This window comes from Mycolicibacterium hodleri, from assembly GCF_025822245.1.
Taxonomy (GTDB): domain Bacteria; phylum Actinomycetota; class Actinomycetes; order Mycobacteriales; family Mycobacteriaceae; genus Mycobacterium; species Mycobacterium hodleri.
This window is the reverse complement of the sequence record NZ_JACKTL010000038.1, coordinates 56680-113300: the sequence shown is the minus strand read 5'-3', so window position 1 is coordinate 113300 and position 56621 is coordinate 56680. Positions and strand designations below refer to the sequence as shown.

General features: G+C 69.3%; 54 protein-coding genes and 2 pseudogenes (2 of these 56 only partly in view). 17 read left to right on the top strand and 39 right to left on the bottom strand.

Translation table 11 applies throughout. The features are described 5' to 3' along the window. The 5 genes and pseudogenes from H7J06_RS17350 to H7J06_RS17330 form a co-directional block, all read right to left on the bottom strand. Positions 1–316 carry the beginning of an ABC transporter permease gene (locus H7J06_RS17350; protein ID WP_372515336.1) on the bottom strand. It extends 446 nt beyond the left edge of the window, so 316 of the gene's 762 nt are visible here — the first part of the coding sequence; it begins with the start codon at positions 314–316; its stop codon lies off the left edge, out of view. A 101-nt stretch (positions 317–417) separates the two neighbouring features. After that, positions 418–1116 (bottom strand): zf-HC2 domain-containing protein, encoded by a 699-nt coding sequence (locus H7J06_RS17345; RefSeq protein WP_264040228.1) that lies wholly within the window; start codon positions 1114–1116, stop codon positions 418–420. Beyond that, a complete protein-coding gene (locus H7J06_RS17340) occupies positions 1113–1658 on the bottom strand; it encodes a sigma-70 family RNA polymerase sigma factor (RefSeq protein WP_264040227.1) in 546 nt (181 codons plus the stop codon). The genes H7J06_RS17345 and H7J06_RS17340 overlap by 4 nt, the downstream gene beginning before the upstream one ends. 278 nt (positions 1659–1936) lie before the next feature. Then, positions 1937–2263, bottom strand: a pseudogene (locus H7J06_RS17335) (winged helix-turn-helix domain-containing protein); the annotation flags it as partial. 168 nt (positions 2264–2431) lie between these two features. Further along, positions 2432–2773, bottom strand: a complete 342-nt coding sequence (locus tag H7J06_RS17330) for a hypothetical protein (RefSeq protein WP_264040226.1) — start codon at positions 2771–2773, stop codon at positions 2432–2434. 122 nt (positions 2774–2895) lie between these two features. On the opposite strand from H7J06_RS17330, the gene H7J06_RS17325 reads away from it, so the two are divergent. Further along, complete coding sequence (locus H7J06_RS17325) at positions 2896–3240, top strand: RNA polymerase-binding protein RbpA (protein WP_079923930.1); 345 nt, start codon at positions 2896–2898, stop codon at positions 3238–3240. On the opposite strand, the gene H7J06_RS32140 is transcribed toward H7J06_RS17325, so the two are convergent. Genes H7J06_RS32140 through cobN form a run of 7 tightly spaced genes read right to left on the bottom strand, consistent with a single transcriptional unit; the run spans position 3237 to position 12149 of the window. Further along, the gene (locus H7J06_RS32140; protein WP_275079535.1) at positions 3237–3998 is read right to left on the bottom strand and encodes a polyprenol monophosphomannose synthase; all 762 of its coding nucleotides are present in this window, start codon (positions 3996–3998) and stop codon (positions 3237–3239) included. The genes H7J06_RS17325 and H7J06_RS32140 overlap by 4 nt on opposite strands. A 24-nt stretch (positions 3999–4022) precedes the next feature. Next, on the bottom strand, positions 4023–5681 hold the full coding sequence (gene lnt / locus H7J06_RS17320) for an apolipoprotein N-acyltransferase (RefSeq protein ID WP_275079534.1): 1659 nt from the start codon (positions 5679–5681) through the stop codon (positions 4023–4025). After that, complete coding sequence (locus H7J06_RS17315) at positions 5674–7287, bottom strand: amidohydrolase (protein ID WP_264040224.1); 1614 nt, start codon at positions 7285–7287, stop codon at positions 5674–5676. The genes lnt and H7J06_RS17315 overlap by 8 nt, the downstream gene beginning before the upstream one ends. After that, the gene (locus H7J06_RS17310; protein WP_264040223.1) at positions 7284–7766 is read right to left on the bottom strand and encodes an FxsA family protein; all 483 of its coding nucleotides are present in this window, start codon (positions 7764–7766) and stop codon (positions 7284–7286) included. The genes H7J06_RS17315 and H7J06_RS17310 overlap by 4 nt, the downstream gene beginning before the upstream one ends. A 33-nt stretch (positions 7767–7799) precedes the next feature. Beyond that, positions 7800–8201 (bottom strand): PPOX class F420-dependent oxidoreductase, encoded by a 402-nt coding sequence (locus H7J06_RS17305; protein ID WP_264040222.1) that lies wholly within the window; start codon positions 8199–8201, stop codon positions 7800–7802. A 5-nt stretch (positions 8202–8206) separates the two neighbouring features. After that, positions 8207–8584: a PPOX class F420-dependent oxidoreductase gene (locus tag H7J06_RS17300; RefSeq protein ID WP_264040221.1), complete on the bottom strand. Its 378-nt coding sequence runs from the start codon at positions 8582–8584 to the stop codon at positions 8207–8209. Between the two features lie 19 nt (positions 8585–8603). Then, a complete protein-coding gene (cobN, locus tag H7J06_RS17295) occupies positions 8604–12149 on the bottom strand; it encodes a cobaltochelatase subunit CobN (RefSeq protein ID WP_275079555.1) in 3546 nt (1181 codons plus the stop codon). A gap of 364 nt (positions 12150–12513) precedes the next feature. On the opposite strand from cobN, the gene H7J06_RS17290 reads away from it, so the two are divergent. Genes H7J06_RS17290 through H7J06_RS17275 form a run of 4 tightly spaced genes read left to right on the top strand, consistent with a single transcriptional unit; the run spans position 12514 to position 16311 of the window. Further along, a complete protein-coding gene (locus H7J06_RS17290) occupies positions 12514–13446 on the top strand; it encodes a TauD/TfdA dioxygenase family protein (RefSeq protein ID WP_264040219.1) in 933 nt (310 codons plus the stop codon). A gap of 4 nt (positions 13447–13450) precedes the next feature. After that, positions 13451–14560, top strand: coding sequence for a precorrin-3B synthase (gene cobG / locus H7J06_RS17285; RefSeq protein WP_264040218.1), 1110 nt, complete (start codon positions 13451–13453; stop codon positions 14558–14560). 9 nt (positions 14561–14569) lie between these two features. Next, positions 14570–15196: a precorrin-8X methylmutase gene (locus tag H7J06_RS17280; RefSeq protein ID WP_264040217.1), complete on the top strand. Its 627-nt coding sequence runs from the start codon at positions 14570–14572 to the stop codon at positions 15194–15196. A 35-nt stretch (positions 15197–15231) separates the two neighbouring features. Then, positions 15232–16311: a phosphotransferase family protein gene (locus H7J06_RS17275; protein ID WP_264040216.1), complete on the top strand. Its 1080-nt coding sequence runs from the start codon at positions 15232–15234 to the stop codon at positions 16309–16311. On the opposite strand, the gene H7J06_RS17270 is transcribed toward H7J06_RS17275, so the two are convergent. Genes H7J06_RS17270 through H7J06_RS17255 form a run of 4 tightly spaced genes read right to left on the bottom strand, consistent with a single transcriptional unit; the run spans position 16298 to position 19699 of the window. Further along, on the bottom strand, positions 16298–17020 hold the full coding sequence (locus H7J06_RS17270) for a cobalt-precorrin-6A reductase (RefSeq protein ID WP_264040215.1): 723 nt from the start codon (positions 17018–17020) through the stop codon (positions 16298–16300). The two genes, H7J06_RS17275 and H7J06_RS17270, sit on opposite strands and share 14 nt — an antisense overlap. Then, on the bottom strand, positions 17020–17775 hold the full coding sequence (cobM, locus tag H7J06_RS17265; RefSeq protein ID WP_264040214.1) for a precorrin-4 C(11)-methyltransferase: 756 nt from the start codon (positions 17773–17775) through the stop codon (positions 17020–17022). Before cobM ends, H7J06_RS17270 begins: the two co-directional genes overlap by 1 nt. Beyond that, entirely contained in the window at positions 17772–18950 is a 1179-nt protein-coding gene (gene cbiE / locus H7J06_RS17260) for a precorrin-6y C5,15-methyltransferase (decarboxylating) subunit CbiE (protein ID WP_264040213.1), read from the bottom strand. The genes cobM and cbiE overlap by 4 nt, the downstream gene beginning before the upstream one ends. After that, positions 18947–19699: an SDR family NAD(P)-dependent oxidoreductase gene (locus H7J06_RS17255; RefSeq protein WP_264040212.1), complete on the bottom strand. Its 753-nt coding sequence runs from the start codon at positions 19697–19699 to the stop codon at positions 18947–18949. Before H7J06_RS17255 ends, cbiE begins: the two co-directional genes overlap by 4 nt. Positions 19700–19734: 35 nt before the next feature. Here H7J06_RS17255 and H7J06_RS17250 point away from each other — a divergent pair, with 35 nt between their 5' ends. Together H7J06_RS17250 and H7J06_RS17245 are read left to right on the top strand one after the other, a co-directional pair. Then, positions 19735–20151, top strand: a complete 417-nt coding sequence (locus tag H7J06_RS17250; RefSeq protein WP_264040211.1) for a F420-dependent biliverdin reductase — start codon at positions 19735–19737, stop codon at positions 20149–20151. 138 nt (positions 20152–20289) lie between these two features. Further along, positions 20290–21942: an HNH endonuclease signature motif containing protein gene (locus H7J06_RS17245; protein WP_264040210.1), complete on the top strand. Its 1653-nt coding sequence runs from the start codon at positions 20290–20292 to the stop codon at positions 21940–21942. Here the strand turns inward: H7J06_RS17245 and H7J06_RS17240 are convergent. Together H7J06_RS17240 and H7J06_RS17235 are read right to left on the bottom strand one after the other, a co-directional pair. After that, positions 21939–23063 carry a M24 family metallopeptidase gene (locus H7J06_RS17240; RefSeq protein WP_264040209.1) on the bottom strand — a complete coding sequence of 375 codons (1125 nt, stop codon included), beginning with the start codon at positions 23061–23063 and terminating at the stop codon, positions 21939–21941. The two genes, H7J06_RS17245 and H7J06_RS17240, sit on opposite strands and share 4 nt — an antisense overlap. Positions 23064–23073: 10 nt before the next feature. Next, positions 23074–23469 carry a VOC family protein gene (locus H7J06_RS17235; protein WP_264040207.1) on the bottom strand — a complete coding sequence of 132 codons (396 nt, stop codon included), beginning with the start codon at positions 23467–23469 and terminating at the stop codon, positions 23074–23076. 33 nt (positions 23470–23502) lie between these two features. Between H7J06_RS17235 and H7J06_RS17230 the strand changes: the two genes are divergently transcribed. Next, positions 23503–24462 (top strand): 5'-3' exonuclease, encoded by a 960-nt coding sequence (locus H7J06_RS17230; protein WP_264040206.1) that lies wholly within the window; start codon positions 23503–23505, stop codon positions 24460–24462. Here the strand turns inward: H7J06_RS17230 and H7J06_RS17225 are convergent. From H7J06_RS17225 to pafA, 7 genes are read right to left on the bottom strand one after another with little or no spacing between them, the layout of a single operon-like run. Further along, on the bottom strand, positions 24459–25187 hold the full coding sequence (locus H7J06_RS17225) for a DUF4333 domain-containing protein (RefSeq protein WP_264040205.1): 729 nt from the start codon (positions 25185–25187) through the stop codon (positions 24459–24461). The genes H7J06_RS17230 and H7J06_RS17225 overlap by 4 nt on opposite strands. A 50-nt stretch (positions 25188–25237) precedes the next feature. Further along, entirely contained in the window at positions 25238–28012 is a 2775-nt protein-coding gene (locus H7J06_RS17220; protein WP_264040204.1) for a DEAD/DEAH box helicase, read from the bottom strand. After that, a complete protein-coding gene (gene tatC / locus H7J06_RS17215) occupies positions 27996–28946 on the bottom strand; it encodes a twin-arginine translocase subunit TatC (RefSeq protein ID WP_264040203.1) in 951 nt (316 codons plus the stop codon). The genes H7J06_RS17220 and tatC overlap by 17 nt, the downstream gene beginning before the upstream one ends. A 59-nt stretch (positions 28947–29005) precedes the next feature. Beyond that, positions 29006–29254, bottom strand: coding sequence for a Sec-independent protein translocase subunit TatA (gene tatA, locus H7J06_RS17210; RefSeq protein ID WP_264040202.1), 249 nt, complete (start codon positions 29252–29254; stop codon positions 29006–29008). Positions 29255–29284: 30 nt separating this feature from the next. Beyond that, positions 29285–30268 (bottom strand): helix-turn-helix transcriptional regulator, encoded by a 984-nt coding sequence (locus tag H7J06_RS17205; protein WP_264040201.1) that lies wholly within the window; start codon positions 30266–30268, stop codon positions 29285–29287. After that, on the bottom strand, positions 30265–31263 hold the full coding sequence (locus H7J06_RS17200) for a helix-turn-helix transcriptional regulator (RefSeq protein WP_264040200.1): 999 nt from the start codon (positions 31261–31263) through the stop codon (positions 30265–30267). The genes H7J06_RS17205 and H7J06_RS17200 overlap by 4 nt, the downstream gene beginning before the upstream one ends. Before the next feature lie 33 nt (positions 31264–31296). Continuing rightward, positions 31297–32655, bottom strand: coding sequence for a Pup--protein ligase (pafA, locus tag H7J06_RS17195; RefSeq protein ID WP_264040198.1), 1359 nt, complete (start codon positions 32653–32655; stop codon positions 31297–31299). A 107-nt stretch (positions 32656–32762) separates the two neighbouring features. Here pafA and H7J06_RS17190 point away from each other — a divergent pair, with 107 nt between their 5' ends. Then, the gene (locus H7J06_RS17190) at positions 32763–32990 is read left to right on the top strand and encodes an Rv1893 family protein (protein WP_264040197.1); all 228 of its coding nucleotides are present in this window, start codon (positions 32763–32765) and stop codon (positions 32988–32990) included. On the opposite strand, the gene prcA is transcribed toward H7J06_RS17190, so the two are convergent. The 4 genes from prcA to dop form a co-directional block, all read right to left on the bottom strand. After that, positions 32987–33712 carry a proteasome subunit alpha gene (gene prcA / locus H7J06_RS17185; protein ID WP_264040196.1) on the bottom strand — a complete coding sequence of 242 codons (726 nt, stop codon included), beginning with the start codon at positions 33710–33712 and terminating at the stop codon, positions 32987–32989. The two genes, H7J06_RS17190 and prcA, sit on opposite strands and share 4 nt — an antisense overlap. After that, a complete protein-coding gene (prcB, locus tag H7J06_RS17180; RefSeq protein WP_264040195.1) occupies positions 33709–34593 on the bottom strand; it encodes a proteasome subunit beta in 885 nt (294 codons plus the stop codon). Before prcB ends, prcA begins: the two co-directional genes overlap by 4 nt. After that, positions 34590–34784 carry a ubiquitin-like protein Pup gene (locus tag H7J06_RS17175; RefSeq protein ID WP_149483522.1) on the bottom strand — a complete coding sequence of 65 codons (195 nt, stop codon included), beginning with the start codon at positions 34782–34784 and terminating at the stop codon, positions 34590–34592. The genes prcB and H7J06_RS17175 overlap by 4 nt, the downstream gene beginning before the upstream one ends. A gap of 71 nt (positions 34785–34855) precedes the next feature. After that, positions 34856–36364 (bottom strand): depupylase/deamidase Dop, encoded by a 1509-nt coding sequence (gene dop / locus H7J06_RS17170; protein ID WP_264040193.1) that lies wholly within the window; start codon positions 36362–36364, stop codon positions 34856–34858. A gap of 62 nt (positions 36365–36426) precedes the next feature. On the opposite strand from dop, the gene H7J06_RS17165 reads away from it, so the two are divergent. The 3 genes and pseudogenes from H7J06_RS17165 (at position 36427) to H7J06_RS17155 (ending at position 39490) form a co-directional block, all read left to right on the top strand. Next, positions 36427–37632 carry a threonine/serine exporter family protein gene (locus H7J06_RS17165; RefSeq protein WP_264040192.1) on the top strand — a complete coding sequence of 402 codons (1206 nt, stop codon included), beginning with the start codon at positions 36427–36429 and terminating at the stop codon, positions 37630–37632. Continuing rightward, positions 37625–38778, top strand: a pseudogene (locus H7J06_RS17160) (hypothetical protein). Before H7J06_RS17165 ends, H7J06_RS17160 begins: the two are co-directional and overlap by 8 nt. A gap of 7 nt (positions 38779–38785) precedes the next feature. Continuing rightward, positions 38786–39490: a response regulator transcription factor gene (locus H7J06_RS17155; RefSeq protein WP_264040191.1), complete on the top strand. Its 705-nt coding sequence runs from the start codon at positions 38786–38788 to the stop codon at positions 39488–39490. Here H7J06_RS17155 and H7J06_RS17150 read toward each other — a convergent pair. Beyond that, positions 39436–40845: a HAMP domain-containing sensor histidine kinase gene (locus H7J06_RS17150; protein WP_264040272.1), complete on the bottom strand. Its 1410-nt coding sequence runs from the start codon at positions 40843–40845 to the stop codon at positions 39436–39438. The genes H7J06_RS17155 and H7J06_RS17150 overlap by 55 nt on opposite strands. Positions 40846–40866: 21 nt before the next feature. On the opposite strand from H7J06_RS17150, the gene H7J06_RS17145 reads away from it, so the two are divergent. Then, positions 40867–42033, top strand: a complete 1167-nt coding sequence (locus H7J06_RS17145) for a hypothetical protein (protein WP_264040190.1) — start codon at positions 40867–40869, stop codon at positions 42031–42033. Positions 42034–42042: 9 nt separating this feature from the next. Here H7J06_RS17145 and arc read toward each other — a convergent pair whose 3' ends face one another. Then, positions 42043–43845: a proteasome ATPase gene (gene arc / locus H7J06_RS17140; RefSeq protein ID WP_264040189.1), complete on the bottom strand. Its 1803-nt coding sequence runs from the start codon at positions 43843–43845 to the stop codon at positions 42043–42045. 145 nt (positions 43846–43990) lie between these two features. Here arc and H7J06_RS17135 point away from each other — a divergent pair, with 145 nt between their 5' ends. Together H7J06_RS17135 and lppK are read left to right on the top strand one after the other, a co-directional pair. Continuing rightward, positions 43991–44497 (top strand): MTB12 family secreted protein, encoded by a 507-nt coding sequence (locus tag H7J06_RS17135; protein ID WP_264040188.1) that lies wholly within the window; start codon positions 43991–43993, stop codon positions 44495–44497. Then, positions 44498–45022 (top strand): lipoprotein LppK, encoded by a 525-nt coding sequence (lppK, locus tag H7J06_RS17130; protein ID WP_264040187.1) that lies wholly within the window; start codon positions 44498–44500, stop codon positions 45020–45022. On the opposite strand, the gene H7J06_RS17125 is transcribed toward lppK, so the two are convergent. Continuing rightward, positions 45019–45849 carry a tRNA (adenine-N1)-methyltransferase gene (locus H7J06_RS17125; RefSeq protein ID WP_264040185.1) on the bottom strand — a complete coding sequence of 277 codons (831 nt, stop codon included), beginning with the start codon at positions 45847–45849 and terminating at the stop codon, positions 45019–45021. The genes lppK and H7J06_RS17125 overlap by 4 nt on opposite strands. A 110-nt stretch (positions 45850–45959) precedes the next feature. Here H7J06_RS17125 and H7J06_RS17120 point away from each other — a divergent pair, with 110 nt between their 5' ends. After that, positions 45960–46814, top strand: coding sequence for a RecB family exonuclease (locus tag H7J06_RS17120; RefSeq protein WP_372515331.1), 855 nt, complete (start codon positions 45960–45962; stop codon positions 46812–46814). Then, positions 46811–47596 carry a thioesterase family protein gene (locus H7J06_RS17115; protein ID WP_264040184.1) on the top strand — a complete coding sequence of 262 codons (786 nt, stop codon included), beginning with the start codon at positions 46811–46813 and terminating at the stop codon, positions 47594–47596. Before H7J06_RS17120 ends, H7J06_RS17115 begins: the two co-directional genes overlap by 4 nt. Before the next feature lie 24 nt (positions 47597–47620). Here the strand turns inward: H7J06_RS17115 and H7J06_RS17110 are convergent, their stop codons facing one another. The 7 genes from H7J06_RS17110 to metH all read right to left on the bottom strand — a co-directional run. Then, positions 47621–48997, bottom strand: a complete 1377-nt coding sequence (locus H7J06_RS17110; protein ID WP_264040183.1) for an FAD-containing oxidoreductase — start codon at positions 48995–48997, stop codon at positions 47621–47623. Positions 48998–49005: 8 nt separating this feature from the next. Continuing rightward, positions 49006–49491, bottom strand: a complete 486-nt coding sequence (locus H7J06_RS17105; protein WP_264040182.1) for a DUF4126 family protein — start codon at positions 49489–49491, stop codon at positions 49006–49008. A gap of 24 nt (positions 49492–49515) precedes the next feature. Continuing rightward, entirely contained in the window at positions 49516–50367 is an 852-nt protein-coding gene (gene hisG / locus H7J06_RS17100; RefSeq protein ID WP_264040181.1) for an ATP phosphoribosyltransferase, read from the bottom strand. 23 nt (positions 50368–50390) lie between these two features. Next, positions 50391–50672, bottom strand: coding sequence for a phosphoribosyl-ATP diphosphatase (locus H7J06_RS17095; protein WP_264040180.1), 282 nt, complete (start codon positions 50670–50672; stop codon positions 50391–50393). A 42-nt stretch (positions 50673–50714) separates the two neighbouring features. Beyond that, positions 50715–52196: a sugar porter family MFS transporter gene (locus H7J06_RS17090; protein ID WP_264040178.1), complete on the bottom strand. Its 1482-nt coding sequence runs from the start codon at positions 52194–52196 to the stop codon at positions 50715–50717. A gap of 139 nt (positions 52197–52335) precedes the next feature. Then, positions 52336–53028: an HAD family hydrolase gene (locus tag H7J06_RS17085; RefSeq protein WP_264040270.1), complete on the bottom strand. Its 693-nt coding sequence runs from the start codon at positions 53026–53028 to the stop codon at positions 52336–52338. 14 nt (positions 53029–53042) lie between these two features. After that, positions 53043–56621, bottom strand: partial view of a methionine synthase gene (metH, locus tag H7J06_RS17080; RefSeq protein WP_264040269.1) — the 3' portion only. It continues 84 nt past the right edge of the window; the window shows 3579 of its 3663 coding nt (coding positions 85–3663); its start codon lies beyond the right edge, outside the window; its stop codon occupies positions 53043–53045.

The following is a 56621-nucleotide window of genomic DNA, read 5'->3' as shown; positions in this document are numbered from 1 at the left end:
ACGCGCGGACCATCTGCATCGGCGGGTCGACGGTGGCCTCGAACCATGGCGAGAGCCCGACGGCGGTGCCGAGGGCGACTCCGATCACCCCGCCGAGCAGCAAGCCCTCCAGTACCCGAACACCCGACACGGCAAGGGCGTCGGCGAGTTCACCGCTTCTGACGAGTTCGACGCCCGCCTCGAGGATGAGCGACGGCGCGGGCAGAACGTCCTGGGGAATCAGTCCGAGCGCGCTGCCGAGCTGCCACAGCGCCAGGAGGACGACCGGCGACGCCAACCGGATCAGCCCCCAGCGTCGCCGCTTCACCCGGGTCACGGGCGGAGGTACGACGAGGGAGGCGGTCACGATGATGCGACGCTACGGAGCGCCGCATCACCACGGAAGGTTTCGACTCGCCCTGAGCGGAAGGAGGCCGCTCAGGCCACGGTGGTGACCGCAAGCGGCGTGGGGGATCCAGATTCCCGGATGGTCACCGTACGGATGTCCGACTTCGGAATCACCGTGGCCGCAGCCAGATTCGACGCCTGCTTCTCGGTGCCCGACGGACGCCACGAGGCGACGGTGGTCTCCGCGCCGTTCTTGGTCGTGACGACCAAGTCGTAGCCGGTGGCCTTCACGGCCCAGTCCTTGGTGTACTGGCACTCCCAGTCGAGACGTGTTCCCCACGGCTCCTCGGAGAGTGCGAGCGCCGCCGTGACACCCTGTCGCTGGCCCGGAGCCATCGCCTGCAGCGACACCCCGGTAGACGACTGATGCGGGATGACGGCATAGCCCACGAGGCCGCCGATGAGGAGGAAGGCGGCAGCCGACGCGAGCGCCGTCGCCAGCCGGGCACCGCGCGAGCGGGTCTGGCGCCGATGCGCGGCCGCGGCGAAGGAGGCCGGCGCAGGGACGGCCTCGTCCGGCGTCTCGGATTCGGGTTCCGCGTCGAGCAGGGCCAGCGCTTCCTCGGGCGACAGCACGTCCAGGATGGCGGGAAGGTCGGACGCGTCCCACGGGTCGGCGGACTCGGGCGAGTCGGCCAGGTGCCGCTCGTATTCGGCGGCTTCGGATGCCGAGAGGGCGCCGAGCAGATAGGCGGCATCCCATTCGGCCATGTCGCGTTCGGAGGTCATTGGACGACCCCCCTTTCCTCCAAGGCCACGCGGAGCGCGCGTAGTGCGTAGTGCAGCCGCGATTTGACGGTTCCCGGCGGGATACCCTCGTGCCGCGCGATCTCAACGGCGGTTTGTCCCAGATAGTGCGCGCGTACCAACACGGTCCGGTGCTCAGGACTCAGGGATCGCAGGGCGTCGGACACGACGAACTTGTCGACCGCCGGCCCGAAGACGTCCGGTGAACTTCGCTCGGGGACGGTGTCGGTCTGGAACTCGCGTTTGTGACGGGAACTCCTCCGGTCGTCGATGACGAGGTTCCTGGCCACCGTGTGCAGCCACGCCCGCGTCGAGTCCTCGGAATAGGTGGTGAGGATGGTGCCGTTCTGCCACAGCCGCAGGAGCGACTCTTGGACGACGTCCTCGGCGAATTCCCGGTCGCCCCGGGTCAGCCGCAGGACGAAGCGATTCAACGCCGGGCCGTGCTCGTCGTGGATGACCCGCAGCAGTTCGGCGTTCGCTGGATCGTCCGTCCGCTGGTGCTCGGGGGAAGAGTCCGTCATCGTGAGCTAGTTCCTCTATCGGTCCGTGGTTCACGCGGCTGACGGCTAGCACTGCACATCGCGGCGACGCCCGGAGTTGAAACATACCCAATCCTCCGTTTCATTCCCGATTCGACGACACCGACGTCGGCGTGATCTCACCTCGGCGGCCCGTGGAACTCGCGCCGGCGCGTCGACGGTGCGATGCGGTAGCGGTTGCCGTGAACCCGCACGCGCCGAGAACGCAGGCACCGGAGGTTCAGCACGGCCTCCGTGCCCGCGTCGTCGAGACCGTTGGGTTCGTCGCTCGGTTCCTCCTGGGTGGTGCGCAAGACCCCGACGAACTGATATCCCCGCCCGCGGACGGTGCGGATGACGTGCTGCGACACCCCGTCGTCGCCGAGTGCGCGCCGGACCGCCTTGATCCGGCTGGACAGTGCGGCCTCGCCGACGAACCGGCCGCCCCAGACGGCGTCGAACAACTCGATCTTCGTGACGACCCGGTGATGGTGGGTCACCAGTTGCACGAGCACGTCGAACACCTGGGGCTCGACCGGGATCGAGACCCCGTCTCGCCGCAACTCGTAGCGCGGAAGGTCCAGCACGAAGTCACCGAAGAACCACACGGCGGGCTCGAGATCGGGGGCGGCCGACGGAAGCGGCGATAGCACGGTCACGGTGTTTCCCTTCTGGCGTTGCGCCCCCTTGGGGCGCTGTCAGGAGGAACGACGGGCGAGGTCGCGAAATGGTTCAGTCGCCGCGAAACTCGTGTGTCCGGGGCGTCTTACCAGGCATCATCGCCAGCCGTCGGCCGCCTTCGCGGCACGCATCAGTGCGTCGCACAGCTCCCGGAGCTCCGAACCGTTGGCGCCTTCCTCGATGGCCGTGGCCATGTCCTCGGCGGCGCACCTGACCTGATAGACGCGATCGGAGAGCTGCGCGGCCTCGTCGGCGGACAGCACCACCGCGTCTGGGGCAAGCGAGGTGCCCTTGACCATGGCGCGCTGCTCGTAGGCGCGCTGCCGGCACGACTGCCGGCAGTACTGCCTGCGCCGGCCCATTCCGGCGTCCGGAACCTCGCGTCCACACCACCGGCACGGTTGAACTCGGGGTCGCCGTCGGGTCTCTGGTGCCACGGCACTCGACTGTAAACGGCTCACCCGGTTGATCCCGGTATCATGGACAGTCGCGTCGGGAACTTCATGCCATACGGCAGCGTTGTTACCCGCGGAACGTTTGTCGATGAGGAGTGGTGACAATGGCTGATCGCGTCTTGAGGGGTAGTCGACTCGGAGCCGTGAGCTACGAGACCGACCGCAACCACGACTTGGCGCCGAGGCAGATGGCGCGCTACCGGACCGACAACGGCGAGGAGTTCGAGGTCCCGTTCGCCGACGAGGCGGAGATCCCTGGCACGTGGCCCTGCCGCAACGGCCTGGAGGGCACGCTGATCGACGGTGACGTGCCGGAGCCCAAGAAGGTGAAGCCTCCGCGCACCCACTGGGACATGCTGCTGGAGCGTCGCTCGGTCGAGGAACTCGACGAGTTGCTCAAGGAGCGGTTGGACATCATCAAGACCCGCCGCCGCGGAGCCAGCAGCTAGCGGACGACGCCGCGGGCGCGATCCAAGCGCCCGCGGATGCCCCACTCGGCGATCTTGAAGATCGCCTCGCGGATGTTCGAGCCGCTCATCTTCGACTTGCCCAGTTCGCGTTCGGTGAACGTGATGGGCACTTCCTTGACGACGAAGCCCGCACTGATGGTGCGCCAGGTGAGGTCGACCTGGAAGCAGTACCCCTTGGAGTCGACGGCCGCGAGGTCGATCTTCTCGAGGACTTCGCGGCGGTACGCCCGGTAGCCGGCGGTGATGTCGTTGACGTCCACCCCCAGGGACAAGCGGGAATAGCCGTTGGCCGTGCGCGACAACACCATTCGTCGCCGCGGCCAGTTGCGTACCGTGCCACCGTCGACGTAGCGCGAGCCGATGGCCAGGTCGGCGCCCGCGTCGACCGCGTCGAGCAGACGATGCAGTTCCTCGGGCGCGTGCGAACCGTCGGCGTCCATCTCCACCAGGACGGAGTAGGCCCTGCCGAGGCCCCAGGCGAAGCCCGCCAGGTACGCCGCACCGAGGCCGGCCTTGGCGGTGCGGTGCATCACGTGGACCCGGTCCGGGTCGGCCAGGGACAGCTCGTCGGCCAGCTCGCCGGTGCCGTCGGGACTGCCGTCGTCGACCACCAGGACGTGTACGTCCGGCCGGGCAGCGTGCACCCGCCCGACGATCAACGGCAGATTGTCGCGCTCGTTGTAGGTCGGAATGATGACCAGCGTGCGCTGACTGGGGCGGTCGCCACCCGGCATCATGCGCGCACCCGCTCGTCGGTCATGTCACTCCTTCGTCTTGGACTTCTCCGCGGCCGGCGCCTTCTTACGGCGCCGCTCGAACTTATCCGCCAGCGGTCCATTGTGCAGCATCGCCCAGGCAAGGCCCGCAACACCGGCAATCACGATCGCAGCCTGGATTTCGGGGCCCCAGCGCGTGGCCGGCGTCAGGCTGGTCTTGAGTCGGATTTGGGAGTCGAGATAGGCGGGCTGGAAGAACTGGGTGCGGTCCAGCTCCTGCCCGTCGGGTCCGATGACGGCGCTGATGCCCACGGTCCCCGCCACGACGACGAAGCGGTCGTGCTCGACGGCCCGCAGCCGTGCGAAGGAGAGCAGCTGGGCGCTCATCGACTCGTCGAACGTCGCGTTGTTGGTGGGTACGGCGAGGAACTGCGCCCCGTTGAGCACGGACTCTCGGGCGGCGCGGTCGAAGATCACCTCCCAGCACGTCGTCACGCCGATCGGCACGCCTGCCGCGTGGACGACGCCGTTGCCGTCCCCGGGCACGAAGTACCCGGCCCGGTCGGCGAACGACGACAGCTTCCGGAAGAAGCTCCGCCACGGCAGGTACTCGCCGAACGGCTGCACGATCTTCTTGTCGTGGCGCTCGCCGGGTCCGGTGGCCTGGTCCCAGACGATCACCGTGTTGGTCGCCTGCGGATCCTCCGGGGTGTAACCCGGTGCCGCGACGACGGCCCCGACGAGGATGGGCGCGCCGATGGCGTCGGCGGCGATCCCGATCTGGTCGGCGGCGTCCTGGTTGACGATCGGATCGATGTCCGACGAATTCTCCGGCCACACGACCACGGCGGGCTGTTGGGCGCGACCGGCACGAACGTCCTCGGCGAGGCGCAGCGTCTCTTGAACGTGGTTGTCGAGCACCGCGCGGCGCTGCGCGTTGAAGTCGAGGCCCAGACGCGGGACGTTGCCCTGTACGGCCGCGACGGTCGTGGTGGGGTCGTCCCCCGCACCCACGCCGGACTGCCGTACGTACGGCGTGCCGAGGGCGACGACGACCAGGACCAGTGCCACGCTTGCACCGGGCACCAGGATCGCGGGCACGTCCACGTGTCCGGTGTGGTGGTCGGTGCGCCACCAGCGCGCCGCCTCCAGGGCGATGGCGCCCAGGCCGAACCCGACCAGGGCGACGGCGAAGGACACCAGCGGCACGCCGCCGAAGTGGGCGACGACGAGCAGCGGGCCGTCGTCCTGGGCGTAGCCGACGACCCCCCACGGAAATCCGCCGAACGGCACGGTCGACTTCAGCCACTCGCCAAGCACCCACAGGCAGGCGAACCACACCGGCCAGCCGGGCAACCGCCGCACCACCACGGCCAGAAGTCCGAAGACTGCGGGGAACAGCGCCTCCATCGCCGCCAGCGCCAACCACGGCATGGCCCCGACGAACCCACTGATCCACGGCAACAGGGGCACGTAGAACGCCAACCCGAACAGGAAGCCGTAGCCGAAGCCGCCGGCCTTCGTGGTGGCGGGATGGGTCAGCACCCACGCGAGGAGACCGAACGCGACGAAACTCGAGAACCACCAGCCGAACGGCGGGAAGCTCGTGCACACCAGGATTCCGGCCGCGACGGCCGCGGCGATGCGCAGCACGCGCGGTCCGAGGGCGGCCCGCAGCCGCGCCACGGACGGACGCTCAGCCATGGATGGTGACACCCCGGTGCACCGTCTGACGACAGGTCGGCAGGGGCGCATCCGGAGCGAGCCGCGGCAGGGCGGGGATCCGCGACCGCGGGTCGGTGGACCATCGCGCGGCGGTGTCGGCGGGCGCGGCCACCTCGAGGGCCCCGGGGCCGCCGGGCACGTCCCACACGGCGTAGGTGGCGGGCGCTCCGGGAGCCAGCGTGCCTGCCACGCCGTCGCGGACCCCACCAGCGCGCCACGCCCCGCGGGTGGCGGCAGCGAACGCGGCCCGGGCCGACAACGCGCTGCCCGCGGTGTGGTGCGCCGTCGCGGCTCGCACCGTTTCCCACGGGTTCATGCCGGTGACCGGCGTATCGGAACCGAAGGCGAGGGGCACGCCTTGGGATGCTAACAGCGCCAGTGGGTTGAGCCGATCGGCCCGCTGCGGCCCCAACCGCTGGGCGTACATACCGTTGGGACCGCCCCACAGCGCGTCGAAGTTCGGTTGCACGCTGGCGATGATGCCCCAGCTGCCGAGCCGGGCAGCCTGCGCCTCGGACACCATCTCGAGGTGCTCGAGGCGGTGTCCGCACCGGGCGACCGCGGGGGCGCCGTGCCTGGCCACCACGCGCGCCAGCGCGTCCACCACCGTGGTGACCGCGGCGTCGCCGATGACGTGGAAGCCCGCGGTGATCCTTGCCTCGGTGCACGCGTCCAGGTGCGCCTCGACGGCGGCACCGTCGAGGTAGGCGTTGCCGACGCACCCCGGCGCGTCGGCGTAGTCCTCGGCCAGCCACGCCGTGCGGGACCCGAGCGCACCGTCGACGAACAGGTCACCGGCCAACCCGCGGACTCCGAGGTCGTCCACCAGTTCTCGGGCCCGGGCGGCCGACGCGACCGCCTCGCCCCAGTAGCCGACGACCTCGACGCCGTGCGCCAACGCACGAAGCTCGCGCCAGTCGTCGACGCCCCCGATGTCGGGTCCCGCGCATTCGTGCACCGCGGCGACGCCGGAGCGGGCCGCCAGATCGAGCGCGGCGACGCGGGCCTCGCGCCGCTGGTCGGAGGTCAGCGCGGCTCGGGCCGCGGCGCGTACCAGGTGGTGGGCGTGCGCGGTCAGCGGCAGCTGGTCGTGGTGGCCCGCCGCCGCATCCACCCCGGGAACGCTGGCCCGAAGCGCCGTCGACGCCGCCGCGGAGTGCACGTCCACGCGCGCCAGGTAGGCGGGCCGGTTGCCGAGGAGGGCGTCGAGGTCGGCGGTCGTGGGCGGGGTCGGTTCCGGCCACCCCGACTCGTCCCAGCCGTGACCCCAGACGAGCCCCTCGGGATGGCGGCGGGCGTACTCGCCGACGAGCCGCAGCACATCCTCCCGTGAGGTCGCGGCGCGGAGGTCCAGGCCGACCACCGCGAGCCCGGTGGCGGTGACGTGGACGTGACCGTCGACGAACGCGGGCGTGACGAAGCCGCCGTCGAGGTCGACCACGCGGGCGTCGGGAAACTGCTTGCGACCGACGTCGTCGGTACCCAGCCACGCCACGACGCCGTCTGGTCCGTCGCTGATCGCGACCGCCGTCGCGTCCGGCATGGCCGCGCTGTAGACGCGGCCGCCGAGCAGCAGCGTCGTCAAGCGACGTCGGGGTGCTTGGGCAGACGCGCCTGCTCCACGTCGGTCACGTCGACCACCTCGCCGTCGACGTATTCGGTGCGACGGGTGGTGCGGAACGGCGCGCCGCCGGTGGTGGTGACGATGACTGGCATTCGACCGAGGCTACGGGCGGCGACGGCCGCCACCAACGGGCGGGCGGCCGCGCGGGTGGGCGGCAGCAGGAGCAGCAGACCCAGCACCGAGGTGACGAGGCCGGGCACGACGGTCAGCACGCCGCCGAGGGCCACCAGCGCGCCGTCGGACACCGCGCCCTCTGGGGTGGCCAGGCCCGTCCGCAGCCGCTGGATTTGGCGCTTCGCCTGCGATCCGGCCAGGACGAGACCCAGTGCGAAGGTGCCGATCACCAGGAGCAACGTCCACCCGAACCCGATCGTGGACACCAGGGCGACCACGACCGCCAGTTCGACGAGGACGTAGACCAGAAAGAGCCGCATAGCCATGCCGTGACAACGTTCGGGGCGGCGCCGGGGTTCCTAGCCCGTTGCCGCGGGCGAGTCGGCCGCGCGAATCTCGATCGCGGCGTGCACCTCGTCGACGCCACCGCGGAAGATCGCCTGGGGGATCCACCACCAGGCGTGGTACCAAAACCGCTTGGTGGCCAGGTCGAACACCCGCCGGGTCTCGGATTCGGGCAGCATCCGCGCGACGGCCTCGACCGGTTCGCCCTTGACCTTGCCGAGGACTCCGCACTTTTGGATCGTGACGCGGGGAGTGTTGTTGATGCGCTTGGTCTTCCACGACCCCTTGTCGGTGCTGATCACCAGCTTGTCGCCGTCGGGGACGCCCCAGATCGGCGTCGGCTTGGGGCGGCCGTCCTTGGTGAACGTCGTCAGCAACAGGTACTTCTCGCGGTAGACGTCCTCGAAGCTGGGCATCCGGTTCAGGCCGCCTTGAGCTCGATGCCGACGTTGTTCTTCATGCCGCCCTTGAGCTTGCTGAAGACGTTGAACAGCTTGCCCACGATGCCGTAGCGCGTGCCGATCGCGTCGTACACGGCCTGGGTTTCGGACTTGTCCAGGATCACCGCGACCGCCTCGACGGCCTCGCCCGTCGGTTTGCCGCCGCGGTCGCACTCGGCGACGGTCACCCGCGGCGTGTTGCGGATGCGCTTGACCTTCCAGGACTTCTCCTGGGTGATGGCGACCACGCGGTTGCCGTCGGGGGCCACCCAGATGGCGGTCGGCTTGGGCCGGCCGTCCTTGGTGAACGTCGTCAACAACACGTATTCGGACTTCGCGACCTCGGCGAACGTGGGCATACCGCCAATCTAATGGGGCTCAGCCCTCCAGGTCGCCTTCGGTCTCGAGCAGCACCTGGCGCAGTCCGTCGAGGGTGGCCGACTCGGGCTGGGCCCACATGCCGCGCCCCGCGGCCTCGAGCAGCCGCTCGGCCATGCCGTGCAGCGCCCACGGGTTGGACTCGTTCATGAACTTGCGGTTCTCGTCGTCGAGCACGTACTCCCCCGCCAGCCGCTCGTACATCCAGTCGGCCATCACGCCCGCCGTCGCGTCATAACCGAACAGGTAGTCGACGGTGGCGGCCATCTCGAAGGCGCCCTTGTAGCCGTGCCTGCGCATGGCCGAGATCCAGCGAGGGTTGACCACCCGCGCCCGGAACACCCGGGTGGTCTCCTCGTTCAACGTGCGGGTGCGCACGGCCTCGGGCCGGGTGTTGTCCCCGATGTAGGCCTCGGGGTCCTTGCCCGTCAGCGCGCGCACGGTCGCGACCATCCCGCCGTGGTACTGGAAGTAGTCGTCGGAGTCGGCGATGTCGTGCTCGCGGGTGTCGATGTTCTTCGCCGCGACCGCAATCCGGCGGTACTGCCGGTTCATGTCGTCACTGGCGGCGGCGCCGTCGAGACCGCGGCCGTACGCGAAGCCGCCCCACGCGGTGTAGACCTCCGCGAGGTCGGCGTCGTCGCGCCAGTTCTTGCTGTCGATGAGCTGGAGCAGACCCGCCCCGTAGGTCCCCGGCTTAGACCCGAAGATCCGCGTCGTCGAGCGACGACGGTCGCCGTGCTCGGCGAAGTCGACCCTCGCGTGGGCCCTCACGTAGTTCTGCTCGTCGGTCTCGTTCAGCTCGGCGACCATGCTGACGGCGTCGTCGATCATGGTCACGACGTGGGGGAAGGCGTCGCGGAAGAAGCCCGAGATCCGGACGGTCACGTCGACGCGGGGCCGCCCGAGCTCGGCCAGGCCGATCGGCTCCAGGTCGACGACCCGGCGGGACGCGTCGTCCCAGATCGGCTGCACGCCGATCAGGGCGAGGACTTCGGCGATGTCGTCGCCAGAGGTGCGCATCGCCGAGGTGCCCCACACCGACAGGCCGACCGAGCTGGGCCACTCGCCGTGGTCGGCATGGTAACGCTCCAGCAGCGAATCCGCAAGCGCCACACCGGTTTCCCAGGCCAGCCGGGACGGCACGGCCTTGGGGTCCACCGAGTAGAAGTTGCGGCCCGTGGGCAGCACGTTGACAAGGCCGCGCAGGGGCGAACCCGACGGGCCCGCCGGGATGAAGCCGCCGTCGAGGGCGTGCAGGATCTGACTGATCTCGCCGTTGGTCTGGCGCAGCCTCGGCACCACCTCGGTGGCCGCGAAGCGCAGCACGCTGGCCACCTCCGGGTTCTCGGCGATCCGGTCGACCGCGGCGACGTCCCAGTCGGCCTCGGCCAAGGCGGCGACGAGCGCCCGCGCGTGTTCCTCCGCGGCGTCGACCGCCCCTCTGACGTCGGTGCCGTCCTCGGCCAGACCCAGCGCCTGCCGAAGGCCCGGCACGGTGTGTTCGCCGCCGAAGAGTTGCCGCGCGCGCAGGATGGCCAGCACCAGATCCACTTCGGCCTCCCCGACGGGGGCCTGACCGAGAATGTGCAGCCCGTCGCGGATCTGGACGTCCTTGATCTCACACAGCCAGCCGTCGACGTGCAGCAGCATGTCGTCGAAGACGTCCTCGTCGGGACGATCCTCGAGACCCAGGTCGTGGTCCATCTTCGCCGCCCGCATCAGCGTCCAGATCTGCTGCCGGATGGCGGGGAGCTTGCCGGGATCGAGCGTGGCGATGTTGGAGTGTTCGTCGAGCAGTTGCTCGAGCCGGGCGATGTCGCCGTAGCTCTCCGCCCGCGCCATCGGCGGAATGAGGTGGTCGACCAGCACGGCGTGGGCCCGGCGCTTGGCCTGGGTGCCCTCCCCCGGATCGTTGACCAGGAACGGGTAGATCAGCGGAAGATTGCCGAGCGCGGCGTCGGTACCACACGTCGACGACATGCCAAGTGTCTTGCCGGGCAACCACTCCAGGTTGCCGTGCTTGCCGAGGTGGACGACGGCGTCGGCCCGAAATCCGTTGTCGAACTCCGCGTCGAGCCACCGGTAGGCGGCCAGGTAGTGGTGACTGGGCGGCAGGTCGGGATCGTGGTAGATCGCCACCGGGTTGGCGCCGAACCCGCGAGGCGGCTGCACCATGATCACGATGTTGTCGGATTGCATTGCGGCGATGACGATTTCGCCCTCGGGATCGTGGGTGCGGTCGACGAACAGGTCGCCGGGCGGCGGTCCCCAGTGTTCGACGACGGCGTCGGCGAGGCCGCTCGGCAGCGTGGCGAACCAGGCGCGGTAGTCCTTGGCCGACACCCTGATCGGGTTGCGGGCCAACTGTTCTTCGGTCAGCCAGTCGGGGTCCTGCCCGCCGCGTTCGATCAGGGCGTGGATGAGCGCGTCCCCGTCGTTCGCGTCGACGCCGGGCACCTCCCCGATGCGGAAGCCGGCGTCGCGCATCGCCTGGAGCAGTCCGACGGCGCTGGCCGGGGTGTCGAGTCCCACCGCGTTGCCGATGCGCGCGTGCTTGGTCGGGTAGGCGGAGAACACCAGCGCCACCCGCTTGTCCGCAGGCGCGATGCGCCGGAGCCTGGCTTGGCGCACCGCGAGACCGGCGACCCGGGCGCAGCGCTCCGGGTCGGCGACATACGAGATCAGCCCCTCGTCGTCGATCTCCTTGAACGAGAACGGAACCGTGATGATGCGGCCGTCGAATTCCGGCACCGCCACCTGGGTCGCGACGTCGAGCGGGCTCATACCGTCGTCGTTGTCAGTCCACTGCTTACGCGAACTGGTCAGGCACAGCCCCTGCAGGATCGGGATGTTCAGCGCCGCGAGATGGGCCACGTCCCAGGTGTCGTCGGCCCCACCGGCGGTCACCGTCGCGGGAACGGCACCACCGGCGGCCAGCACGGTGGTCACCAGGGCGTCGACGGTGCCGAGCAGTTCGAGCAGGGCGGGTTCCGGCGTCCGCAGCGACGCGGCGTAGATCGGGACGGGTTGGCCGCCTGCGGCGTCGATCGCGTGGCACAGCGCGCCGACGTAGGCCGAATTGCCCGCCAGATGTTGGGCGCGGTAGAAGAGGACCGCCACGCGAGGGCCGTCGTTGGAGGCCGCGTGGCCCGCGGGGCACTCCAGCACGCCCCACGTCGGGGTCGCCTCCGGCGGCGAGAAGCCGAAACCCGTCATCAGCAGCGTGTCGCTGAGGAAGGCGTGCAGCTGTTCGAGATTGGCGACGCCACCCTGGGCCAAATAGACGTGGGTCTGCAGTGCGACGCCCGCGGGCACCGTGGAATGGCTCATCAGGTCGGCGTCCGGGGACTGCTCGCCACTGATCACGACCGTGGGAATGCCCGTGGCCACCACGGTGTCGATGCCGTCCTGCCAGCTGCGGTAGCCGCCAAGGATCCGCACGACGGCGACGTCGACGCCCTCGAGGAGCGAGTCGAGTTCACCGTCGACGAGGCGGCTGGGATTCATCCACCGGTATCGCGCACCGCTGGCGCGAGCCGTCATCAGGTCGGTATCCGACGTGGACAGCAGGAGAACGGTGGGCTGGTGCACCTACCATTCGTACCGCATCGGGGTTACCGGTCGGAGTTGCCCCAACGGCCGTACCACGATTGGTCGTAGGGCAGCCCGAGTATTGCCAGTAGTACGAGCACCACTGCCGCGAATGCGACGAGTCCCACCATTGCCGTTCCTCCTGCGTCGTGCCAACGAGTTGAGTTGAAGGTAGTACCGGCGGTACCGGTTAAGTGGGTTTGGTGCGGGACCGAACAGGTCGCGCGCTGGTGTGACGGGAGTCACAACGAGGGGGAGTTCGAATCGTCGGTAGCCGAAGGCTGTCCACGACCGGCCGGCCGTGAGCCAATGAGCCATGGCCAACTCCCCCGTGATCGTGAAGCTCGGCGCGAACATCGGCGCCCGCATCGACGGCGTTCGACTCGGAGGCGATCTCCCGGCGTCGACCGTCGAGGCGGTCAACGACGCCCTCCTCGAGCACAAGGTGATCTTGTTCCGCGACCAGCACCACCTCGACGACGAGGGCCAACTCGACTTCGCCAGGACTCTCGGCACGCCCACCGTCGCGCACCCCACGGTGACCTCGCGCGGCGCCGACGTGCTGCCCATCGACTCGCGGTACGACAAGGCCAACTCCTGGCACACCGACGTCACCTTCGTCGACCGGATTCCCAAGGCGTCGCTGCTGCGGGCGATCACCCTGCCCGAGTACGGCGGCACGACCACGTGGGCGTCCACCGAGGCCGCCTACGACCAGCTGCCTGCGCCGCTCGCCGCCCTCGCCGAGAACCTGTGGGCGATCCACACGAACGACTACGACTACGTCAAGGACTTCGCCGAGGACGAAGACCACCGCGATGCCGACACCGTCCGCGAGTACCGCGAGGAGTTCGTCTCCGAGCACTTCGAGACCGAACATCCGGTGGTCCGCGTCCACCCGGAGACGGGACGGCGGGTGCTGCTGCTCGGTCACTTCGTCAAGAGGTTCGTCGGCCTCGGCTCGGGCGAGTCGACCACGCTCCTGCAACTGCTGCAGGCCCGGGTGACGAAGCTGGAGAACACGATTCGGTGGAACTGGAGCCCCGGCGATCTGGCCATCTGGGACAACCGGGCCACGCAACACTACGCCGTGTCCGACTACGACGACCAGTACCGCCGCCTGAGCCGCGTGACCCTGGCCGGCGACGTCCCGGTCGACGTGCACGGCACGCCCAGCCGCGTCGTCGCGGGCGACGCGTCGCACTACTCGGAGGTCGTGGCGCCGGTACGTCTGGTCGCCGTACCGTAGGGGGATGGCCCGAACCCGCGACGACGACGCGTGCCCCGGCGCGCTCGCCGTGCACCAGGCCGCCGACGGCGCACTGGCCAGGGTGCGCCTGCCCGGCGGCATGATCGAGGCACCCCAGCTGGAGGCGCTGGCGCTCGCCGCCGCCCGGTTCGGTTCCCCGGCAATGGAACTGACCTCGCGCGGCAACGTGCAAATCCGCGGGATCACCGACGCCGACGGGCTGGCCGACGCCATCGCCGACGCGGGCCTGCTGCCCTCGCCCACCCACGAACGGGTGCGCAACGTGGTCGCCTCACCCTTGACGGGCCGTCAAGGCGGTACCGCCGACGTGCGGGACCTGGTCCGCGCCCTCGACTCCGCGATCCAGTCGAACGACCGGCTGGCACGCCTGCCGGGACGGTTCATGTTCGCCCTGGACGACGGCCGTGGCGACGTGTCCGGACTGGGAGCCGACGTCGGCCTGCACTTCCTCGACGACGAGACCGCCGCGCTGCTGGTGGGTGGCGTCGACACCGGCGTGCGCACCCGCGACGGCGTGCCGCTGCTGATCCGGGTGGCCGAGAGGTTCGCCGACGTTCGTGGAACGGCGTGGCGGACAATCGAACTCGACGACGTCAGCCCTCTCCTCGAGGGGCTGACGCCGACCGCGGAACCAGGCAGGACGTGGCCTCCCGTCGCCCGCCCCCCGGTGGGCTGGCTCCCCCAGGACGACGGACTGGTTGCCCTCGGCGCCGCCGTGCCCCTCGGCGTGTTGAAGACCAGGGTCGCCGAGTACCTCGCGGCGGTCGGGTCCCCCGTGGTGATCACGCCGTGGCGCTCGGTGCTGGTGTTCGACCTCGACGAGGAGATCGCCGACACCGCCCTGCGCGTGCTCGCCCCCCTCGGGCTGGTCTTCGACGAGGCGTCACCGTGGCTCGACGTCAGCGCCTGCACGGGCAGCCCGGGCTGCGCGCACTCCGTCGCCGACGTCCGTCGCGACGCCGCGGCCGCCGTGCACGACGGAACCGGGGGTTCGCACCGGCACTTCGTGGGGTGCGAACGCGCCTGCGGGAGCCCCCCGGTCGGCGAGGTTCTGGTCGCCACCGAGAGCGGCTACGAGGCGCGCCACCCGTAGGGTGATCGGGTGCTCGACTACACCCGCGACGCCGCCGAGATCTACCGTCAATCGTTCGCGATGATTCGCGACGAGGCCGATCTGGCACGGTTTCCCGACGACGTGTCGCGCGTGGTCGTCCGGTTGATCCACACCTGCGGTCAGGTGGACGTCGCAGACCACGTCGCGTTCACGCCGGGCGTCGCCGAAGCCGCCCATCGCGCCCTGGCCGCGGGGGCGCCGGTGCTGTGCGACTCCTCCATGGTCGCCGCGGGCATCACCCGCACCCGCCTTCCCGCCGACAACGAGGTGGTCTCGCTGGTGGCCGATCCGCGGGCGGCCGACCTGGCCGCGAAGATGGGCAGCACGCGCTCCGCGGCGGGCGTGGACCTGTGGGCCGACCGACTCGGTGGCGCGGTGGTGGCCATCGGCAACGCGCCCACCGCCCTGTTCCGGTTGCTCGAACTGCTCGACGAGGGCGCACCCGTGCCCGCCGCCGTGCTGGGCGGGCCCGTGGGCTTCGTGGGGTCGGCGCAGTCCAAGGACGAGCTCATCGATCGCCCGCGCGGGATGGACTACCTCGTGGTGACGGGACGCCGAGGCGGCAGCGCGATGGCCGCGGCCGCCGTCAACGCGGTGGCGACCGAGCGGGAGTAGACAAGTGTCCAGCGGGGCGGTTACTGTCCGGCCCCATGACTGGGCGTATCCCGCCGGCCGTCTCGATCCCCCGCAGTCCGACGGACGTGACGCCGCAGTGGGTCGAAGACGTGCTCGCGACCGAGGTTCGATCCGTGGACGTCACCCCGATCGGCACCGGCCAGACGGGCGCCACCTACCGCCTCGCGGTGAAATACGCGACCGACACGACGGGACTGCCCGACACGTTCGCGGTCAAGCTCTCCTCCCAGGACGACGCCGTACGCGACCGCGTCGCCCTCGGGTATCGCTCCGAACACGCCTTCTACACCGACGTCGCGGACGTCGTCCGGGTGCCGATCCCCCGACACTTCCACTGCGAAATCTCCGAGGACGGCGGCGATTTCGTGCTCCTGCTGGCCGACATGGCGCCCGCGGTCCAGGGTGACCAGATTGCCGGCTGTACGGCCGCCGAGGCTGAGCTGGCCGTCCGCGCGCTGGCAGGCCTGCACGGCCCCACGTGGTGTGACCCGAGGTGGTCGGAGTTCGAGGGCCTGGTCATGTCGACGGCCACCGAGGACGCCATGAAGGGGCTCGGCGACGTCGCCGTGATGGCCTCGCAGATGACGCTCGACCGACTGGGTTCGCGGATGACGCCCGAGGATCGCGACACCATCACCGAGGCCATGTCGGCCGTCACGCCCTGGCTGATGGCCGACCGCGATCGCTTCGCGCTGATGCACGGCGACTACCGCCTGGACAACCTGCTGTTCACGCCCGACCGCAGTCACGTCACCGTCGTCGACTGGCAGACGCTGGGCGTCGGACTGCCCGCCCGCGACCTGGCGTACTTCACCGGCACCAGCCTGACGCCCGAGACCCGGTCGGCCGTCGACCGAGACCTCGTCGCCGCCTACTTCGCGGAGTTGTCCGCTTACGGCATGACCGATTACGACGTCGACGCCTGTTGGCACGACTACCGCGTCGGCATGCTGCAGGTGCCGTTCCTCTCGGTGCTCGGCTGCGCGTTCTCGATCTCGACCGAGCGCGGCGACGACATGATGCTGGTGATGATGCAGCGCGGCTGCCAGGCCATCCGCGAACTCGGCAGTCTGGATCTGGTCAGAGCGCCCTGACCCACGCCGCGGCGTCGGCCACGGTGGGCACCGCACGCACGTCGTCGGGCAGACCCGGCCGCTGCACCATGATCACGGGGATGCCGAGGTCGACGGCGGCGGTGACCTTGTCCCGCGTCATGTCGCCCCCGCTGTTCTTCGTCACCAGTGCGTCGATCCGGTACTCCTCCAACAGCTTTCGCTCGTCGGCGTAGCGGTACGGGCCACGCGAGAGCAGCAGGTGGTGGCGCGGCGGCAACTCCACGTCGTCCGGCGGGGTGACCGCGCGGATCAGGAACCACGCGTCGACGGCGGCGAACGCTGCGCTTCCGGAGCGCCCGGTGGTGAGGAAGACCCGCGAATGGTGGTTGCGGGCCACCACGTCCGCGGCCTCGACGTCCGAGCCGACCACGACGGCGTTACCGGGCGGCCATGCCGGTCGCGCCAGGACGACGTGTGGCAGGCGCTCCTCGCGGCAGGCTCGCGCCGCGTTGGCGGTGATGCGGGCGGCGAACGGGTGGGTGGCGTCGACGACGGCGTCGACCCGCTCGTCGCGCAACCAGCGGCGCAGCCCGTCGACTCCTCCGAACCCTCCGATGCGAACGTCGCCGACCGGCAAGGCCGGATCCGGGACACGCCCGGCGAGCGAGCTGACCACCGTCACGTCGGGATTCAACTCGGCGGCCAGCGCCCGCGCCTCGGCCGTCCCACCGAGGAGCAGCACGCGCATCAGTGCCGACTTCCGCGGCGACGCCCCGACGAGTAGAGGTAGCTGTCGGAGAAGCCGTCGGCCGCGAGCACGTCGCCGACGATGATGACGGCGGTGCGGGTGACCCCGGCCGCGTGAACGCGTTCGGCCAACTCGCCAAGACTGCACCGCAAGACCGTCTCCTGCGGCCATGACGCGAACGCGACCACCGCACAGGGGGTTTCGGTACCGTATCCACCGGCGAGCAGATCGGGGACGATCGCGTCGACCTGAGCGGCCGCCAAGTGCAGGACCAACGTGGCACCGGGTTTCGACAGCGTCTGCAGGTCCTCCCCCGGCGGCATCGCCGTCGACAGGGTCGCGACCCGGGTCAGCGTCACGGTCTGGGCGACCCCGGGCAGGGTCAGCTCGCGACCCAGTGCGGCAGCCGCGGCCGCGAAGGCGGGCACCCCCGGAACCACCTCGTAGTCGACGCCGGCCGCGTCGAGCCGGCGGCACTGTTCGGCCAACGCGCTGTAGATGGACGGGTCCCCGGAGTGCAGGCGCGCGACGTCCAGCCCTGCGGCGTGTGCGTCGGTGAGCTCGGTGACGATCTGCTCCAGGGTCAGCGGTCCCGTGTCGACCACCCTGGCGTCCGGCGGGCACAGCGCCAAGAGATCCTCGGGCATGATCGAGCCCGCGTAGAGGCACACCGGGCACCGCTTCAGCAGGCGTTCCCCGCGGACGGTGATCAGATCGGCCGCACCCGGCCCGGCGCCGATGAAGTAGACGGTCATCGCTTGGTCACCATCCACTGGGTGACCGGCATCGCGGCGCGCCAGCCGGTGAAGCCACCGACGGGCTCACCGTGGTAGTGCTGAAACCGTCTCAACGTTCCCCCGATCCGCGAATACCATTGCGCGACCACCGCTTCGGACTCCACGGTGACGACGTTGGCGACCAGTCGACCGCCGACGGGCAAGTGCTCGAAGCAGCCCTCGAGCAGCCCGGGCTGCGTCAGGCCGCCGCCGACGAAGACGGCGGCGGGCTCGGGGGCACCGTCGAAGTGGACCGGTGCCGCCCCGCGCACGTCCACGGCGGCACCGAAGGTGATCGCGTTGGTCTCGATGCGGGCCCGGCGAACCTCGTCGCGTTCGAATGCCACCGCCGCACAACCGGATGCGCTGCGGCACCACTCGACGGCGATGCTCCCGGAACCCGATCCGACGTCCCACAGCAGCTCGCCGGGACGCGGACCCAGCGCCGCGAGCGTGACCGCCCGGACCGACTGTTTGGTGATCTGCCCGTCGTGGGCGAAGACGTCGTCGGGCAGCGCATGGGCCACCCGGTCGTCGGGCAGATACCGCACCGCCATGACGTTGAGCTTGTCCACGTCGTGCGGGGGGCGGCCCGCCCACTCCCGCGCGGTGGCCGACCTGCGGCGCTCCTGCGGGCCGCCGAGCTGCTCGAGAATGGTGAGTTCGGAGTCTCCGCGCCCGGTCTCGGCGAGCAACCGCGCCAACGTGGCGGGGCTGTCGGCGTCCCGCGACAACACCACCGCCTGGCCTCCGCGGCGCACGGCGGTGTGCACTCGCGCGGTGACGAGGCTGATGATCTCGGTGTCCTGCACCGCCCAGCCGACACGTGCACAGGCCAACGTCACCGACGACACGTGCGGCAGGACCGCAACCCGCTCTGGCCCGTACATCCGGATTAGGGTGTTGCCGATCCCATGCAGCAGCGGATCACCGCTGGCGATGACGTGGACGTCGACCTCGGCGTCGTCGAGCAGCGCGCGCAACGCGGGCAGCAGCGGCGACGGCCACGCCCGGCGGTGCGCAGACACGGAGTCGTCGAGTAGATCCAGCTGCCTCGGTGATCCGTAAACGGTTGTGGCCCGGGCAAGTTCGACTCTGGATGCGGTGGGCAGCCCCGACATGCCGTCGGCCCCAATTCCTACGACGACGATCATCGGGGCAACCTACGCCAGATCGCCCGCGGCGTCAGCCGGAATGCGAGGACCAGCACGGCCAGCGACCGCGGCACCCAGATCTCGTTGCGCCCCTTGGCAAGCGCCCCCGCCACTGCGTCGGCCACCTGGGTCGGCGTGCTGGACAGCGGGGCGGGCGACATCCCCTCGGTCATGCGGCCGATGACGAAACCCGGCCGCACCAACAGCAGGCGAACACCCGAGCCGTGCAGGGCGTCAGTCAGCCCACGGGCGAACGCGTCGAGTCCCGACTTGGCCGAGCCGTACACGTAATTGGCGCGCCGAGGTCGCACGCCGGCCACCGACGAGAACACCACGATCGCACCGCGGCCGGCCGACCGCATCGTCGCCGCCAGCACGGTCAACAGGCTGACCTGCGCGGTGTAGTCGGTGTGCACGATCGCGGCGGCGTGGGCCGGGTCGGTCTCGGCGCGCGCTTGGTCACCGAGGATCCCGAAGGCCACCACCGCGGTGGTGATCGGGCCGAACTCGGCGACGATCGACGCGACGAGCGGCGCGTGCGAGTCGAGTGCGTCGGCGTCGAACTCGCGAGCGTGGACGGCCCCGGCCCCGGCCGCCGTCACCGTCGCGACTTCGTCGGCCAGTCGACCGGCGTTGCGCGCGGCCAGCACCACCGTCGCGCCGCTGGCCAACCGGGTCGCGAGTTCGATCGCGATCTCGCTGCGCCCACCGAAAACGACTACCAGGCGGTTGTCCGCCGTGTCCTCCATGGTTGCGATTATGTCCTGCGCTAAGTTGGACACCGATGGCGAAGGCAACTACGCGACTGACGAACGATGCGTTGGCGTTCCTGACCGAACGGCATCTCGCCATGCTGACCACACTGCGAGCCGACAATTCGCCGCACGTGGTGGCCGTCGGATTCACGTTCGATCCCAAGACCCACGTTGCGCGGGTCATCACCACGGGTGGGTCGCAGAAGGCGGTGAACGCCGACCAACGAGGCGTCGCCGTGCTCAGCCAGGTGGACGGAGCCCGGTGGCTGTCGCTGGAGGGCAGTTCGACGGTGAGCGCCGAGCCTGCGGCCGTACGCGACGCCGAGCTCCGCTACGCCCAGCGCTACCGCACGCCGCGGGTCAACCCCCGGCGCGTGGTGATCGAGGTGCGAATCGAGCGGGTCCTCGGGTCGTCGGATCTCCTCGATCGCAGCCAAGACGACTGACGCCGCGGATTAGCATGCGGCCCTGACATTTTGGGGCTGGGCGCTTCGGTTGTGCACAGTGGGTGATTCATCCACAGATCCGGGCCGACGGCTCGTATTTCGGCTTCTCCGTCGGTTCACAACGGTAAATTCGCAAGTATGTTCGATTCGTTGGTGGCTTCCGCGGCCGGTACGTCGGGTGCCGATGCAGTGCCGGCGTGGTCTCAGGCGGAGTCCGCCGCGTGCGCTCGCAAAGTCGCGGCGATGGCCGGGATGCTCGAGGCCGCCTACGCCGCGTCCGGGTCGGCGTCTCGGGACCTGTGGTGTGTCGACAACTTCGATGCCGTCGCCGCGCACATCGGGGCGGTCCTGCGGATCACCACCGGCGCCGCGTCCAACCAACTGTTGATCGCCGTGGCGCTACACGAACGGTTCCCCCAGGTGGCCGCGGTGTTCGCCGACGGGCTCATCACCTATCAGCTGGTGCGGACGGTGGTGCAGCGCGGCGCCCTGGTCGTCGACCCCGACGCCCTCCACGCTCTCGACGCCATGCTGGCGGCGGCGCTGAGCACCCGGGAACCCATGTCGGTGGCAACGCTGGAGAAGACGATCGACGGGTTCGTCGCCCAAGTCGACCCGCAGGCGGTCATCCGCACCGAGACTAGGGCCCGGGGCCGCTCGGTGGAGATCGGCGACGAGGACGGCAGCGGGATGGCGACGGTCTTCGCGACGTTGTTCGCCCACGACGCCAAGGCCTTCGACACCCGGATCGACGCGCTGGCCCGCACCGTCTGCCCGGCTGATCCCCGCACCCTGGATCAACGCCGCTCCGACGCGATGGGCGCACTGTCCCACGGCGCGGACCGCCTGGCCTGCCTCTGCGAGTCCGAGGACTGCCCCGCCGGTGAGAATCCACCCTCGACGGGGGTGGTGGTCTACGTCATCGCCAGCCAAGACACGCTCACCCTCGACGAGCGGCCGGCGCCAGCGCCACCGGCACCACCACTGCCGCCGTCTGCGCCCGATGTTTCAGCGCCGGACCACACCGTCGCCGATGAAGCCGCGATCGCCGACGAGGCTGTCGCGGAACAGGAGTCGGCCGACACCCCGGCCAGTCCCGCCCCCGCCGCCGAGCGCACCGCCCTCGACGGCGAACCCCCGGCCATGTTCGCCAAGCCGCTGCGTGAGCTGACCCTCACCGAAGCCCTCACCCCCACCCCCGGCCGGCTGGCCACCATTCGGCCCGCGGCGATGATGGGTGGCCAGTTCCTGCCCGGGGCGATCGCCTGCCGCGCCACCGTCGGGGCCACGATCACCCCGATCGTGCACCCCGGCCAAGCCCCACCGGAACCCCGGTACCGACCCTCGAAGAAGCTGGCCGACTTCGTCCGCTGCCGCGACATGACGTGCCGCTTCCCGGGCTGCCGTGCCCCGGCGACGAATTGTGACGTCGACCATACGATTCCGTGGCCATGCGGCCCGACGGCGGCGTCCAACCTGAAATGCCTCTGCCGCCGACATCATCTCTTAAAAACGTTCTGGGGTGGTGAGAGTGGTTGGCGGGATCAACAACTCGATGACGGCACGATTGTGTGGACCGCACCCGACGGGCGCACCCACGTCACCACACCGGGCAGCCGACTACTGTTCCCCGAACTATCCCAGCCCACCAGAACCGTTGAGGCGAGCGGCGTTCCAAGAGGCCACGCGTCGGGCCTGACCATGCCGCGGCGCACGACCACCCGCGCCCAAGACCGCGCCAGACGCATCCAACGCGAACGCGGCGAACTCGCTGGCGCGCCGCCTGGTTAGACCGGAACCACCACGAGATCGCGGGGCTGGTCGTTGACCGACTGGGCCCCGTCACTGGTGACGATCACGATGTCCTCGATACGGGCGCCCCACGAGCCGGGGAAGTAGATGCCCGGCTCGATGCTGAACGCCATGCCCTCCTCGAGCGGCAGATCGTTGCCGGCGACGATGTAGGGCTCCTCGTGCACGGAGAGGCCGATGCCGTGACCGGTGCGGTGCACGAAGGCCTCCGCCAGCCCCTCCGCGGCGAGCACGTCGCGCGCGGCGGCGTCGATCTGCTCGGCAGTCACACCGGGCCGGACCGCCGCCACCGCTGCCTGCTGCGCCCGCTGCAGGACCGCGTAACGCCCCGCCACGTCGTCGTCCGGCTGGCCGATGCTGTAGGTCCGCGTGGAATCCGAGTTGTATCCGGGCTCGTACGGGCCGCCGACGTCGACGACCACCACGTCGCCCGCCTGCAGCACGCGATCGGAGCATTCGTGGTGCGGGTCGGCACCATTGGGACCCGACCCGACGATGATGAACGCCACTTCCGAATGTCCCTCGGCGACAATCGCTTCGGCGATGTCGGCGGCCACGTCGGCTTCGGTGCGCCCCGGCACCAGGAACTCGGGAACCCGCGCGTGCACTCGGTCGATCGCGGCCCCCGCCTTGCGGAGCGCGTCGACCTCCGCGGCATCCTTGATCATCCGCAGCCGGCGCAGCACGCTGGTGGCCAGCACCGGCACGGTGCCCAACACCTCCGCCAGCGGGAGCAGGTGCAGCGCCGGCATGGCGTCGGTGACCGCGGTGGCGACCGAGCCACCGCCGAACACGTCGGCGACCAGGGCGTAGGGATCGTCACCGTCGACCCAATCGTGCACGCGCAGGCCGAGTTCCATCACCGCGGAGTCCTTGAGCGCCGCCAGCTCCATCCGGGGAACCACCACGGTGGGCTCACCGGCCGCGGGCAGCACCAACGCGGTCAGCCGCTCGAAGGTCTGGGCGCGCGACCCGACGAGGTAGCGCAGGTCGTACCCGGGCGTGATGACCAGACCCGCCAGGCCGGCATCGGCGGCCGCAGCCGTCGCCGCCCGCAAGCGTCCCGCGTATACGTCCGTGCCGAATCTCCCGATGTCCATGTCGTCGAGGTTAATCGGCGCGCCGATAGGTGGCGACCTCGATCAGGTTGCCGTCCGGGTCGCGGCAGTAGTGCGACGTCATCGGACCGAGCGCCCCCGTCTTGGCGACCGGCCCCTCGGTGATCTCCACGCCACACGACCGCAGATGCGCCCCGACGGCATCCGCGTCGGCGTCGACGACGAAGCACAGGTCCAGGGTGCCCGGAGCGTCGACGGCCGCGGTCACCCAGTTCGGTGCCCCGGTGGGTCGGACGTTGAGCTTCTGGTCGCCGAACCGCAGCGCGATCCGGCCGTCGCCGAAGACCTCGCGGGTCATCCCGAGCACCCGGACGTACCAGTCGACGGTGCGGTCGACGTCGACCGTGTTGACGACGACGTGGTCGATGCGGTCCACGGACAAGCCCATGGCTCCATCAATACCGCACGCTACTGTCAATCGATGACCGCACCCGTCCTGCTCCTCGACGGCGCCAGCATGTGGTTCCGCTCGTTCTTCGGGGTCCCGTCGTCCATCACCGCACCCGACGGCCGCCCGGTGAACGCGCTGCGCGGCTTCCTCGACGCCGTCGCCACCCTCGTCACCAACCACCGTCCGTCGCGGCTCGTGGTGTGCCTGGACCTCGACTGGCGGCCACAGTGGCGGGTCGACCTGATTCCGTCGTACAAGGCGCACCGGGTGGAGGAGGAACGCGCCGCCGGTGAGCCCGACGTCGAGGAGGTGCCCGACGACCTCACGCCGCAGGTCGACATGATCATGGCGATGCTCGATGCCTTTGGCATCGCCACCGCCGGCGCCCCCGGATTCGAGGCCGACGACGTCCTCGGCACGCTCGCGACCCGCGAACGCGTCGATCCCGTCGTCGTCGTGAGCGGGGACCGCGATCTGCTCCAGCTCGTCGCCGACGACCCCAATCAGGTCAGGGTGCTCTACATCGGTCGCGGCCTGGCCAAGGCGACGCTCTTCGGTCCGCGGGAGGTCTCCGAGCAGTACGGGGTGCCACTCGACCGCGCGGGCGCCGCCTACGCGGAGCTTGCCCTGCTGCGCGGTGACCCGTCCGACGGCCTGCCCGGCGTCGCGGGCATCGGCGACAAGACCGCATCCACCCTGCTGGCCCAGTACGGCTCGCTGGAGCGGATCATGGCGGCCGCCCACGATCCGTCGTCGAAAATGCCTGCCGCGCAACGCAAGAAGCTGTCCGCGGCGACCGACTACGTGACGGCGGCGGAGAAGGTCGTCAGAGTGGCCACCGACGCCGAGGTCAGCACGTCCACCGAATCGGACGTGCTACCCCTGACGGCTCGCGATCCGCGTCGGGTCGCCGAACTCGCCGGGGAGTACGGCGTCACGTCGTCCGTCGGACGTCTCCAGAAGGCGCTCGACGGACTGCCGTCGGACTAGCGGGGCCTGCCGACCTCGTAGGTTCCACTGTCGTCCTGGAACGTCACCGTCACCTGGCGCTTGGTGCCGTCGATGCTGACCTCGCAGTCAAAGGTCCCGCCCTTGACCACCTTCGGGTTGGCCCCGTTGTTGCAGGTGACGTCCTGGACGTTCTTGGCACCGTAGCCGTTGGTCGAGTCACTGAGGATCTGCTGCACACCCGACTGGGCGGCCTTGACGTCGAGGTTGGTGGTCATGAAGAAACCCGGCTTCCAGAAGCCCAGGATGCCCACGACCACGATGACGACCGCCACCAGGGCGCCGATCACGCCGAGGACGAGACCCTTCGACTTCTTGGACCCCGCATCGGTCGACGAGTACGGGGAGAACTGCTGATTGGGGTCGTACTGCCCCGGCGGCTGGCCGTACTGCTGGTTCGGGTCGTACTGCCCGTACTGCGGTGGTTGCCCATACTGCGGCGGCTGACCGTACTGGGGCTGCTGCGGATACGACGACGGGCCGTACGCGGTCGGCGGCTGCTGGTACTGCGGTTGCCCGTAGGTGGGTTGCTGGTACTGCGGCTGTCCGCCGTACGCCGGCGGCTGCTGGCCGTAGGCGGGCGGCTGCTGACCCCAGGGCGACTGCTCCGGCTGCGGCTGTTCGGGGCCCTGAGGCTGCCACGCGGGATCGGCCGGCTGCTGACCCGCCCACGGCTGGGTGGGATCGGATCCCTGCGGTCCGCTCATCGTCTCTCCTTGGTTCCATCTGCAGTCAAAATCGAAACGTTGGCCACACCCTACCCCGCGTCAACAGCCACGACGCCGCGCCGAATCGCGCCGATCGCGCGTTTCGCCGACGCCCGCAACGCGGGTGTCGGGGCGGCATTTCGCACCTGGTCGAGCAGATCGAGGACCTGGCGACACCACCGCACGAAATCGCCTGCCGACAACGGAGATCCGCCGCCCGAGGCGTCGGATGCCGCCAACGACGCCGACAGGTCGCCCGTGGTCGCCCAGCGGTGCATCGCGGCCACGAAACCGACGTCCGGCTCGCGACTCGCCGGGAGCCGGTGCTGCTGCTCCTCGGCGCGAATCTCCGCCCACGACCGGCGCGTCTGCGACAGCGCCCGCCGCATGCCGGGCGTCGCGCCGTCGACGACCGCTGACCCGCCCGGCGTGTCGCCCCGCGACTCGAACAGCACCGCGGACACCACCGCCGCCAACTCGGCGGCGTCGAGGCCGTTCCAGGTGCCGCTGCGCAGACATTCGGCGACCAGCAGATCGCTCTCGCTGTAGATGCGCGAGAGCAGGCGTCCGTCGTCGGTGACCACCAGATCGCCGTCTGCCGTCTTCTCGATGAACCCACGGCCGGTGAGCAGCAGCACGATTCGGTCGAAGGTGCGGGCCAGCGAATTGGTCGCGGCGTTGACCTTCTTTTGGATGTCGGCGTTGTCCCGCTCGATGCGCAGGAAGCGCTCGGCCTGCCTGACTCGTTCGTCACGGTCGGCGAGGTGGTGCGCCGGATGGGCCTTCAACTTCTCGCGTAGGCCGGCGAGTTCGGGATCGACGTCGTGTTCCCGATCTTGGCCCGGCTGACCACGTTTGGGCCGTTCGGTGGGCACGGGCAGTCCGGCCGCGGCCGACCGCAACGCCGATGCGACGTCCCGGCGGACCCGAGGTTGGCGGTGTTCGACGCGCTTGGGCAGCGTCATCGACCCCACCCTCAGCGACGACCCCGAGAAGTCGGTCGACGAAATGCGGCCTGCCCAACGGTCTTCGGTGAGCACCAGCGGCCTGGGGTCGTCCCGATCGCCGGCCGGCTCGAGGACCACCGCAAGCCCTCCGCGGCGCCCCTGCCCGATGGTGATGATGTCACCGCGGCGCAGCGCCGACAGCGCGTCGTTGGCCGCCTGCCGGCGCTGCACCCGCGACGCCCGGGATTGCGCGCGTTCGCGGTCGGCGATCGTCGCGCGCAACCGGGCGTAGGCGAGGATGGGCGCGTCCCGACCACCGAACTCCGCGGCGATCTCGTCCATCATCTTCTCGCCGCGGGACACGCCGCGGACCAGGCCGACGACGGAGCGGTCGGCCTGGAACTGGGCGAACGATCGCTCCAACAGTTGGTGCGCCTGCTCGGGCCCCATGTGGTTGGTCAGGTTGATCGTCATGTTGTACGACGGGGCGAACGAACTGCGTAGGGGGAACGTGCGGGTCGACGCGAGACCCGCCACGTCGGCGGGTTCGACGTCGGGGTGCCACAGCACGACGGCGTGCCCCTCGACGTCGATGCCGCGGCGCCCGGCGCGGCCCGTCAGTTGGGTGTACTCCCCCGGTGTCAGCGGGGCGTGCTGTTCGCCGTTGAACTTGACCAGCCGCTCAAGCACGACGGTCCGCGCTGGCATGTTGATGCCCAAGGCGAGTGTCTCCGTGGCGAACACGGCCTTGACCAGCCCGGCGGTGAACAGCTCCTCGACCGTGTGCCGGAAGACCGGCAGCAGGCCGGCGTGGTGGGCGGCGATGCCGCGCAGCAGCCCTTCGCGCCACTCGTAGTAGCCGAGCACCGACAGGTCGGCGTCGTCGAGGTCGGCGCACCGCCGGTCGATCACCTCGGCGATGCGCGCCCGCTCCTTCTCGTCGGTGAGTCGCAACGACGAACGCAGGCACTGCTTGACCGCGGCGTCGCAGCCGGCCCGGGAGAACACGAACGTGATGGCGGGCAGCAGGCCCTCGTGGTCGAGGACGCCGATGACGTCGGGCCGCGACGGCGGACGGTAGATGGTGGGTCGGCCGCCGCCCCGGTTGCCCGGTCGACCGCGGCCGCGGGGCTGCCAGTCCGACAACCGGTCGGCCTCGCGTCGATGGGAGATGTGGCGGATCAACTCGGGATCGACCAGGCTGCGGTCGCCGGTGGCCTCCGAGCCCTCGAACAGGTCGAACACGCGCTTGCCGACCATCATGTGCTGCCACAGCGGAACGGGTCGGTGCTCGTCGACGACGACGGTGGTGTCACCGCGGACCGTCTGGATCCAGCCACCGAACTCCTCGGCGTTGCTCACCGTCGCCGACAGGCTGACCAGCCGCACGTCCTCGGAGAGGTGCAGGATGACCTCCTCCCAGACCGCGCCGCGCATCCGGTCGGCCAGGAAGTGCACCTCGTCCATGACGACATGGGAAAGGCCGTGCAGCGCATCGGAGTTGGCGTAGAGCATGTTGCGGAGCACTTCGGTGGTCATCACGACGATCGGGGCGTCGCCGTTGACGTTCTGGTCACCGGTCAGGAGCCCGATGCGTTCGGCGCCGTAACGCTGCACCAGGTCGTTGTGCTTCTGATTGCTCAGCGCCTTGATTGGCGTGGTGTAGAAGCACTTTCGGCCCGCGGCGAGCGCAAGGTGCACCGCGAACTCCCCCACGACGGTCTTGCCGGCGCCGGTGGGTGCGCACACCAGGACGCCGTGGCCGTTCTCGAGGGCCTTGCAGGCGCGGATCTGGAAGGGGTCGAGGGAGAACGGCAGTTGCGCGGTGAAGTCGTCGAGTCGCGTCGCGCCGGGCGATGGGTCAGGTGGCTTGGTCATCGATGCCCAGGCGGGACGGGGCAGGCACGGCGCTGGGGACCTCGACGGGCTCGACGCTGCCGATGGGGGCCGCCTGATCGTCGGGGACGTCCTCGAGCGCCGCCCGGCGGGCCTTGCGCTTGTCGTTGAACCGGGCGATCTGGATGGAGAACTCGAGGAGCAGCGACAGGGCGAGGGCCAACGCGAGCATCGAGAACGGATCCGAGCCGGGCGTCGCGAATGCGGCGAAGACGAACAAGCCGAAGATCAGTCCACGCCGCCACGACTTCAACTTCTCGTACGGCAGCATGCCGACCAGGTTCAACATGACGATCAGCAGCGGGAACTCGAAGCTGATGCCGAACACCAGCAGCAGGTTGATCAGGAAGCCGAAGTACTGGTCACCGTTAAGCGCGGTGATCTGCACGTCGCTGCCCACGGTGAGCAGGAAGGCCAGCGCCTGGGACAGCACGACGTAGGCCAGCACGGCGCCGCTGACGAACAGCGCCGCCCCGAAGGCGACGAACACCGACGCGAACCGGCGCTCCTTTTGGTAGAGCCCAGGGGTGATGAAGGCCCACAGTTGCTGCAGCCATATCGGACAGGCCAAGACGACGCCGGCGGTCAACGCGACCTTGAACCGCAGCATGAACTGGTCGAACGGGGCCGTGGCGAGCAGACGGCACTGGCCGTCGGGGGCAATGTCGGCGCGCGACGACGCGGGCAGTGAGCAATAGGGCGCCCGGAGCCAGTCGCCGAGACTGGGCAGGCCGAAGAACCCGTGGGTGTACCAGACGAAGCCGAAGATCGTCGTCAGCAGGATTGCCCCCACCGCAATCAGCAACCGGTTGCGCAGCTCCTGCAGGTGGTCGACCAGCGACATGGTGCCGTCGGGATTGGCTTGCGATCGCCGACGACGCGGATCGAGCCGCTTGAAGATTCCAGGGGTGCGCACGGGGTGTCTAGACGCCAATCAGCCGCGCAGCCTCGCGGTGCGCTGTGGGAAGGGTGAGATCAGGCCGGTCGTTGCTCGGGAGACTGCACGGGTGCGGCCTCCGGCTGAACTCGTTCCGACGTGATGGGCGCCGGCGCCGGCGGCGTCTCGGCGTCCTTGCCGTCGGACTGCATTTCCTTGATCTCGGACTTGAAGATTCGCATCGACTTGCCCAGTGACCGCGCTGCGTCCGGAAGCTTCTTCGCTCCGAACAGCAAGACGAACACCGCGATGACGATCAACCAGTGCCACGGCTGTAGACCACCCAATTTGGACACCTCCAAGTGTTGCGGACGAGTCTACCCGTCCTCGTTGACGACGATGGCTTCGTACGCCTCGAGCGCCGCCGCGGCGGATTCTCGGACCCGGTCGGCCAACGCCTGTGGTTCCAGTATGCGCACCGCGGAGCCGAAGCCAAGGACGAAGCGCACCATCCATCCCTCCGAGGCGTACGTCATCGCCGCCTCGAAGGCACCGTCCGGGTGCTCCCGCACCACCCGCAGCGGGTAGTAGTCGAACATCCAGGCCGCGGACCGGTCGATCAGCAGGGTCGCCGCGGGCAGTGACGGGTCGGCGTCGAACAGCGAGGTGTCCGGGCGGGCGGCCACGGCGGGTTCGGGCGGGGCGGACCGCTCGTCGAGCACCCGCGCGTCGACGATGCGGTCGAATCGGAAGAGCCGGACGCCCTCGGCGGTGCGGCACCACGCCTCGAGGTAGGCGTGATCGGCGACAAGGACGACGCGGATCGGGTCGACGACACGGCTCGACAGCGCGTCGTGGCTGGCCGAGTAGTAGTCGATGGCCAGGGCGCGGCCGTCGCGCACCGCCCCACGCACCGCGGCGGCGATCCCGCTCTCGATGGGAGCGGGTTCCTCGATCGCGGCGTCGGCACCCTCGCGGGCCCCGGTGGCGGTCCCGGCGGCGGACTCGATCTTGGCGATCGCACTGCGGGCGGCCTCGGGGTCGACGATGCCGGGCACCTCGAGCAGCGCCCGCAGCGCCACCAGGATGCCGGTCGCCTCCGGAGAGGTCAGGCGCAGCGGGTGATCCATGCCCGCCGAGAAGGTGACGTCGATGGTGTCGCCGGAGAATTCGAAGTCGATGAGATCGCCGGGGCCGTAGCCGGGCAGGCCGCACATCCACAACTGGTCGAGGTCCTGGGTGAGCTGCGATTCGGTCACCCCCAGTTCGGCGGCGGCCTCGGCCCGGGTGATCCTCGGGTTGGCCTGGAAGTACGGAACCATGTTCAGCAGCCGTACCAGCCGCGTCGAGACGCTGCTCACGAGCGATCCCCCACCCCGGCGTGGGCGCGGAGGCGCTCGACGACGTTCTGGCGCAGCGACGCCGGGTCCAGGACGACGGCGTCCGCACCGCAGCTGGCGACGTCACGCGCCAGCTGGTCCTCTCGGCCGACGTCGAGCGCGATCTCGTCACCGGCACGCCCCGCCAACGCGTGCGGCGTGGTGGTGACCGCCTGGCGCCGCAGCGCCGTGCCGCGGCCCTCAGCCACCCAGACCCGGGCCTGTGCGCTCGGCGGCGCGTCGGCGACCGCGAGATGCACGATGTGCCGCAGGTCGACGCCGTCCGGCCGGCGCACCGCGTCCCGGGGGCCGATCGGCGTCACGTCGGCGTCGATGCGCGAGAGGCGGAAGGTTCGGGTGGCGTCGCGGGTCCGGTCGTGGCCCACCAGGTACCAGCGGCCACGGAAGGTGACGACACCCCACGGTTCGACGGTGCGTTCGGTGTACGGCTCGCCGCGCGACGCCCGATGCTTGAACTGAACCGCCTGCCCGGAGTCGATCGCCGCCAACAGGATTCCCAGCACGTCCTCCGACCCCCGCAGCCCGGGCAGCGCGGCGGTGGTGGTGATCGCGACCGCCGACTCCGGCGCGTCGACGTCCACCCCGGCCGCACGCAACTTCAGCAACGCGCCCTGGGTAGCCGTGACCAACTCCGGCGACTCCCACAGCTGAGTCGCCATGGCGACGGCGGCGGCCTCGTCCGCGGTCAACTCGACGGGGGCCAGCGCGTAGGCCTCGCGGTTGATTCGGTAGCCCTCCGTCGGGTCCATCGACGACACCCGCCCCGTCTCCAGGGGGATTCCGAGGTCACGCAATTCGTTCTTGTCCCGCTCGAACATTCGCGAGAAGGCCTCGTCGCTGGGGCTGTCCGCATAGCCGGACACGGTCTCCCGGATGCGCTCGGCCGTGATGAACGAACGGGTCGACAGCAACGCGATGACGAGGTTCATCAAGCGCTCGACTTTGGAGATCCCCACCCAGCGAGCTTAAGGCGTGCCGCAGGAGGCCACCTACATCGACGCGATGAGGCGCTTCACGCGTTCGTCGACCGACCGGAACGGGTCCTTGCACAGCACCGTGCGCTGCGCCTGGTCGTTGAGCTTGAGGTGCACCCAGTCGACGGTGAAGTCCCGCCCCGCCGCCTGCGCGGCACTGATGAACTCACCACGGAGCTTGGCCCGGGTGGTCTGCGGCGGTTCGTTGACCGCCGCGTCGATGTCCTCGTCGGTGGTGATCCGCGCGGCCAGACCCTTGCGCTGCAGCAGGTCGAACACGCCGCGACCGCGCTTGATGTCGTGGTAGGCCAAGTCGAGCTGCGCGATCTTGGGGTCGGACAACTCCATGTCGTAGCGATCCTGGTAGCGCTCGAACAGCTTCTTCTTGATCACCCAGTCGATCTCGGTGTCGACCTTCGCGAAGTCCTGGCTCTCGACGGCGTCGAGCTGACGCCCCCAGAGATCCACCACCTGCTCGATCTGGGCGTTGGGTTCCCGGGTCTGAAGGTGCTCGACCGCGCGGCTGTAGTACTCCCGCTGGATGTCGAGCGCGCTGGCCTGCCGACCACCGGCCAACCGCACCGGGCGGCGACCGGTCAGATCGTGGCTGACCTCGCGAATGGCGCGAATCGGATTGTCGAGGGAGAAGTCCCGGAAGGGCACGCCCGCCTCGATCATCTCCAGCACCAGCGCCGCGGTGCCGACCTTTAGCATCGTGCTGGCCTCGCACATGTTCGAGTCGCCCACGATGACGTGCAGTCGGCGGTACTTCTCGGCGTCGGCGTGCGGCTCGTCGCGGGTGTTGATGATGGGCCTGCTGCGGGTGGTCGCGCTGGAGACGCCCTCCCAGATGTGCTCGGCACGCTGACTCAGGCAGAACGTGGCCGCCTTGGGGGTCTGCAGCACTTTGCCCGCGCCGCAGATCAATTGGCGGGTGACCAGGAAGGGCAGCAGGACGTCGGAGATCCTGGAGAACTCCCCGGCGCGGACGATGAGGTAGTTCTCGTGGCAGCCGTAGGAGTTGCCAGCGGAGTCGGTGTTGTTCTTGAACAGGTAGATGTCGCCACCGATGCCCTCGTCGGCCAGCCGCTGTTCGGCGTCGACCAGAAGGTCCTCCAACACGCGCTCACCTGCGCGGTCATGGGTGACGAGCTGAATGAGGCTGTCACACTCGGCCGTCGCGTACTCCGGGTGCGACCCCACGTCGAGGTAGAGACGGGCGCCGTTGCGGAGGAACACGTTGGAGCTTCGGCCCCACGAGACCACGCGCCGGAAGAGGTAGCGGGCAACTTCGTCGGGAGACAGCCTTCGGTGACCGTGAAACGTGCACGTCACACCGAATTCGGTCTCAATGCCCATGATTCGCCGCTGCACGTAGTCGAGCTTACGGGTTGTGCGTGCCAGGCGTGGTGACCATTCGCCCCGGCGTTGCCTCGGGACGCTACGGTTGGCACCAAACACCGCGCGAAGAGGAGAATCTGATGGGCTTCAACCCCCGGGACGCGATCGAATCGGTCAAGGACATCGCCACGAACGCCGTCGAGCGGTCGGCGGACATCGTCGACAGCGCCGGTCACATCCTCAAGGGCGACGTCTCCGCCGGCGTCGAGGGCATCGTGTCCAGTTCGATGGACATCGCCACCCACTCGGTGCACAAGATCAGAGAGATCGCCACCGGCCGGGGCGACGACCTCGACGACGTCGTCTAGGACTCCTCCACCGGAAGAAGCGCCTCCAGCGCCGAACCCGTGATGCGGCGGAATGCGCGCCGCGGACGGCTGGCGTCCAGGATGGCGATCTCCAGCGTGGCCGGGCCCAGCGTGCGGGACTCGGTGCCGTTGGCGGCGGCCGCCGCGATGCCCGACTTGAGCGCGTCGACGGCGATCTTTGCCGCCTCGCTCAAGCTGGCGTTCTCGGTGAACGACTCGTTCAGCGCCGTGATGATCGGCTCGGTGGTGCCGCCCATCACGACGAAGTGCGGCTCGTCGGCGATGGAACCGTCGTAGGTGATGCGGTACAGCTCAGGGTGTTTGGGCTCTCCGAAGTGCGCCACCTCGGCCACGCAGAGCTCGACCTCGTAGGGCTTGGCCTGCTCGGTGAAGATGGTGCCCAGGGTCTGCGCGTACACGTTGGCCAGCTGACGGCCCGTGACGTCGCGCCGGTCGTAGGCGTACCCACGGGTGTCGGCGAACTGGATGCCGCCACGACGCAGGTTGTCGAACTCGTTGAACCGGCCGACGGCGGCGAAGCCGACCCGGTCGTACAGCTCCGAGACCTTCTGCAACGAGCGCGACGGGTTCTCCGCGACGAACAGCACCCCGCCCGAATAGGCAAGGACGATGACGCTGCGGCCACGGGAGATTCCCTTGCGCGCGAGCTCGGACCGCTCACGCATCGCCTGCTCTGGCGAGATGAAGTACGGAAAGCTCACAGCTCTACCGTCCCCTCATCGATGCCGAAAGACTCGTCACGAGAACGCCTTTCGATGACTTCACGGGCCAGTGCGGCAATCCGTTCCTTGGTGACCTCGACCGCGCCGTCGGCGTCGATGATCACCGCCGTCGGGTAGATGCCGCGCGCCAGATCGGGACCGCCGGTGGCCGAGTCGTCGTCGGCCGCGTCGTAGAGCGCCTCGACGGCCGCCGCCAAGGCGGACTCGGCGTCGGTGACGCGGGAGTACAGCTTCTTGATCGACGACTTTGCGAAGATCGAGCCCGAACCCACCGACTGGTAGCCCTCGAGTTCGACGTTCCAGCCGCCCGCTGCGTCGAACGACACGATGCGTCCGGCGCCCTCGGGATTGGGGTCGTCGAGGTCGTAACCCACCAGCAGCGGCAGTGCCACGAAGCCCTGCATGGCGGCACCGAGGTTGCCGCGCACCATGATCGACAGCCGGTTCACCTTGCCCGCGAAGGTCAGCGCGACGCCTTCGACCTTCTCGTAGTGCTCGAGTTCGACGGCGTAGAGCCGGGCGAATTCGACGGCGATGGCGGCGGTGCCGGCGATGCCGGTCGCGGTGTAGTCGTCGGTGACGTGAATCTTCTGCACGTCGCGGCCGGCGATGATGTTGCCCTGCGTCGACCGGCGGTCACCGGCGATCAGCACGCCCCCGGGGAACTTGATGGCGACGATCGTGGTGCCGTGGGGCACCGCGTTGGTCGCCGTGGGGTCACCGGCCACGAGGTGTCCGTCCGGCCGGCCCGTCGGGAGGAGATGCGGCGCTTGGCGGCGCAGCAGTTCGAAGAACGACGACGTGTCGCTCCCGAGACTCTGTTGGAGGAATGACGGCCGATCGTTATGCGGCCAGGTCACTGTCCGCCCTTTTGGACATACGCGCGCACGAAGTCCTCCGCGTTCTCTTCGAGTACGTCGTCGATCTCGTCGAGCAGATCGTCGGTCTCCTCGGAGAGCTTCTCGCGACGCTCCTGGCCAGCCGCAGTGCTGCCGGTGGGATCGTCGTCATCGCCGCCGCCACCACCACGCTTGGTCTGCTCCTGAGCCATCGCTGCCTCCTGCTCGTGTCAATCCCCGCCAGTTCCTTCACAGTACCGGTCGAGGTCTGGATTACCGCTCGTCAGGTCGTCAGCTGCGCGACGAGTTCGGCTGCGCTGTCCACCGAGTCGAGCAACGCGCCGACGTGGGCCTTGCTCCCACGCAGCGGCTCCAGCGTGGGGATTCGCACCAGCGAGTCGCCGCCGAGGTCGAAGATCACCGAATCCCAGCTGGCCGCGGCGATGTCCGCGCCGAACCTGCGCAGGCACTCACCACGGAAGTACGCGCGCGTGTCGGTGGGCGGGTTGTCGACGGCGTCGATGACCTGTTGCTCGGTGACCAGGCGCTTCATCGAACCGCGCGCCACCAGTCGGTTGTAGAGACCCTTGTCGAGCCGGACGTCGGAGTACTGCAGGTCCACCAGGTGCAGCCGCGGGGCCGACCAGCCCAGGTTCTCGCGCTGCCGGAAGCCCTCCAGGAGCCGCAGCTTGGCGGGCCAGTCGAGGATCTCCGCGCACTCCATCGGGTCGCGCTCGAGTAGATCCAGCACCGTCGCCCACGTCTCGAGCACCCTCGTGGCGGACGGATCGGGATCGCGGGCGTCGACCAACTTGGCCACCCGGTCGAGGTAGATCCGTTGCAGCGCAAGGGCGGTCAACTCGCGACCGTCGGTCAGCGCGATGGTGGCCCGCAGCGACGGGTCCCGGCTGACGACGTGCACGGCGTGAACGGGTCGCGCCAACGCGAGGTCGGAGAGGTCGAGGCCGTGAGCCGGACCCTCCTCGATGAGGTCGAGCACCAAGGAGGTGGTGCCCACCTTGAGGTAGGTCGACGTCTCGGCGAGGTTTGCATCGCCGATGATGACGTGCAGGCGGCGGTACTTGTCGGCGTCGGCGTGTGGCTCGTCGCGGGTGTTGATGATGCCGCGCTTGAGGGTGGTCTCGAGGCCGACCTCCACCTCGATGTAGTCCGCGCGCTGGGTGAGCTGGAACCCGGGTTCGTCGCCGGCGGGGCCGATGCCGACGCGGCCGGACCCCGTGACCACCTGGCGCGACACCAGGAACGGCGTGAGCCCGGCGATCACTGCGGAGAACGGGGTCTGGCGACTCATCAGGTAGTTCTCGTGAGTGCCGTACGACGCGCCCTTGCCGTCCACGTTGTTCTTGTAGAGCTGCAGCTTGGCCGCGCCAGGAACGCTGGCCACGTGCCGCGCGGCGGCCTCCATCACCCGCTCGCCCGCCTTGTCCCAGATGACGGCGTCCAGCGGGTCGGTTACCTCGGGAGCGGAGTACTCCGGGTGGGCGTGGTCGACGTACAGCCGCGCCCCGTTGGTCAGGATCATGTTCGCGGCGCCGACCTCGTCGGCGTCGACGATCGGTGGCGGTCCGCTGGCGCGGCTCAGGTCGAAGCCGCGCGCGTCGCGCAGCGGCGATTCCACCTCGTAGTCCCACCGCGTCCGCTTCGCCCGCTGGATGCCCGCAGCCGCCGCATAGGCGAGCACGGCCTGCGTGGACGTCAGAATCGGATTGGCGGTCGGATCGGACGGCGAGGAAATGCCGTATTCGACCTCGGTACCGATGATCCGTTGCATGCACTCAGCGTAGGGGAAGGCCCCTGGTTGCGAGCCGGGCACCCGAGTTGGTCAACTAACCCGTGCCCCGCGAACCCGACGACGCCGCGGTGATGCAGCTCGTCGCCGCCCTCGGTGCCGCGATGGCAGCGGCGAACTATCCGGTGACGTTGGTGCGCAACACGATGGTCACGACCTCGCGGGCGTACGGTCTGGACACCCAGTATCTGGCGCTGCCCAACTACGTTCAGGTCGGTTCGTCGAGCAGCGGCGGCCGGCTCTTCATCTCCCACCCCGACGACGATCTGCGGTTCGACCAGACCTTCCCGCTGGCGACGCTCATCGAGCGGGCGCAGACCGGGGCGGTCACCCCCGCCGAGGGCCAGGCCGAGCTGACCCGAATCTGGCGCATGCCCAACCGCTTTCCGGCGTGGGTCGGCGTCATCGGGTACACCGTGCAAAGTGCGGGTCTCGCCCTGATCCTGCAGCCCGCCCCGCTGACGCTGCTGATGGCGGTGGTGCTGGGCGCCGTGGTCGGGGTGATGTGCGAGCTGGCCCGCCACAACGACGCCGTCCAGCAGCTGCTTCCGACCGTGTGCGCGTTCACCGTGTCACTGGTCGCCTTCACCGCCGTGGACTGGTTGCACCTGGCCGACGCCAGCCTGCGGGCGCTGGCCCCGCCGCTGGCGACCTTTCTCCCTGGCGCGGCGATAACCCTCGCCGTCGCCGAATTATCTTCTCGCCAACTGGTTTCCGGCGCCAGCCGACTGGTGAGCGGGCTGATGAGAATGGCCCAGTTGGCCTTTGGAATCCTGGTCGCCGCCCAAGTCGCCGGCATCTCCGACTCCCACCTGAGCGTGGCCCACGTGGACAGACTCGGCCCGTGGGCACCGTGGCTCGGCATCCTGCTGTACGGGGTGGGCGCCATGCTGTCGTTCGGGCCGCCGACGCGGTTCTTGCCCTGGATGCTCGCCATGCTGACGGTCGCCTACCTCGGCCAGCTCGCGGGCAACGCCGTGCTGGGCACCTACGCGGCCGGCTTCGGCGGCGGCTTCGCCCTCACCGTCTGCGCGATGATCGTCGCGCGCCGTCCCGGCACCCCCGACGCGATGTCGCTGATCCTGCCGGGCTTCTGGCTCTTGGTGCCCGGTTCGCTGGGACTGATGGGCGTGACGGAGGTGTTGGGCACCGACAGCACGACGGTGTTCACGGGGACGTTCATCTCGATGATCTCCATCGCCCCCGGCGTGCAGAGCGGGCTGCTGGTCTGGCGGGCGCGACGTGGTTGATGCCGAGGCCGCCGACCGCGTCGCGGCCGAATCGTGGTTCCTGCAGCGCGGTCTGCCGTCGGTGCTGACGCGCCGGGCACGGTGGCGCCGGCTGTGGCGGCGGTCGGCTCCCGCGCTGGCCGGTTACGCCACGGCGCTGGCCTGCGTCACCGTCGTCGACGTCGCCGCGGGTGGCCAGGACGTCGACGTGGACGCGAACCCGACGCCGGCTCAGGTGCTGATCCTCGCGGTGCTCGCGGCGCTGGTGCCGCTGGTGCTGCTGGTGACCTGGCTGGTGTCCAGGGTCGACGATCCACGGGTGCGCCGCGCAGTCGCCACCGCGTCGGTCGCCGCGGCCGTCGCGTGCGCCGTTCTGGTGAACGCGACGTGGACCGAGCGACTGGGCAACCTGGTCATGGTCGCCCAGATCACGGCGCTGACCCTGGTGCTGAACGGGATGGGCGTGGGTTCGGTACTCGGCTGGGCCGTGCGGCTCACGTGTTCGCACCTCGCGGGTGCAGGCGCCCTCGTCACCAGGGCGCTGCCCGTGGTCCTGCTCACGGTGCTCGTCTTCTTCAACGGCTTCGTCTGGTCGATGGCCACCAAGATCGACCGCGGCCGCATGTGGTCGGTCGTCGCGTTCATGGCCGTCATCGCGATCGCGTTCCTCTTCACCGGCGTCGTCGAAAGGACGCGACCCGTGCTGCGGGACGGGAACACCCGCGATTCGGACGCCGCCCGGTTGGCGACACCCCCTTCGCCTCGATGCCCGACCCGGAGCGGGGCGACCGGCTCCGGCCGAGCGAACGGGCCAACGTGATCTTCGTCGTGATGGCGTCGCAGATCACCCAGATCGCCACGGTCGCCATCGTGACCGCGGCCATCTTCTTCGTGATGGGACTTCTGGTGCTCAGCCCCGCGGTGCTGGCGGCGTGGACCGCCAACGGATCCGATCAGGGCACCTGGTTCGGCATGACGTTGCCGGTGCCGCAGGCGCTGATCCACGTCACGATGTTCCCGGGCGCCCTGACGTTCATGTACGTCAGTGCCAGATCGGTCGGCGACGGTGAGTACCGCACCCGGTTCCTCGACCCACTGGTGGACGATCTGCGCCTGAACCTGGTGGCCCGCAACCGCTATCGGGCGTACCTCCGGGACGGACGGTGATCCCGAGATGAGAGTCCTCGTCGTCGAAGACGAAGCGCTGCTGGCGTCGACGCTGATGATCGGGTTGCGCGCCGAGGGGTTCACGGTGGTGGCCGTGGCCACGGGGGTCGACGGTCTGGCCCGTGCCACCGAAGGCGAGTACGACGTCGTCGTGCTCGACATCATGCTGCCCGGCCTCAACGGTTACGAAGTGTTGCGGCACATGCGTTCCCGCGGGATCTGGACGCCGGTGCTGATGCTGACCGCCAAGGACGGCGAATACGACCAGACCGACGCCTTCGACCTCGGCGCCGACGACTACCTGACCAAGCCGTTCTCGTTCATGGTGCTGGTGGCCCGACTTCGGGCCCTGGTCCGGCGCGCGGCACCGCAACGCCCCGCCGTGCTCGAGGCCGGGACGCTGACGCTGGACCCGTCGCGCCGCGAGGTGTTCCGCGGCGACGTGGCGATCTCGCTGACCCCGCGGGAGTACGGGTTGCTCGAATACCTATTGCGCAACAAGGACACCGTCGTCACCAAGTCCCAGATCCTGCAGAACGTCTGGGCCGCGGACTACGAGGGCGCCGACAACGTCGTCGAGGTGTACGTGGGCTACGTGCGGCGCAAGATCGACCTCCCGTTCGGCACCAGGACCATCGAGACCGTTCGCGGCGTCGGCTACCGGCTGGCCTCGGAGGACCTCGGCTCGGGCTCGTCCGTCAAGGGCAGCTGAACCGTCACCGACGCTCCGGTGCCGATCCCGTCACCGATGCTCACCCGACCGCCGTGAGCCGCCACGATCTCCCGGACGATCGCCAGACCGAGGCCGGAACCGCCCGCGCCCCTCGATCTGTCGGAGTCCAACCGCACGAAGCGGTCGAAGACGCGGTCGCGGTCCCGGGGTGGGATCCCCGGACCGTCGTCGGCGACCTCGACCCGAACGCCGTCGGGGCCGCGCCGGACGGAGACCGCCACGCGCGACACCGCATGCCGCGCAGCGTTGTCCAGCAGATTGCGCAGAGCCCTCGACAACGCGGCGGGATCACCCGTCAGCCGCACCGGCTCGAGGTCGCCCCGCACCTCCAGGGCGGTCTCGCGCCGCAGTCGCTTCAGTTGGCCGGCCACCAGGTCGTCCAGGTCGACGTCTTCGCGCGCGATGTCCAGGCCCCGCTCGTCGGCCCTGGCCAGCAACAGCAGATCGTCGATGAGGACCTTCATGCGCAGCGCTTCGGGCATCAGCGTCGTGGTGACCAGGTCGCCGGCCACGTCGGCACTGAGCACTTCCGGGTGGGCCACGACCACCTCCAGCGCCGAGATGATGGTCGTCAGGGGGCTGCGCAGCTCGTGCGACGCGTCGCCGACGAAACGTTTCTGCGCCTCGTGGCCCGCCTGGATGCGGGCCAGCATCTCGTTCATCGTGACCGCGAGCGCCGCGATCTCGTCCCGGCTGTCCGGCACCGGAACGCGGTCGGCGAGGTCGGAGGTGGTGATGTCGGCGACCCGGGACCGGATGTCGTCCACCGACCGCATGGAGCGATGAACCAGGACGTAGGTGGCCACCCCGGACACCAGGATCACCACGGGCGCGGCGATGGCCAGGGCGACGACCACCGCCCACACCGTCGACGCGATCGTCGCCGTGCCCTCACCGACCACGACGGTGTACCGGTCGTCGGGACCGACGACCGTCTGGGCACTGAAGCGGATCCGGCCGAAGGGCGAGAACGGCTCCGGCATGCCGACGCGCATCCCGTCGCCCACCTCGTCCAACGCGACCAGCGGCGTGTCGGGGGCCGACGGGGACCTCCGAACCACCGAGCCGTCACCGGCGACCACCTGCACCGCCACGATCCGCTGGTCGGTGGCCAGCAGCACCGGGTCCAACCCCGCCGCCCCCCGCGCCGCGACCTGGGTGGTGATCTCACTGACCCGGGTCGCCGCCGCGGAGTCGACGCCCGACAACATCGTGCGGTACAGAATCGCGGCGAGCCCGGCCCCGGCGATACCGAGGGCGACGAAGACCACCGTGGCCGCGACGAACGCCGACCGCGCCGAAATGCCCCAGTCGGCAGTGCGTCGTCTCGCCATGGCGGTCACCAGTCCACCACAATGTTCGCCGTGCCCGACATGCAGCAGGTCCACGAGTGGTTTCTGCATCGCGGCCTGCCGTTGGTGCTCACCAGACGGGTGCGCGCACGTCGCCTGATCGAGCGGTCGGCACCCATGGTCAGTGGCGTCGGCGCACTCACCGCGGTGACGATGTCGTTGGCCGAGGTCACCGGCGACTCCCCCGACTACGGCTACGCCGTTCGCCTTGGCGTCATCGCCGCAGTCCTGGTCGCCGCCCCGTTCGCGCTCCATCTGCTGCATCGCCTCGACACCACCCGCGGTGAGGCGGGTCGCCGCACGGCGGCGCTGGTGGTCATGGCGATCTTCGTGGTGGTGATGCCGGTGACCGTCAGCGGGTGGTCGGCCGCGGCGGCAGCGGAGGCGCCGGCGTTCGTCGTCATCACACTGCTGGCGATCTGGCTGACCTACGTCGGCTTCGGGTCGATCGCCGCGTGGGCGTTCCGGTTCGCCTGGGTGCAGCTCGGTGCGCTCGGCACCCTGATGAGCCGCGCCCTGCCCCTGCTGATGCTGACGGTGGTCGTGTACTTCACCGGCGAGCTGTGGCAGCTGGCCGCCCGCATGACGCGCCAACGGCTCTGGCAGGTCATCGGGTTCTTCGCCGTCGTCGCACTGGCGTTCATGGTGACCACCATTCGCGACGAGGTGCGGGCGTTGCGCGAGGACCGGGCCGAGGAGACCGACCCGGCCGGCTTGCTCGTCGGAACGCCACTGGCCGTGCCGGCGGGTACCCGAATCCCGCGCACCGCGCTGTCCCGCGCCGAGCAGGTCAACGTCGTCGCCGTGATGGTGGTGTCGCAGGCCATTCAGGTCGTGTTCTTCACCGCGGGCCTGTTCGCGTTCTTCCTGGCACTCGGCATCATCGCCGTCCCCGACGACGTGGCCGTCCTGTGGTCAGCCGAGCAGACCTGCGCCGTCGGCGAACCGCCCTGCGCCGGCACGTGGTTCGGGATTCACGTGCCCATCCCCCAGACGGTCGCGCACATGTCGCTGTTCGTCGCGGTGCTGTCCGGGCTGTACTTCACGGTCAGCACCAGCGTCGACCCGCTGTACCGACAGCGCTTCTTCGACCCGTTGATCGCCGACGTCGCCGTCAGCCTGGCGGGCCGGGACGCGTACCTCGACCTCGAGGGACGCCCGGCCCGCTGACCGCCTGACCTACAGGTACTGACCGAGGTTCGATTCGGTGTCGATGGCCCGGCTGGCGCTCGAACTCTTTCCGGTGACCAGCGTGCGGATGTAGACGATCCGCTCGCCCTTCTTGCCCGAGATCCTGGCCCAGTCATCGGGATTGGTGGTGTTGGGCAGGTCCTCGTTCTCGGCGAACTCGTCGACGATCGAGTCGAGCAGATGCTGAATCCGCAGACCGTGCTGACCGGTCTCCAACACCGACTTGATCGCGAACTTCTTGGCCTTGTCGACGACGTTCTGGATCATCGCACCGGAGTTGAAGTCCTTGAAGTACATGACTTCCTTGTCACCGTTGGCGTAGGTGACCTCCAGGAACCGGTTCTCGTCGACCTCGGCGTACATCCGGTCGACGACCTTCTCGATCATCGCCTTGACGCACGCGCCCCGATCGCCGCCGAACTCGGCGAGATCGTCGGCGTTCACCGGCAAGTTCTCCGTCAGGTACTTGGAGAAGATGTCCTGCGCCGCTTCGGCATCCGGCCGCTCGATCTTGATCTTGACGTCCAGGCGGCCGGGCCGCAGGATCGCCGGGTCGATCATGTCCTCGCGGTTGGAGGCGCCGATGACGATGACGTTCTCCAGGCCCTCGACGCCGTCGATCTCACTGAGCAGCTGCGGCACGACGGTGGTCTCGACGTCGGAGCTGACGCCGGTACCGCGGGTGCGGAAGATCGAGTCCATCTCGTCGAAGAACACGATGACCGGTGTGCCCTCGGACGCCTTCTCGCGAGCCCGTTGGAAGATCAGCCGAATGTGACGCTCGGTCTCGCCGACGAACTTGTTCAGCAGCTCCGGGCCCTTGATGTTCAGGAAGTAGGACTTCGCCTCGCGGGCGTCCTCGCCGCGAACCTCGGCCATCTTCTTGGCCAGCGAGTTGGCCACGGCCTTGGCGATGAGCGTCTTTCCGCACCCGGGAGGCCCGTAGAGCAAGACGCCCTTCGGGGGCCGCAGCGAGTACTCGCGATAGAGGTCCTTGTGCAGGAACGGCAACTCGACGGCGTCGCGAATCTGCTCGATCTGCCGAGTCAAGCCACCGATGTCCTCGTAGCTGACGTCCGGCACCTCCTCGAGCACCAGATCCTCGACCTCGGCCTTGGGGATCCGCTCGAACGCGTACCCGGCCTTCGTGTCGACTAGCAGCGAGTCACCCGGGCGCAGCTTCCTGGGCTTCCAGTCGTCGTCGGACTCCTCGGCGTCGGGATCCTCCACCAGGTACTCCGCGGCGACGAGCGGTTCGGCGAGCCAGACGATGCGTTCCTCGTCGGCGTGACCCACCACGAGCGCACGGTGGCCGTCGCCGAGGATCTCGCGCAGGGTGCTGATCTCGCCGACGGCTTCGTAGGTTCCGGCCTCGACGACGGTCAGTGCCTCGTTGAGCCGGACCGTCTGGCCCTGCTTGAGATCCTTCACCTCGATGTTCGGCGAGCACGTCAGCCGCATCTTGCGTCCGGAGGTGAACACGTCGACGGTGTCGTCGGAGTGGCTGCCCAGCAGCACGCCGTAGCCGCTGGGCGGCTGGCCGAGCCTGTCCACCTCTTCACGCAACGCCAGCAACTGCTGACGGGCTTCCTTGAGGGTGTCCATCAGCTTGGCGTTGCGCGACGCCAACGAGTCGATGCGCGCCTCGAGTTGGTGTACGTCTCGCGCACTCCGGAGGCCGCTGTCGGACCCCACCGACTGTTCGAGCTGCTCGCGAAGCGCGGCGGCTTCGCGGCGCAGTTCTTCCAATTCGGCAGCTTCGCCACTGGACATGGGCTGTGACTCACTCATATTGCGCCCCTCCCCGCACCGAAAGTTGGTGCAGTAACACCTTCAACGCTACCGGCGATTCAGTCTTTGTGCGTCGTGTAGGAATTCGACACACCAGCAACACTGTTAGCCTCATTGATGAGTTAGGCCGATCGAAAGGACAGCCGTGATCCTGAAAACCCTCGTTACCGGCATGGCAGCTGCTGCCGTCGTGGCCGGAGCAGCGGGTGGTGTGACGTCCGTTGCATCGAGCCTGAGCTCGGGCGCGTCATCGTCCACGGCGGCCATCCAGCCCGTGGTGATGGGCATCCCGCTCCCTGCGGCACCGGCACCGGATCTCCAGGCGCCGCTCCTGCAGACCCTCAACGGCCTCGCCGGCGGCGGTTCGTTCTCCGGCGCCAAGGGCACCTACATCGAAGGCGGCCTCGGCCGCATCGAGGGCATCGCCGCCGACCGCGAATACAGCAAGGCCGCGGCCAAGGGCTACTTCCCGCTGAGCTTCGTCGTCGCCGACGTCGACTCCGACGGCACGACCGCCACAGCGAACGTGACCGCCACCGCGAACACCGGGGTCGCCAAGACCGAGCCGGTCACCTTCGTCGCCGGCCCGAGCCCCACCGGCTGGCAGATCTCGAAGCAGTCCGCACTGGCACTGCTGTCCTCGAACGGCTGAGTGCACCGCACCCCAAGCTTGACCCTGAGCGCCGTCACCCTGGTGGCGGCGCTCTGGCTTGGGGGCTGTGCCGAGGATCCACCCACGGCCGCCCCGCAGAGCCCGCGTCCGCTGACGGGCACGCTGCGCCCGGCGATGCCGACGGTCGCCCCGCTGCCTCCCCTGGACCAGCTGACCGCAGTGCTCTACCGGCTGGCCGACACTTCGATTCCCGCTGAGCAGAAGGTCGCCCTGGTGCAGTACGCCACGGTCGACGACGAGCCCGCCCTGAAGAACTTCGGCGAAGCGCTCGTCGCCAGCGGGTTCGCACCGCTGACGGTGGACGCCGCCGACCTGCAGTGGGCCGGCGAGCCGGGGCACGTCGTCGCCTCGGTGACCATCGGCTCCCCCAACCCGCAGGTGCGGCCGTTCACGTTCCCGATGGAATTCGCCCCGATCCGCAACAGCTGGCAGCTGAGCAAGCGCACCGCCGACCAACTGCTGCCGCTCGTCGGGGCGGCCCCGCCTCCCGCGCCGCCGGGTTAGACGGCCGGCCGCTTCCGCCGGTACGGCGCGGGCGTCACCGTTCCCGGGGCCAGCTTGCGGGCACTGACCAGGAATGCCGTGTGGCCGCGCATCGAGTGCTGGGGCCGCACCGCGAGGCCGACGACGTCCCAGCCGCGTTGCAGCGACTCCCACGCCCGCGGCTCGGTCCAGCACAACTGCTCGCGCAGCGCCTCGACCACCCGCGACAACTGGGTCACCGTCGCGACGTAGACCATCAGAACGCCACCGGACACCAGTGCCCCTGCGACCGCCTCGAGGACCTCCCACGGCGACAACATGTCGAGCACCGCGCGGTCGACCTGCGGTCCGTCGTAGGTGTTCAGGTCGGCGATGCGGAGGTCCCAGTTCGCCGGCCGCTCGCCGTAGAACGTGACGACGTTGCGCTCGGCGTGCTCGGCGTGGTCCTCACGCAGCTCGTAGGACACCACCGTGCCGTCGGGACCGACGGCCCGCAGCAGCGAGCAGGTCAGCGCGCCCGATCCCGCACCGGCCTCCAGCACGCGCGCGCCGGGGAAGATGTCCCCCTCGTGCACGATCTGTGCGGCGTCCTTCGGATAGATGACCTGCGCGCCACGGGGCATCGAGAGCACGTAGTCCATCAGCAGGGGACGCAGCACCAGGAACGGGTCGCCGTTGGCGGACTTGACCACGCTGCCCTCGGGCTGCCCGATCACCGAGTCGTGGGTGATGCCGCCGCGGTGGGTGTGGTACTCGCCGCCGGGGGCGAGCACCATCGTGTAGTGCTTGCCCTTCGCGTCGGTCAGCTGGACACGATCGCCGACGTCGAACGGCCCGGTGCGTTTCACAGCTGATCAGCCTGCCAGCAGACCCACCGGCTCCGGTGCGCGGGGTTGTCGGACGGGCGTCATAGGCTCCGGAGGGCAGGAGCGCAGCGACCCGGGAGAGGAACCAGCTCGTGACAGAGGCCGTGATTGAGGACGGGACCGCGCCGACCAGGCGTCCGGCCCTGTCGCCGTCACGTGCCAGCGACTTCAAGCAGTGCCCGCTGCTGTACCGCCTCCGGGCCATCGACAGGCTGCCGGAGCCGTCCTCGCCCGCGCAGGTCCGCGGAACGGTCGTGCACGGCGCGCTGGAGCTGCTGTATGCGCTGCCCGCCGCCAGCCGGGTGGCCGCCACCGCGACGACGTTGGTCGAACCGGCGTGGGAGGAGATGGCCGCGTCTCGCCCCGAGCTCGCCGAGGACCTCGACCCGGCCCTTCGGGAGAAGTTGCTCGACGAAGCCCGCGCGCTGGTGTCGGGGTACTACCGGCTGGAGGACCCGACGCGGTTCGATCCCGAGAGTTGCGAACAGCGGGTGGAGGTCGAACTCTCCGACGGCACGCTGCTGCGCGGCTTCGTCGACCGCATCGACGTCGCCCCCACCGGCGAGATGCGGGTCGTGGACTACAAGACCGGCAAGGCGCCCTCGGCCACCCGCGAACTCGCCGAGGCCAAGGCGTTGTTCCAGATGAAGTTCTACGCCGTGGCACTGCTGCGATCCCGCGGAGTGTTGCCCGCCCGCCTTCGGCTGCTGTATCTGGCCGACGGTCAGGTGCTGGACTACACGCCCGACCTCGACGAGCTGGTGCGCTTCGAGAAGACGCTGATGGCGATGTGGCAGGCCATCCAATCCGCCGGTGTCACCGGCGACTTCCGGCCCAAGCCGTCCCGGATGTGCGACTGGTGCGCCCACCACGAGCACTGCCCGACCTTCGGCGGCACGCCGCCGCCCTATCCCGGCTGGCCGGTCGCCGTGGAGCCGGCGGCATGAGCGACGGCTTCTATCGCCGGCTGGACGCCGACGGCGACGCCGCGGTCTTCGAGTCGACCGCGGGCACGGCGAGCAACTGGGACAGCAACATTCAGCACGGCTCTCCTCCCCTGGCCCTGATGACGAAGGCCGTCGAGGAGCACGCGGCGGGGTCGTCGCTGCGCATCGGCAGGCTCACCCTCGACATCCTCGGCGCCATCCCGGTGGCGCCGGTACGGGTGACGACCTGGACGCAGCGGCCGGGAGCCCGCATCTCGCTGATGTGCGCGGAGATGTCGCCCGTGGGTTCCGAGCGGCCGGTGGCCCGCCTGTCGGCCTGGCTGCTGGCCACCTCCGACACCGCCGACGTGGCCACCGACCGCTACCCACCGCTGGTCGAGGGTGAGACCGTGCCGCACGCCCACGGCTGGGCGGGGGCGCCCGGATACCTGGAGCGGGTCAGCTGGCGCACCCAGGCCACCGACCCGGGCGAGGCCAACGTCGGCTGGCTCAGGGCCCTCGTCCCGCTGGTGGCCGGCGAGGACACCACCGACGTGCAACGGCTCGCGCTGGTGGTCGACTCGGCCAACGGCGTCGGCGCGGTGCTCCACCCCGAACGGTTCCTGTTCATGAACACCGACACGTCGGTGCACCTGCATCGGGCGCCTGAGGGTGAGGACTTCGGGCTGCGCTCCCGGGCGTCGATCGGACCGGACGGCATCGGCTCCACCACCGCGGAGATCTTCGACCGCAGGGGATTCGTCGGCACGTCGGTTCAGACCCTGTTGGTGCAGCGGCGCTGACGGGTGAACGGCGTTGCGCCGCAATCACTCCAGTGGAGTCAGGTCCTGCAGCATCGTCGGCAGCAGCTCGCTGACCGTCGGGTGGATGTGCATGGTCCGTGAGATGGCGGTGTAGGGCAGCTTGGCGGTCATCACGTCGAGGATGTCTTGCACCACCTCGTCACCGCCGACGCCGAGGATCGACGCACCGAGGATCTGGTGGGTCTCGGCGTCGACCACGACCTTCATGAAGCCCTGGGTCTCGCCCTTCTCGACGGCGCGGCCCACCTTCGTCATCGGGCGCTTGCCCACGAGTGCCTTGCGGCCCGACGTGCGGACCTCGTCGGCGGTCAGGCCCGCCCGGCCGAGCGGCGGGTCGACGTACAACGCGTAGGTCGGCACCCGGTCGCTGACGCGGCGCGGGTCGTCGTCGAGCAGGTTCGCCGCCACGATCTCGAAGTCGTTGTAGGAGGTGTGGGTGAACGCGCCCTTGCCGTTGCAGTCCCCCATAGCCCACACCCCGTCGACGGACGTGCGGAGCTGGTCGTCGACGACAATGTAGCCGCGCTCGTCGGTCTCGATCCCGGCGACGTCGAGCCCGAGGTCGTCGGTGTTGGGCCGGCGACCGGTCGCCACCAGCAGGTGGCTGCCCGAGATGGGGTCGGCGCCGTCGCGCGGGTAGAGGTCGAAGCCAGAACCGTTGTCGTGCTTGACGATTCGCATGCCGGTTGCGCCGACGTGGACGTCGACGCCCTCGCCCTCCAGAATCTCCTGGATCGCCGCGGACACGTCCTCGTCCTCACGGGCGGTGACCCTGGGGCCGCGCTCGACGACGGTGACGCGGGCGCCGAAGCGGCGGTACATCTGTGCGAACTCCAGCCCGATGTAGCTGCCGCCGATGATCACCAGGTGCTCGGGCACGACGTCGAGCTCGAGGATGCCGACGTTGGTGAGGTAGTCGACGTCGTCGAGCCCGGGAATCGGGGGCGCAGTCGCGCGGCCGCCGACGTTGAGGAAGATGCGGTCGGCCTCCAGCACCTGGTCGTCGACCCGGATGGTGTGGGGTCCCTCGAAACGGGCGTGGCCACGGATGAAGGTGCACCCGTCCATGCCCTCCAGCCAGGACTCCAGGCCGTGGCGGTCGCCCTGGCTGATCTCGTCCTTGCGCGCCTTGACCTTTGCCATGTCGACGACCACCTCACCGGTGGTGATGCCGTAGTCCGCGCCTCGGCGCGCGGCGTGGGCGACGTGCGCGCTGGCCACCAACGTCTTGGTGGGAATGCACCCGGTGTTGACGCAGGTGCCGCCGACCAGCTTGCGTTCGATTACGGCCACCGTCTGGCCCGCCGCGGTGAGCCTGCCCGCCAGCGGGGGTCCGGCCTGTCCCGCCCCGACGATGATCGCGTCGTACTTCGTCGTCACGTCGGCACTCAGAACGCGGTCGACGCGAGGGCGACGACGGCGAGGCCGCCGAGCACCGCGATTGCGTCCTCGGTGAGTGCGACGGGGAGATCTCGCCCGCCGTTGGCCGCCACCAGCCGACTGCGCGCCTGGTACCCGCCGAGCGTGCCGAGTACGGCGCCAATCATGCCCGCCCCGATGCCCAGGATGGTGTGGTGCGTGCCCGCTCCGACGACCGCTCCGGCGAACGCGCCCGTCAGCAGTCGCGCGATGAACTGCGGCGGCACGGTGCGACTGGGGGTCTTGGGCAGCTGGTCGGTGACCAGCTCCACCACCAGCAGCACGGTCAGCACGCCGACGGTGACGGGATGACCGACCCACTGCGCCCAGGTGCCGTCGACGGGCAGCCAGCCCAGCAGCGCGCCCCAGGCGACGATCGCGGGCGGCGTCAGCGCGCGAAGCCCCGCCACGACGCCGATGAGGAGAGCCAAGACGATCACCAGGACTTGCGTCATGGCTGGAAAGCTAACACTGAATGCTCAGAAGCGGCAGAACCTGATGTCGGAGGCCAGGATCGCCTTGGCGCCGATGGCCGCCAACTCGTCCATGATGGCGTTGACGGTCCGGCGCGGCACCAGCGCCCGCACCGCGACCCAGGCCGGATCGGCGAGCGGCGCGATGGTGGGCGACTCCAGCCCCGGGGTGACCGCCGTCGCCCGATCCAAAACCGAACGCGGACAGTCGTAGTCGAGCATCAGATACTGCTGCCCGAACACCACGCCCTGCACGCGGCCCGCGAGCTGGTCGCGTGCCCGCGCCGTCGCCGGATCCGGGTCGGCGCGTTCGATCAGGATGGCCTCCGAGTCGCACAGCGGTTCACCAAAGGCCACCAGTCCGTGCAGACCCAGGGTGCGACCGGTGCCCACGATGTCGGCGATGACGTCGGCGAGGCCGAGCTGCACCGAGATCTCGACCGCCCCGTCGAGGCGGATGACGGTGGCCTCGATGCCCTTGGCGGCCAGATCCTTTCGGACCAGATTGGGGTAGGCAGTGGCGATCCGCTTGCCCGCCAGGCCGTCGACGGTCCACGCCGGGCCCGCCGGTGCGGCGTAGCGGAAGCTCGACGAGCCGAACCCGAGCGCCAACCGCTCCTGGACGGGAGCATCCGATTCCTGCGCGAGGTCGCGTCCGGTGATGCCGAAGTCCAGCTCGCCGGATCCGACGTAGATCGCGATGTCCTTGGGCCGCAGGAAGAAGAACTCGACGTTGTTCGCCGGGTCGACGACGGTCAGGTCCTTGGGGTCGCGACGACGCCGATAGCCGGCCTCGGAGAGGATCTCGGCGGCCGATTCGCTGAGCGCACCCTTGTTGGGCACGGCGACGCGGAGCATGGTGCCGTTCCCGGGAGAATCGTTCACAGCTTGGCGTAGACGTCGTCGAGGGTGAGACCGCGCGAGATCATCAGGACCTGCGTCCAGTAGAGGAGCTGGCTGATCTCTCCGGCGAGCGCGTCGTCGCCCTCGTGCTCGGCGGCGATCCACACCTCGCCGGCCTCTTCGAGGACCTTCTTGCCAAGCGCGTGCACGCCACCGTCCAATGCCCTGACGGTGCCACTGTCTTCCGGTCGGGTGCGCGCGCGCTCGCTCAGTTCGGCGAACAGCGCGTCGAAGGTCTTCACGGCAGGCGATTGTTCCACGCCGCCTGCCGTGAAGTCACGGCGGTTTCCCGCCGCGACGTCTCAGGCGTTGGCCGCGGGCTTGTTTCCCGCGACGATCGCGCCGTGCATGTCCTCGAGCGAGACGCCCTTCGTCTCCATGACCCACTTCCACACGAACAGCCCGGACAGCACCGCGCACAGGCCGTAGAAGCCGTACGCCAGGCCCAGGTGACTCCGCAGTTCGGGGAACGACACCGTGATCAGCCAGTTGGCCACCCACTGACCGGCCGCGGCCAAGCCCAGGGCGGCAGCGCGGATGCGGTTGGGGAACATCTCACCGAGCAGCACCCAGACCACCGGGCCCCACGACATGCCGAACGCCACCACGAACAGGTTCGCCGCGATGAGCGCGATGGTGTCGGTTCCCTCGGGCAGGCTCGGGATGCCGTCGGCTCCGATGGTGGAATTGGCGAAGATGACCGACATGGTCAACAGGGTGACGGCCATTCCGGTAGAACCGATGAGCAGCAGCGGTTTACGGCCGATCTTGTCGATCAGTGCGATGGCGATGAGCGTCGTCGCCACGTTGACCACCGAGGTGATCACGGTGGACCAGGCCGCGTCGCTCTCGCTGAAGCCGACCGCCTGCCACAGCACGTTCGAGTAGTAGAAGATCACGTTGATGCCGACGAACTGCTGGAAGACCGACAGTCCGAGACCGACCCAGACGATGCCGTAGAAGCTGAGGAAGCTGCCACCCGGCTTGCGCATGTCGCGCCAGGACGGCTTGTCCTCGCGCTCGAGAGTCTCCTTGATGCGATCGATGGTGATCTCGAGGTTCTTCTCTCCGAGCAGCAGGTTCAACACCCTGCGGGCTTCCGGGATCTTGTGGCTGGCCACCAGGTAACGCGGCGACTCCGGAATGGTGAAGGACAGCACGCCGTACACCACGGCGGGCACCATCATCACCAGGAACATCCACCGCCACGCTTCGAGGCCGAACCACAGGTCCTTGCTGGCACCGCCCGCGATCGTCTGCAGCAGGGTGTTGATTGCGAAGGACAGGAAGATGCCCAACACGATGGCCAACTGCTGCAGGGAGCCCAACCTGCCGCGGATCCGGGGCGGCGAGGTCTCGGCGATGTAGGCGGGCGCGATCACCGAGGCGACGCCGACGCCGATGCCGCCGATGACGCGGAAGACCACCAGGGTGACGACCTCGGGCGCGAACGCCGTTCCGATGGCACTGATGAAGAACAGCACCGCGGCGATCTTCATCACCGAGATGCGGCCGATCTTGTCCGCGATGCGGCCCGCCGTCATCGCGCCGACCGCGGCGCCGAGGAGCGCCGACGCCACGGCGAACCCCAATTCGATCGAACCGATCCCGAACTGCTCCTCGATCGACTTGACCGCGCCGTTGATGACGGCGCTGTCGTAGCCGAACAGCAGGCCGCCGAGTGCGGCGACACCCGCGATCCGGACGGCGGTGCCGCCAGAGGAGAAGTCGTCGTCGCTTATCACCGACGTCGAGTCGTCGACGGGTGGACCCTGACCGGCCATGACGTGTCCTTTCGCAACACTGCGTGGTGTCTGTCACACAACGATAGGACACCGTGGCGATCGAAATGGCCGTATGCCACTTGGCAATTCGCCGATCTTGACCACGTCTGCCGCTAGCGAACCCCGGCGGGAGCCGAAATCAGTGCTCCGGTTGCGATCCCACCCCGTCAGCAACGCTCAGCTGGGCGTGAATCGCGCGCAGCGCGGCCACGTCGACCTCGGCCAACGAGGCCACGTGCCGGCGCCGGGGCCCCTCGGGCACCTCGACGTCGTTGGGCACGACCAGCACCGGGCACCCGGCCGCCTCGGCGGCCGACGCCCCCGTCACCGAGTCCTCGATGGCCAAGCACTCCGCCGGGTCGACGCCGAGCAGGTGCGCGGCCCGCAGGTACGGGTCCGGTGCGGGCTTGGCGTGCTCAACCTCGTCGCCACACACCGACGCCGAAAAGTAATGGCTGCCAATGCTCTTCAGCGCGCGCTCGGTGAGCGCACGGCGCGTGTTGGTGACCAACGCCATGGGAACCCCGGCGTCGGTCAACGCGTCCAACAGCTCCCGAGCCCCTGGCATCCACGTCAAACCCTGCTCGAAGAGCTCGCCGGTGTAGTCGTGCAACCAGTCGGCCGAATCCTCCATGGCGACCGGATCGTGGTCCAGGCCGAGGTCGGAGTAGACGATGCGCATGAGACCCTCCGACGAGCTGCCCACCGTCGTGTCCCGCACCTCGGGGGTCAGCACGCCGCCGAGACGTCCGTAGAGCGCCTGCAACGAGACGTCCCACAGCTTCTCGGAGTCGACGAGGGTGCCGTCCATGTCGAACAGGACGGCCCTCAGCACTGCCTTCATCCTCAGTCCTCCGGGTTGTAGCCGAGATTGGGGGCCAGCCAGCGCTCGGCCTCCTGCAGCGTCCAACCCTTGCGCTTGGCGTAGTCGGCGACCTGATCCTGGGCCAGCCGGCCCACGACGAAGTATTGCGACTGCGGGTGGGAGAAGTACCAGCCGCTGACTGCGGCGCCGGGCCACATCGCCATCGACTCGGTCAGCTCGATGCCGGTGCGCTCCTTGACGTCCATCAAGTCCCAGAGCGTGGCCTTCTCGGTGTGCTCCGGGCAGGCCGGATAGCCGGGCGCCGGGCGGATGCCGACGTACTTCTCGCCGATCAGGTCCTCGTTGTCGAGCTGCTCGTCGGGCTGAAAGCCCCAGAACTCCTTGCGGACCCGCTGGTGCATCCGTTCGGCGAACGCCTCGGCCAGCCGGTCGGCGAGCGACTCCAGCAGGATCGCGTCGTAGTCGTCGTTGGCGGCCTTGAACTCGTCGCACTTGGCTTGGCTGCCGAGCCCGGTGGTGACCGCGAACGCACCGACGTAGTCGGCCAGACCGGTGTCCTTGGGCGCGATGAAGTCACCGAGGCTGCGGTTGGGGATGCCGTCCCGGTGCTCGCCCTGCTGGCGCAGGTTGTGCAGCCTGGTCAACACCTCGGTGCGCGACTCGTCGGTGTAGACCTCGACGTCGTCGCCGACCGCGTTCGCCGGGAAGAAGCCGATCACGCCGTTGGCGGTCAGCCACTTCTCCTTGATCATGGTGTCGAGCATCTCCTGGGCGTCCTCGTACAGCTTGCGGGCCGTCTCCCCGGAGACCGGGTTGTTGAGGATGTCGGGGAAGCGGCCCTTCATCTCCCAGGCGTTGAAGAACGGCTGCCAGTCGATGTACTCGCGCAGCTCGGCGAAGTCGTAGTCCAGGAACTCGCGCACGCCGAGGCCCTGGGCGGGCACCGGCGGCGTGTAGCCGTTCCACTCGATCGGCGTGCGGTTGGCCCGCGCCTTCTCCAGCGTGAGCATCTTGCGCTCGCTCTTCTGGGCGTGCCGTTCGCGCAGCGCGGCGTAGTCCTTCTCGGTGGCCTCGAGCAGTGCCGGGCGCTGCTTGTCGTCCAGCAGCGCGGCGGCGACCGGCACCGAACGGGACGCGTCCTTGACCCAGACCACCGGACCGCTACGACGCGGCGCCACCTTCACCGCGGTGTGCGCCCGCGACGTCGTCGCACCACCAATCAGCAGCGGGATCGTCAGACCCTGGCGCTCCATCTCGACGGCGAAGTTCACCATCTCGTCGAGCGACGGGGTGATCAGGCCGGACAGCCCGATGATGTCGGCGTCGTGCTCCTTGGCGGCGTCCAGGATCTTCTGGGCGGGCACCATCACGCCGAGGTCGATGACCTCGTAGTTGTTGCACTGCAGGACGACCCCGACGATGTTCTTGCCGATGTCGTGGACGTCGCCCTTGACCGTCGCCATGATGATCGTGCCGTTGGTGTCCTTCTTCGCCGCCGCCCCGGACGTCACCTTCTCGGCCTCGATGAACGGCAGCAGGTACGCCACGGCCTTCTTCATCACCCGGGCCGACTTCACCACCTGCGGCAGGAACATCTTGCCCGCGCCGAAGAGGTCGCCGACGACGTTCATGCCGTCCATCAGCGGGCCCTCGATCACCTCGATCGGACGACCACCCGCGGCCTCGATCTCGGCCCGCAATTCCTCGGTGTCGTCGTCGACGTTGGCGTCGATGCCCTTCACCAGGGCGTGGGTGATCCGCTCGCGGACGGGCAGGCTGCGCCACTCGGCGGCCACGGGATCGTCGGCCTTCTCCGAGCTGTTGAACCGCTCGGCGATCTCCAGCAGCCGCTCGGCCGCATCCTCACAACGGTTCAGCACCACGTCCTCGATGCGGTCCCGCAGCTCGGGGTCGATCGAGTCGTACGGCACCAGCGCACCCGCGTTGACGATGCCCATGTCCAGGCCGGCCTTGATGGCGTGGTAGAGGAACACCGCGTGGATGGCCTCACGCACCGGGTTGTTGCCGCGGAACGAGAACGACACGTTCGAGATGCCACCGGAGATGTGCACCCCGGGCAGGTTCTCCTTGATCCAGGCGCAGGCCTCGATGAAGTCGATCCCGTAGGTGGCGTGCTCCTCGATGCCCGTCGCCAACGCGAAGCAGTTCGGGTCGAAGATGATGTCCTCTGCCGGGAAGCCGACCTCTTCGGTCAGGATCTTGTAGGCGCGCCCGCAGATCTCCTTGCGGCGCTCCAGGTTGTCGGCCTGACCCTGCTCGTCGAACGCCATGACGACGACGGCGGCGCCGTACTTGCGGCACAGCCGGGCCTCGCGGACGAACTTCTCCTCGCCCTCCTTCATGGAGATCGAGTTGACGATCGGCTTGCCTTGGACGTTCTTCAGGCCCGCCTCGATGACCTCCCACTTGGAGGAGTCGATCATCACCGGGACGCGGCTGATGTCCGGCTCGGCCGCGATCAGCTTGGTGAAGCGATCCATGGCGGCGACGCCGTCGATCATGCCCTCGTCCATGTTGATGTCGATGACTTGGGCACCGACCTCGACCTGCTGCAGGGCGACCGACAGGGCGGTGTCGTAGTCCTCGGCCTTGATCAGGTTGCGGAACCGGGCCGAGCCGGTGATGTTGGTGCGCTCACCGATGTTGACGAACAACGAGTCGTCGGTGATGTTGAGCGGCTCCAGACCCGAGAGCCGGGTGGCCACCGGGATCTGCGGCAGCTCGCGCCGAGGCTTGCCCTCGACGACCTTGGCGATCTCGGCGATGTGCTCCGGCGTGGTGCCGCAGCACCCGCCGACGAGGTTGACCAGGCCGGCGTCGGCGAAGTCGGCGATGTAGGAGGCCTGCGCCTCCGGAGACTCGTCGTACTCGCCGAAGGCGTTGGGCAGGCCGGCGTTCGGATAGCAGGAGACGAAGGTGTCCGCGATCCGCGCCACCTCGGCGATGTAGGGCCTCATCTCCGGGGCGCCGAGGGCGCAGTTGAGACCCACCGCGAGCGGCCTGGCGTGCCGGATCGCGTTCCAGAACGCCTCGGTGACCTGACCGGACAGCGTCCGGCCGGACGCGTCGGTGATGGTGCCCGAGATGATCAACGGCCAGCGGCGGCCGCGCTGCTCGAACAGCGTCTCGACGGCGAACACCGCGGCCTTCGCGTTCAGCGAGTCGAAGATCGTCTCGATGATGATCAGGTCGGAGCCGCCGTCGACCAGACCGTTGGCCGCCTCGAGGTAGGCGGCGACCAGCTGGTCGTAGGAGACGTTGCGGGCGCCGGGGTCGTTGACGTCCGGTGAGATCGACGCCGTCCGCGTCGTCGGTCCGAGCGCGCCCGCGACGTAGCGGGGCTTGTCCGGGGTGCTGAACTCGTCGGCCGCCTGGCGCGCCAGGGCGGCGCCTGCGTAGTTCAGCTCGTAGCTGAGGTCGGCCATGTCGTAGTCCGACAGCGAGACCGCGTTCGCGTTGAACGTGTTGGTCTCGAGGATGTCCGCGCCCGCTTCCAGATACTCGCGGTGGATGCCCTCGATGATCTGGGGTTGCGTCAGGGTGAGCAGGTCGTTGTTGCCCTGCAGGGCGGTCGGCCA

Coding starts and splice junctions, on each gene's coding strand:
- H7J06_RS17345 (WP_264040228.1), bottom strand. CDS start 1,116: ATGACCTCCGAACGCGACATGGCCGAATGGGATGCCGCCTATCTGCTC.
- H7J06_RS17340 (WP_264040227.1), bottom strand. CDS start 1,658: ATGACGGACTCTTCCCCCGAGCACCAGCGGACGGACGATCCAGCGAAC.
- H7J06_RS17325 (WP_079923930.1), top strand. CDS start 2,896: ATGGCTGATCGCGTCTTGAGGGGTAGTCGACTCGGAGCCGTGAGCTAC.
- H7J06_RS32140 (WP_275079535.1), bottom strand. CDS start 3,998: ATGATGCCGGGTGGCGACCGCCCCAGTCAGCGCACGCTGGTCATCATT.
- lnt (WP_275079534.1), bottom strand. CDS start 5,681: ATGGCTGAGCGTCCGTCCGTGGCGCGGCTGCGGGCCGCCCTCGGACCG.
- H7J06_RS17310 (WP_264040223.1), bottom strand. CDS start 7,766: ATGGCTATGCGGCTCTTTCTGGTCTACGTCCTCGTCGAACTGGCGGTC.
- H7J06_RS17305 (WP_264040222.1), bottom strand. CDS start 8,201: ATGCCCAGCTTCGAGGACGTCTACCGCGAGAAGTACCTGTTGCTGACG.
- H7J06_RS17300 (WP_264040221.1), bottom strand. CDS start 8,584: ATGCCCACGTTCGCCGAGGTCGCGAAGTCCGAATACGTGTTGTTGACG.
- cobN (WP_275079555.1), bottom strand. CDS start 12,149: ATGACGGCTCGCGCCAGCGGTGCGCGATACCGGTGGATGAATCCCAGC.
- H7J06_RS17290 (WP_264040219.1), top strand. CDS start 12,514: ATGGCCAACTCCCCCGTGATCGTGAAGCTCGGCGCGAACATCGGCGCC.
- cobG (WP_264040218.1), top strand. CDS start 13,451: ATGGCCCGAACCCGCGACGACGACGCGTGCCCCGGCGCGCTCGCCGTG.
- H7J06_RS17275 (WP_264040216.1), top strand. CDS start 15,232: ATGACTGGGCGTATCCCGCCGGCCGTCTCGATCCCCCGCAGTCCGACG.
- H7J06_RS17270 (WP_264040215.1), bottom strand. CDS start 17,020: ATGCGCGTGCTGCTCCTCGGTGGGACGGCCGAGGCGCGGGCGCTGGCC.
- cobM (WP_264040214.1), bottom strand. CDS start 17,775: ATGACCGTCTACTTCATCGGCGCCGGGCCGGGTGCGGCCGATCTGATC.
- cbiE (WP_264040213.1), bottom strand. CDS start 18,950: ATGATCGTCGTCGTAGGAATTGGGGCCGACGGCATGTCGGGGCTGCCC.
- H7J06_RS17255 (WP_264040212.1), bottom strand. CDS start 19,699: ATGGAGGACACGGCGGACAACCGCCTGGTAGTCGTTTTCGGTGGGCGC.
- H7J06_RS17250 (WP_264040211.1), top strand. CDS start 19,735: ATGGCGAAGGCAACTACGCGACTGACGAACGATGCGTTGGCGTTCCTG.
- H7J06_RS17245 (WP_264040210.1), top strand. CDS start 20,290: ATGTTCGATTCGTTGGTGGCTTCCGCGGCCGGTACGTCGGGTGCCGAT.
- H7J06_RS17240 (WP_264040209.1), bottom strand. CDS start 23,063: ATGGACATCGGGAGATTCGGCACGGACGTATACGCGGGACGCTTGCGG.
- H7J06_RS17235 (WP_264040207.1), bottom strand. CDS start 23,469: ATGGGCTTGTCCGTGGACCGCATCGACCACGTCGTCGTCAACACGGTC.
- H7J06_RS17230 (WP_264040206.1), top strand. CDS start 23,503: ATGACCGCACCCGTCCTGCTCCTCGACGGCGCCAGCATGTGGTTCCGC.
- H7J06_RS17225 (WP_264040205.1), bottom strand. CDS start 25,187: ATGAGCGGACCGCAGGGATCCGATCCCACCCAGCCGTGGGCGGGTCAG.
- H7J06_RS17220 (WP_264040204.1), bottom strand. CDS start 28,012: ATGACCAAGCCACCTGACCCATCGCCCGGCGCGACGCGACTCGACGAC.
- H7J06_RS17190 (WP_264040197.1), top strand. CDS start 32,763: ATGGGCTTCAACCCCCGGGACGCGATCGAATCGGTCAAGGACATCGCC.
- H7J06_RS17175 (WP_149483522.1), bottom strand. CDS start 34,784: ATGGCTCAGGAGCAGACCAAGCGTGGTGGTGGCGGCGGCGATGACGAC.
- dop (WP_264040193.1), bottom strand. CDS start 36,364: ATGCAACGGATCATCGGTACCGAGGTCGAATACGGCATTTCCTCGCCG.
- H7J06_RS17155 (WP_264040191.1), top strand. CDS start 38,786: ATGAGAGTCCTCGTCGTCGAAGACGAAGCGCTGCTGGCGTCGACGCTG.
- H7J06_RS17150 (WP_264040272.1), bottom strand. CDS start 40,845: ATGGCGAGACGACGCACTGCCGACTGGGGCATTTCGGCGCGGTCGGCG.
- H7J06_RS17145 (WP_264040190.1), top strand. CDS start 40,867: ATGTTCGCCGTGCCCGACATGCAGCAGGTCCACGAGTGGTTTCTGCAT.
- arc (WP_264040189.1), bottom strand. CDS start 43,845: ATGAGTGAGTCACAGCCCATGTCCAGTGGCGAAGCTGCCGAATTGGAA.
- H7J06_RS17115 (WP_264040184.1), top strand. CDS start 46,811: ATGAGCGACGGCTTCTATCGCCGGCTGGACGCCGACGGCGACGCCGCG.
- H7J06_RS17105 (WP_264040182.1), bottom strand. CDS start 49,491: ATGACGCAAGTCCTGGTGATCGTCTTGGCTCTCCTCATCGGCGTCGTG.
- hisG (WP_264040181.1), bottom strand. CDS start 50,367: ATGCTCCGCGTCGCCGTGCCCAACAAGGGTGCGCTCAGCGAATCGGCC.
- H7J06_RS17090 (WP_264040178.1), bottom strand. CDS start 52,196: ATGGCCGGTCAGGGTCCACCCGTCGACGACTCGACGTCGGTGATAAGC.